We start from the raw sequence: 57,671 nt of genomic DNA, 5'->3' as shown, positions 1-57,671 counted from the left end.
TTAGCATCTTTATAAAAATTATTCATAATGTCCTCCTTAAGAAAAAGGAACTATTTAAAATTTAAAATACTTAAAAAGCAAATAATATTATAAATAGTCCCTTAAATATGATCTGAATTTATATATCAATATAACTATAATATGGATATTACTACATATTATGAAAATACGAACTATTAAAACTTATAGTTAAATTCTATGGCAATTGTTGCCCAGTAATTGCTTTTCCTAACCAAATTGTAAGTACGTCAACACTTGGTGCCATAATATGACTTGCGAAAGCATCTCTTAGATAGCGTTCCATATTTCCAACACGGTTATATGCTTTACCACCACCAACACGCATTCCAAGGCGTGCTAATTCAATAGCAGCTTCACTAGCAAAGATTCTAGCTGATAAGATTTTAGCTAGCATATCAGTATCTTTATTTAAGAAACTACGAGCTGCTTCGTTCGTTCCAAGAACTGCTGCGTTAGTTTGGCTATAGATTTTAGCAAGATGAATTTGTACTGTTTCAATTTCGCTTAGAGATTTTCCATCAGGATATTTTCTATTAGTAGTATGTGCAACAGCTTCTTCTAGTATTGCTTCGCAAAGACCACTGTAGACAGCAGCCAATCCAGTGATGAAGTATGTAGCAACAATGGTGAATACTTGATCAACTCCTGATCCAGCTTTACCAATACGCAATTCTTTATTTAATTCAACATCGTTAATTGCCATTTGGCAAGAAACATTACCTCGCATTCCTAGACCATGCCAAGTAGAAGCTTTGAATTTTAGACCTTCGCTATCTAGAGGGAATACCCAGTTGTCAATTCCACCTTCAACATCAGAAGGAGTAAGAACAAGATAATAAGATGCAAATTCTGCAGAAGTTACCATGCTTTTTAGGCCATTAAATACTACTGAATTATCTTTAAATTCAGTTTTGACATCTGAGATATAGAAGTGTGTCCCAGTTCCTAATTCACTGTACGCAAGTGCCATAAATTTTTCATTTTCAACGATATCTTTACAAATTTTTGTTTTTAGATTATCATCGGCATATGAAAGAACACAGTTTAATGCAACATTATGCATCATATAGCATAGACCTACTGTAGCACTTGATTTAGCGAAAGCTCGACATGCATCTGCATGTTCTTGCATATCTTTTCCTAACCCTCCAAGTTCAGTTGGAATCATTAGTTTAAAATATCCAGCTTTTCCTAACTCTTTAAATACTTCTTCAGGAAATCTTTCTTGTTCGTCTATTTCTTTTGCAATAGGATCTATATATTTTTTTGCAAATTCCCTAGCTTCGTTATAAAATGTTGTCATAATAATGCCTCCTAACATTAATATAATAGTGTTTTCTAATGAAATTATATCACAAAGAAAATCAATGTAAATGCTTTTAAATTATCTCTAATGATTAGCGATTTTAAATAAATTTTGATAAAATGTATAGTTTTTAGGGCAGTAAAGAAAAAATAATATATAGATTTTAACAAAATACTTATATTTAGAAATATAAAAATAAAACCAAAGTAAATGATAGAGTTTATCAATTACATAATTTGAAGATAGTATTTAGTGAAAAAATGTTAGAAGACTATTAAGAAATAAAAATGAAATATACTTTGAAATGGAAGTGAAATAAAAGTGAAAAAATTATTGAAAAATGTCAGAAAATTATTTACAAATGACATTAAATCTTGTATAATCTATATTTATATAATAAATTTATGAAAGGATGAAAAAAATGGCAGATTCAAAGATGGAAAGAAAACTGCAAGCTCGTCATATTAGTATGATAGCTATAGGTGGATGTATAGGTACCGGATTATTTATGGCAAGTGGAGCGGTAGTTAGTAAAGCAGGCTCTTATGGAGCAGTTCTTACTTATGCATTAATTGGAGTTATTATTTACTTTTTAATGGCTTCTATAGGAGAACTAGCAACATTTTATCCAGTTTCAGGTTCATTCGGAGCTTATGCAACTAGATTTATAGATCCAGGCGTTGGATTTGGAGTAGGTTGGTTGTTCTGGATTCTATGGATATTAGTAGCGAGTGTAGACATAATAACATTATCGAAAATATTACATTACTGGGAATTCTTTAGACAATTTTCAACGTTTTCGATTTGTATTGTATTTTTAGTATTATTGTATTTATTAAACTTAGTAAGTGTTAAAGTATTTGGTGAAGTTGAATATTGGATAACTATAATAAAAGTTATGACAGTTGTCGCATTCTTAATAGTAGGAGCTGCAATTATCTTTGGAGCTACTGGGAATAGTGAAGCTGGTATTTATACATTTATTCAAAATGGAGAAAAAACAAGTAGCGCTGGTGTGTTAGGATTATTTGGTGTTCTTTCTACTGCAGCATTCTCATTTGGAGGAACTGAAGTTGTAGCTGTTACAGCAGGTGAATCTCCGAATCCTAAAGAGACAATGCCTAAAGCAGTTAAACAAGTTTTCTGGAGAATATTGATATTCTACATTGCTACAATGTTAATCATATCTTCGATAGTTTCAGCGAATGATCCAAGATTACTTGATACTAATAATGTAACAGCCTCTCCATTCACAATTGTATTCCAAAATATTGGTTTAGAAGTGGCGGCAGTTATTATGAATGCTGTAATTTTAACATCAGTTTTATCAGCAGCAAATTCAGGTATGTATGTTTCTAGTAGACAGTTATTTTCATTAAGTTCACATAATTATGGGCCGAAAGTATTTAAAAAATTAAATACTAATTCAGTACCAGTGTTTGCTTTAACTTTCTCGGCAATATTTATGGTATTGTGTTTTATTTTTGAGAGATTAAATCCAAGTGGTTACTACATGCTGCTTTCTATGGTTGGTATTATAGTAATGATAATTTGGATGGTTTCGTTAATATCTCAAATTCGTTTGAGAAGAGCAATTGTTAAGCAAGGGAAAAAAGCTGAAGATGTTCTACCTTATACGGCTAAAACAGGTGTTGTAGGTTCATACATTGCTCTAATTTCATTTGCAACAATAATATTATTACAATTAATAGCTGATTATGCGACAGGTGGATTTGTGAAAATGTCATACAATTTAGTTTGTCCAGCTATAGGTGTAGTAATGTATATAGCATTTAAAATAGTAACGAAGAAAAAATTTGTTAAACTAGAAGAAATGGATATACATCCATATAAAGGATAATTAGTATTTGAAAAAGATTAATGAGTTAGAAACTTGTTAATCTTTTTCTATTTTTTGTGTGGTTTTCTTATGCTCAAATGAGTATGAATAAAATGTCTTAAGTAGAATGAGTAAAAATGCTAAAATAAAATTGGAAATTCTAACAGACTTAAAATTTTTTTCAAAAGTCCGATGAATAAAAGGTACATTTCTATTTTGAAATTTTTTGATATAATTAGATTAACATTTTCAAGGGGATGACCCAAAAGTCCTGAAATTTAACAAAGTTCACATGAAAACTCATAGACGTAGTGGTTTATTGATATCTAAATTCGCTTTATAAAAGCTTTTTAGATATCTAATAAACTGTGCGGGGATGACTCGACAAAATCGATTTCTTTGAAATCACGATTTTTGAGTCACTCCCTAATAAAGTTCTATAGTCTTTTTTACTGAGAACAGTTGGGGGTTAAAATGATAATTTTAAGAATATTGTATCTTCTTATGTTTTCAGTACTAATATAATAAATTTAATGATATAATATAGGTACTAGGGGGAGAGACATATGAATATTAAAAAGGAAGATGTCGTATTATTTTTTAGACAAAATGTTAAATCTATTATTTTGGCATTTGTGTGTAGTCTTGTTTTAATAATCGGTGGTTTGTTTTATTTTAATCAAAGTAAGACAGAAGATTATAGTGATGTTAGTTTTTCTAATACCAGTAGTGAGTCGATAAATAAGGATGAAAAAACTGAAGAAAAACACGATGAAAAGATTTTTGTTGATGTCAAAGGTTCGGTAAAACATCCTGGTGTTTTCGAGACTACAAAAGATAAAAGGGTGAAAGATTTAATAGAAGAAGCTGGTGGACTTTTGGATGATGCTGATACTTCTACTTTGAACTTGAGTCAAAAGGTAAAAGATCAGATGGTTATTTATGTCCTTAAACATGGTGAAAAACCGAAACAAATGACTGATGATGGCAGCACCGGTTCATCTAGTGGGGATGTGATTAATATAAATACAGCAAGTAAAGAACAACTTATGAAAATTTCAGGAGTTGGGAAAACAAAAGCTGAGGAAATAATTGCACATAGAGAAAAAAATGGGGATTTTAAAAAGAAAGAAGATATTACAAAAGTACGAGGCATAGGAAAATCTACTTTTGAGAAAATTAAAGATAAAATAGAGGTATAGTTATGCAGAGAATTAGTTGGGATGAGTACTTTATGGCTCAAAGCCACCTATTATCACTTAGATCGACTTGCAGTAGATTATCTGTTGGAGCGACGATAGTTAAAGACAAACGAATAGTTTCAGGTGGTTATAATGGTTCGATCAAAGGTGACGAACATTGTATAGATGTTGGTTGTAAAGTAGTAGAAGGTCATTGTGTAAGAACAATTCACGCTGAGATAAATGCTATTTTACAATGTTCTAAGTTCGGTGTTGGAACTGAAGGTGCAACTATTTATGTTACACATTTTCCATGTTTGAATTGTACAAAATCTATAATTCAAGCAGGGATAAAGGAAATTTGCTATGCAAATGATTATAGAAATAATGAATATGCTCGAGAGTTATTAGAAAAATCAGGTGTTGTCGTAAGAAAAGTAGATTACGATGTAAACAATGTAGTAGAAAGGTTACTAAATAAAAAGTAATGATTTATTTACAATTTTCTTTACTAGCATTAGGGGCGATATTATTAAACTTTAATGTAATAATATCTATGCTATGTATTGTTATTTTTCTACTGATAACTTGGAAAAATAAAAATCTTAATGCTAGGAAAACTATTATTTGTGTAATAGTCTTCTTAGTATTTTTTATTCGGGGAGCATATGAACAAAAGAATAACATTACTCATTTAGGTAATGTTGAAAATAAAAATTTAGAACTAGTAGTTTCTGATAGATTTGATGTTAATGGAGCCTATGTGTCTTCTATTGGTTACCTTTCGGATGAGAAGGTATTAGTAAGTTATATTGTAAAAAGTGAAGATGAAAAGAAATTTTTCAAAGAAAAATTTTGGGGTGGAAAACTATTAGTAAGTGCTAATATAGAAGATATTTCAGAAAAGACTAATTTTTATTCATTTGATTATAAAAAATATAATGAGAATAGGGGAATCTTTAAAAGGCTAACTATTAACGAAATTCATGATGTTAAAAATATAGATTCAATGTATTTTAAATTTTTAACACTTAGAAATAAATTAAGTTTACAAATTAATAGAGAACTTTCTTTTGATAAAAGTGGTTATTTTCAAGCTTTAATTTTTGGAGACAAAAGTTATTTGTTAAAAGATGATGTGAACTCTTTTAAAAATTTAGGAACAAGTCATTTATTAGCAATCTCAAGGTTACATATAGGTGTACTCATTTCTCTAATTTATTTTATTTTGTTGAAATTTAGGATAAGTGTTGATTATATAGAGAAAATTATCTTAATTATAATTCCATTGTATATGTTGCTTAGCGGAGCTAGTGCATCAGTTCTCAGGGCAGGTTTTATGATTGTATTTTACATACTGTTACGAAGGAAAAATATAGATAAACTTGGAAGTTTGTTGCTTACTTTTCTAATATTAATAATGTATAATCCATTTTATATTTTTAATATAGGTTTTCAATTATCATTTTTAATTACATTCTGTCTATTGATGTCTGGAACTTATATAAAAAATTCTAGAAACAAAGTTCATGGAGCGTTCAGAATTAGTGTTATTTCTACACTAGGTAGTATTCCTATTTTATTGTATAATTTTTATACTATAACTTATATTTCTGTATTTAGTAATATTATCTTAGTACCAATTTTTAGTATTGTGATTTTTCCATTAGTAATTTTTAGTTATCTTGTATTCCTAATAAATGCCCAGGTGTTTAATATTATTTGTAGACCAATATTAAATATTATTTTCAATATATTTGATAAAATTCAGGAGCTGTTTCTAATTGCTCAGCCCATTCGCATAGGTAAGTTAAATATATTTTTTATAATTGCTATATTTATTGTTGTTTTAACTATATTGATAAACTTGAATAAATTTAAATATATGAATGCTATTTATGGAATTCTGGGAATAATTTTAATTTGTATAGGAGCTACATATATATCTAAAACATATATTGAAGATATAAAAATAGGGAAAGAGAGTGTTTTATATATTAGAGAAAATAAGAATAATCTATTGATAAATACATCTAATAATATTCAAAATTTTTATACAGATTACAGAAAAAAAGACAAGGATTATGATATAATAAATCAGTACGATTTGCTTTTGGATTATGAAGGAAAAAATAAATTTGAGTATTTGCTTTTAACTTCTGAGAAAAAGAATAAAAGTGGTTATTCTATAGATCTTCTAGCAAGAGATGTAGTAGGAAAAGTTATTGTAATAGATAGTTTAGAAAATAAATTATCAGAAGTAAAAAATATGGCACAGTATAAAAAAATAGATTATATTGTCCTTAAAGAGAATACAGAGATGAAATTTGGAAAGAGTTCTATTTATTATTATAATAAAAAAGTTAGAGTAAAGAATAAGAATTCTGAATTTGAAGTTGAGGTAGATAATTAATGAAAAATGTCTATGTAATATATGGCGAAAATTTTGAAGCCATTAATGATTATGAAAAAAATATAGCAAAAAAGTATTTGAAAGAACTTGATGAGTTTAACTATATAAAAATAAATATGCATGAAAATACATTGGAGTCTTTAGTGTATGAATGTAGAAGTAGTGGTTTATTTGGGAATGAAAAAGTAGTAGTTGCAGAAAATTGTAATTTTCTACTTGCTAAACCTAAGAAGATTAAAGTAGAACACAATGTGGATACATTAATAAGTTATTTGGATAATATTAGTGAAGAAGTCGTATTGATTTTAAAGATTTCTGAAAAGATTGATAGTAGAAAAAAACTTATAAAAAAAATTAAAGAAGTGGGAGAAGTTAAGGAGTTTTCTAATTTTAATGAAAAGGAAATAGCTAGCTATATAGTGAAAACTGTTACTGATGCTAATTTGAAAATTTCAAGAGATGATGCAGAATTTCTTGTGAATTATACACGATTAGATTTTGCTAATATAAAAAAAGAATTAGAAAAACTACTTCTTTATTGTGATGAGAAGAAAGTAATTACTAGAGAAGACATCGAATTACTAGCGACAAGAAGTTTAGAATATGATGTTTTTAGTTTAACTAACGAATTATTCGGGAAAAATTATTTGAAATTAAGAGTAGTCTATAATTCGTTGGTATTAAAAAAAGAAGAACCAATCTTCTTGTTATCATTAATAAGTGGTCAGTTAAGAATGTACTATAAGGTAAAAGTGCTTTTAAATGAACACTATTCACAAAAAGATATAGCTAAAGAATTAGGAGTTCATCCATATAGAGTACAACTAGCGGCACAAGGTATTAGAAATTATAGTGTAGACAAAATTATGAAGACATTAATTTTAGCTGCTGATTATGATAAGTTATTGAAATCTTCATATATGGATAAATATTTGATATTAGATTTATTCATTAATAAACTAATTGAGGAACTAAAATAGCATTTGTTTTTGTAATCCTATACTAATTATACTAAAATAAGAATAATTATGTTGCAGAGGAGATTTTGGTGGATAATAAAAAAAATATAATACATGTTGGAGCTTTGTTATTTATATTAAATGGTATTACCTATGTAGTAGGTGAATTTATTGCAGCTCTAGGAACTGGTTTTCCTTTGGGGGAAGTATATTCAAAGCACTTTATTAGTTCATTAGGAGTCTATCAGCATCTAGTAGTTGACGGGGTTCCAAATGGATTTTCAAGATTAGCTATTCTTATGAATATTGATTTTATAGCAACGGGAGTTGGTTTTTTCATTGCATATTACTTACTAGTATTTGAAAAACTAAAAATAAGAAGGTTTGGTTTTCTGTTTATAATAACTCCGTTAGTCTTTGCTATTGGAAGTGTCTTGGTGGGATTATATCAAGGTGGTGTTCCTAGTGAAGATGGACTCCATGGTTTAGGTGCGAGATTATCGTTTTTAGGTGGGAATTTTACCGCTTTATTAAGTGGAGTAGCATTATTTAAAGAAAATAAAAAATACGGTGTTGTTTCTATATTGTTAGGGATTATAGGTTTAGTTAGTGCAGGATTTATGAATAATGCAATTAATAATAGTCTTTCAGAAGTTGTAGCTATTTATGAAAGAATGACTGTTTATCCAATAACAATATGGCAATTAATAACGGGTATTGTGTTTTTAAAGAAGAGGTATTAAGTAAAAGATTATTTGAATCAGATTCAAATAATCTTTTTATTTCAAATAATTAGAAAGCCTTAATCAAAAAATATTCAGAAAAAAACAAAAAATTCAGATAAATCAGTTTATTATATGTAAACATAATGTTATAATAGTAATGTTGAAAAGAAATTAATAAAATGAGGTATTATTTAATGAAGAAAATTGAAACTAAATTAGCTCAATTAGGAAATAGAAAAGACAAAGCAACGGGTGCGATTGTAACACCGATATATTTATCTACAGCATATGCTCATCCTGGACTAGGTGAGAGTACAGGTTATGATTACACAAGAACGAAAAATCCTACTCGTACAATTTTAGAAGAGGGATTATGTGAACTTGAAGAAGGGTGTCGTGCGATAGCAACGAGTTCAGGTATGAGTGCAATCCAATTAGTCTTTGAATTATTTGAATTAAATAGTGAATTTCTTGTTTCTAGAGATTTATATGGTGGAAGTTTTAGATATTTTGATGAACTTGAACGTAAAGGTGCACAGAAATTCATCTATTTCACTGACGAGGAAGATCTTGAAGTAAAAATTACAGAAAATACTAAAGCTGTATTTATAGAAACACCAACTAATCCATTAATGCAAGAAGTTGACATAGAAAAAGTTGCGAAAATTTCTAAAGAAAAGAATGCATTATTGATTGTTGATAATACTTTATTAACGCCGTTAAGACAAAAGCCATTAACTATGGGTGCTGATATTGTTGTTCACTCAGCTACAAAATATTTAACAGGTCATAACGATATTTTAGCTGGAGCAGTAATTACAAATGATGAACAAATTGGAGAGAGATTAGCATGGATTTCTAATACTACAGGTGCGGTGTTGTCTGCGTTTGATAGTTGGTTATTCGTTAGAAGTTTAAAAACTTTACCATTAAGATTTAATCAGCAAGAAAAAAATGCAATGAAATTAGCAGAAGAGTTGGAAAAGAATCCAAATGTTAAAGAAGTTCTATATCCGAAAAAAGGAGCTATGTTAAGTTTTAAACTTCATGATGCTTCTAAAATTGATAAATTTTTACGTTCGTTAAAAGTAGCAACTTTCGCTGAAAGTTTAGGAGGAGTAGAAACATTAGTTACTTATCCTACAACACAAACACATTTCGATATTCCAGAAGAGTTACGTCTTTCTTATGGTCTTACACCAGATTTATTAAGGATATCTGTAGGTGTTGAAGATATTGAAGATTTACTAGAAGATTTTGCACAAGCTTTAGAAGTATAGAGGACAGAAACAATGAGTAGAGTAGAAGAATTTGTAAATAAGTATTACGTTGAAAGAAGAAATACAAATAGTTTAAAATGGGATGCTTTAGAGGAGAGATTTGGAGATAAAGATCTTCTTGCTATGTGGGTAGCTGATATGGAATTTAAAACACCAGATAGTATAAGAAAAGCATTAATTGAGCGTGTTAACCATGGGGTTTTCGGTTATACTAAGTTACCTGAAAGTTATTATGATCAATATAAAAAATGGCACAAACAAAAATATGATATCAATGTAGAAAAACAATGGATAAGATTTGCTCCTGGTATTGTTCAAGCAATTTTGTGGGTAATTCATGCATACACGAAAAAAGACGATTCAGTTATAATTATGCCACCTGTATATTATCCATTTGCTAATTCTATTAGAAATAGTGGTAGAAAACTAGTTGAATCGCCGTTACTTGAGGAAAATGGTGAGTTTATAATAGATTTTGCTACATTCGAAAAAGAGATTCGTGATAACAATGTAAGATTATATATTCACTGTTCACCTCATAATCCAGTAGGTAGAGTTTGGACATTAGAAGAACAAAAACGTGTTTTTGAAATTTGTGAAAAATATGATGTTCTAGTATTATCTGATGAAATTCATCAAGACTTCACATATGATAATCATAAACAAATTTCAGCGTTAGCGTTAGAAGATGGAAAGTATAATCATCGGCTTATTGTAGCTAACTCAGGTTCAAAAACATTCAATCTTGCATCATTAGTTCATGCAACTATATTAATTCCTGATGATGCTGTAAGAAAAGTCTTTGATGCGTATAAAAAAGAGAACTTAGAAGCGGAACCAAGTCTATTAGGACAAATTGCTTTAGAAGCAGGATATAGAGAAGGTCATGAATGGCTTGAGGGATTGAAGGAAACCGTACAGTATAATTACAATCTACTTCGTGAAACTCTAGCAGAAAAAGTACCTGAAATTAAAGTTTATCCACTAGAAGGAACGTATTTAGCATTTGTTAATTTAGAGAAAGTTCTAAATGGGAAAACAACAAAAGAATTCATACAAGATGAGTGTGGTTTAGCGATTGATTTTGGCCACTGGTTTGGTAAAGGTTACAACAAGTATATTAGGATAAATCTAGCGACTAGTCCAGATAATGTAAAAGAGGCTATTGATAGAATTATTAAAAATTGTAACTAGTAGAATAAAAAAAGAAGGAAGAGCTTAGAGAGGATTTCTAGGTTCTTCCTTTTATTCCAATAAAAAACTACTCAGAAGTCTGAGTAGTTAATAAAATTATTTAGCTAGGTTTGATTTATATCTAGCAGCTGCGTTTTTATGGATTAAGTTAGTTTTAGCAGCTTTATCGATTTTTTTGTAAGCAAGGTTTACTAACTCTGCAGCGTTAGCAGCACCTTCAGATTTAGCTACTTTAGCTTTTTTAATAGCTGTACGCATTTCAGATTTTTTAGCTGTGTTAGCAGCATTAGTTTTAGCATCTTTTCTTACGCTTAATACTGATGATTTAATGTTTGGCATTCGATTCACCTCCTGGTCCTTATTTTTATTACTAAGAAATATTAATTAATATTCTTAATTACAATGAATTAAGTGTTGTTAGATACAACTACCTCATTTTATCATATTAAAATTGTAAATGCAAGGTATTTTTAGAATTTTTTTGGTAATACTTTATTTTTTATATTTTTTTTAGATTTTTGTTGACTAATAGCTATAATATGTGTTAGTATATATGACGTTGATATTTAATTTTACATAGGTAAGGTTATTTGTCTTCTGACTTTATTATAATAAAAGATGTTTGAGAGATCCATCTATAAAAAAAACCTGAAGTACTGGTTTCTCAAATCAGTACTTCTTTCTTTTCTCTTGAACAAGATAAGGAGATATAAATGAGAAATAATACAGTTAAAGTATTAACTATTCAAGCATTAATAGCAGCTATCTATGTTGTTTTAACAGTTGCTATCGCGCCATTTTCATACGGTGCTATTCAATTACGTATAAGTGAGTCTTTATCACAATTAGTGGTATTTAGTAAAAAATATTGGTTCCCTATAACTTTAGGTGTTGCAATAGCAAATATTTTTAGTCCACTTGGTATAGTAGATGTGTTCTTTGGAACATTAGGAACAGGTTTAGCGTTAGCTATCAGTGTTTTTGTATTCAAATTTGTGAAAAATAGAATCGCCAGACACATCCTTAATATTGTTATCTACTTAGTGGTTTGTATGCCAATTATTGCATATGAAATTGCTATTTTTAGTGGTGAAAACTCTGCAAGAGTACCATTCGAATTTGAAGCATTTACAGCAATTTATGGATCACTTTTATTATCACAAGTTGTTGTAATGGTAATCGGTATTGTTATTACAGAAGCCTTAAATAAAGCTATTAATCTTAAAAAAGTATTTGAATAATATTCATAAAAAATCGTTAAGAAATTTCCTTAGCGATTTTTTTATTTTAGTATTGACTCTAACGTAACGTGATAGTGTATAATAAATTTATCACTAGTGAAATATTATAAGGTATAGAGGAATTAATATGAGAATAAATGAAGTCGCAAAGCTTACAGGAGTGAGTGCAAGAACACTGCAATATTATGATGAAATAGGATTATTAATTCCAGAAAAGTTAAATAATGGGTATAGAGATTATTCAGATGAGAATTTAGATAAACTTCAAAAGATTCTATTTTATAGATTTCTAAAGTTTAAGTTAAATGATATAAAAGAATTACTTGATGGAGATATTGATAGTTTAAAAATACTTGAACAGCAACGTGAATTAATTTTAAAAGAAAAAGAGAAGTTTGAAATAATTCTTTATAATATAGAAAAAACAATAAAAACACATAAAGGAGAACAAACGATGACTGTAGAAGAAAAATTTAATGGATTTAAAAAAGAGGACTTAAATAAGTATGAAGATCAAGCTATAGAAAAATATGGAAAAGAAACAATCGAAGAATCGAAAAAAAGACAGAGTGGTAAAGAAGATATTGTTGCTGAGAAATTTAATAGTGTTTTTCGTTCAATGGCTGAATATAAACAAGATGGATTAAATATAGAAGAAAAAGAAGTTCAATCTAAAGTAGAAGATTTATATAACTATATGAATAAGTATGCATTTGATTGTAGTGTTGAAGTATTCTCGTATATAGGAAAGGGATATTCTCAAAATCCAGAATTTAAGAATAATATAGATAAATTTGGAGAAGGGATAGCTGAGTATATTTCTAAAGCTATAGAAATATTTTGTAATGATAGATTAAACAAATAATATTGTAAAAACTATTTTAAAAAGAGTTTGAATTTTTTTTAAAAAACTATTGACAAATGAAAATTTATATATTAGAATAATTAAGTCAGTTGAAAATGTACCGTAGACAGTAGGGGGAGAAATCCTTAATTAACCTACCGAGGACAAAATTCGAAAAGAAACTTATGTGCCTTTTTGTATGTTCTCGCATGCAAGAAGGTTTTTTAATGGTACTGAAATTGATAAATCTACTTAGGAGGAAGTTCAATGTCAAAAGCTATTGAGAGAAAACAAGAGTTAGTAAATCAAATCGCAGAAGAAATTAAAGCAAGTTCTTCAGTTGTTATTGCTGACTACCGTGGATTAAACGTTGCGGAAGTAACAGAATTACGTAACAACATGCGTAACGAAGGTTTAACTTTTAAAGTTTATAAAAACTCATTAGTTCGTCGTGCGATGGAGCAAGCAGGAATTGAAGGATTAGACGAAGTTCTAACTGGACCAAATGCTTTTGCTTTCTCAACAGACGATGCTGTAGCTCCTGCTAGAGTTTTAAACGATTTCGCTAAAGAACACGAAAACTTAGAACTAAAAGCTGGTGTTATAGAAGGAAAAGTTGCAGATCAAGCTGAAATTAAAGCTATCGCTACATTACCAAGTCGCGAAGGATTACTTTCAATGTTACTATCTGTATTAACAGCGCCAATGCGCAATACTGCTTTAGCTGTTAAAGCTGTTGCAGACCAAAAAGCTGAACAAGAAGCTTAATAAATAAAAAATATATTAAAATACATAATTTAAAAATCGGAGGAAATTTATAATGACTAAAGAACAAATTTTAGACGCTATCAAAGAAATGTCAGTTTTAGAATTAAACGACTTAGTAAAAGCAATTGAAGAAGAATTCGGAGTAACTGCTGCTGCACCTGTAGCTGTAGTTGGTGGAGCTGCTGCTGGAGCTGCTGAAGAAAAAACTGAATTTGACGTAGTTTTAGCTAACGCTGGAGACTCAAAAATTAAAGTAATCAAAGTTGTTCGTGAAATCACTGGAGACGGACTAAAAGAAGCTAAAGAAAAAGTTGATGGTGCGCCAGCAACACTTAAAGAAGGAGTTTCTAAAGAAGAAGCTGAAGAAATCAAAGCTAAATTAGAAGAAGTTGGAGCAACTGTAGAAGTTAAATAATTTCTATTCTAAGTAGATAAAAAGATAGATGTAAATAAACAATAATATTCTATTTGAGAATATTTGATACGATGATAATAACAAAAATAGTATATCTCAAGTGTCTAGCTATGGGATATACTATTTTCTTTCATTTTAAGAGGTGTCTTTATTATGGAACATTATTATACAAATAATCCGACGACGGAAAGTCGTGAAAAAATTATCAACTCAACAATAGCGAATGAGAATTTGAAATTTTATACAGATAATGGAGTATTTTCTAAAGAGAGTGTAGATTTCGGGACTAAAACAATGTTAGAAAGTTTCACTACAGTTAAAGAAAATGCTAAGGTTGCGGATATTGGATGCGGCTATGGAGTTATATCTATATTCCTAGCGAAAAAATACCCGACATTTAAGTTTACTATGGTAGATGTGAACAATAGAGTATTAGAATTATCTAAAAAAAATATTGAACTTAATAAAATAGAAAATGAAGTAGAAGTACTAGAAAGTAGTTCCTTTGACAATGTTGAAGGAAACTTTGATATAGTTTTAACAAACCCACCTATAAGAGCAGGGAAAAAAATTGTACATAAAATAATGACAGATGGTTATGAACATCTTAATGCTCAAGGTGAGCTTTGGGTGGTTATACAAAAAAAACAAGGAATGGCTAGTTGTAAAAAATTATTAGAAGATACATTTTCAAGGGTAGAAGTAGTAACGAAAAATAAAGGTTACTATATCTTGAAAGCCGTAAAATAATTGACAACTTGCTATGACTATGATAAAATGATATATTGCAAGTAATTCTATTTTCTTTTAGATAGAATTGCCAAAATTATATAAGTAAGTAAGAGAAAATGTATATATTTTCTTTTTAGTTTTTAAGAGAAAAGCTGAGAGGTGACACAGTTGCAAAAAGTTAAATTTGGTAAGCACAGACAAAGACGTAGCTATGCTAGAATATCAGAGGTAATTGATTTACCGGACTTAATTGAAATTCAAACATTATCTTATGATAAATTTTTAGAAACTGGTCTAAAAGATGTTTTTAAAGATGTATCACCAATAGAAGGTAATAATGATAAATTAAGTTTAGAATTTATCGACTATAAATTAGGAACTCCTAAATATGATGTCGATGAATCTAAAGAACGTGACGCTACATATTCAGCACCTTTAAGAGTGCGCGTACGTTTAATTAATAAAGAACGTGACGAAATTAAAGAACAAGAAGTATTTATGGGTGAATTACCGTTGATGACTGAAACTGGAACGTTTATCATCAATGGTGCAGAACGTGTAATTGTATCTCAATTAGTACGTTCGCCTTCTGTATATTTTACAGAAGATGACAAACTTAAAGTAAAAAATATTCCAAATGCCTATAAAACAACTGTTATTCCTAACAGAGGAGCTTGGTTGGAATTTGAAAAAGATATTAAAGGATTAGTTTATGCTCGTATTGACAGAACTAGAAAAATTCCTTTAACAACGCTTATAAGAGCGTTAGGTTTTGAATCTGACGAATCTATTATTAAATTATTCGGAGAAGATACAGAGCTATTAAACACATTAGAAAAAGATGAAAACCTAGATACAGGAACTGCGTTAAAAGTAATTTATGATAAATTACGTCCTGGAGAACCAGCTAACGTAGAAACTGCAAAAGCAACTTTACACGGTAGATTCTTCGATCCAAGAAGATATGACCTTGCTAAAGTAGGACGTTACAAATTAAATAACAAACTTCACGTTGGTGAACGTCTAGAAAACCAAATTCTAGTTGAACCAATCGTTGATACAGAAACAGGAGAAATTTTAGTAGAAAAAGGTACTAAATTAACACGTGAAATCATTGATGGAATTTATGAAGAATTAGGAACTACAGCTAACGTAGTTGAATTCGATATGAATGAAAGTCTTGATGGAAGCGATAGCCTAAAATTACAATTATTCAAAATTGTAAATCAAGTTAAAGTAGGTAATGATTTCGATATCGATGAATTAACTGATGATCAAGTATTACACGTAATTGGTAATGGAGCACCTAATAAAGATGTTCTAACATTAACAATTGCTGATATCGTAGCAAGTATTAACTACTACTTATTATTAATTAGAACTCGTAGAAATAACGACGGATTTGAATTTGAATTAATTGGACGTGTAGATGATATCGACCACCTTGGTAACCGTCGTCTACGTTGTATCGGTGAATTATTACAAAACCAAATTCGTGTAGGTATTTCTCGTATGGAACGTGTTGTGCGTGAACGTATGAGTATTCAAGATACAAATGAAATTACGCCACAACAACTAATTAACGTAAGACCAGTTACAGCAATTATCAAAGAATTCTTTGGAAGTTCTCAACTTTCACAATTCATGGACCAAGTAAACCCATTAAGTGAGCTTACTCACAAACGTCGTTTATCAGCACTTGGACCTGGTGGTTTAACAAGAGAACGCGCTGGAATGGAAGTACGTGACGTTCACTACTCACACTATGGTCGTATGTGTCCGATTGAAACACCAGAGGGGCCAAACATTGGTCTTATCAACTCACTTTCATCATTTGCTCGCATAAATGAATTTGGATTCATTATGACTCCATATAGAAAAGTTGAATTTGATGTAGAAGGTCGTCCATACGTAACTGAAAACGTACAATATTTAACAGCTGATCAAGAAGATAAATACGTAGTAGCACAATCAACTGCTAATGTTGATGAAAAAGGATACTTCGTAGATGAAGAAGTAGTATGTCGTTTCAGAGGAGATAACACAGTTAAACCTCGTGAAATGATGAACTTCATGGATGTATCACCTAAACAGGTAGTCTCTGCTGCCACTGCATGTATTCCGTTCTTAGAGAATGACGACTCTAACCGTGCCCTAATGGGAGCGAACATGCAACGTCAAGCAGTACCATTAATGATTACTGAAGCACCATTCGTTGGTACAGGTATGGAGCACCTAGCAGCACGTGACTCAGGAGCTGCGGTTATCGCTAAATACCCAGGTATCGTTGAATACGTAGATGGAGCGAAAATTAAAGTACGTCGTATTGAAACTCTAGAAAGTAAAGAAATTAAAGGTGACTTAGATACTTACGTAATTCACAAATTCGTACGTTCTAACCACTCTACAGCTTATAACCAAAAACCAATCGTTAAAGTTGGTGATAGAGTAGAGCCTAAAGATATCCTTGCAGATGGACCATCTATGGATAAAGGAGAATTAGCTTTAGGTAAGAACCTTGTAGTAGCATTCGTAAACTGGGATGGATATAACTATGAGGATGCTGTTATTATGAGCGAACGTCTTGTAAAAGATGATGTTTATACTTCTATTCACGTAGAAGAGTATGAAACAGATGCTCGTGATACAAAACTTGGGCCAGAAGAAATTACTCGTGAGATTCCAAACGTAGGTGAAAATGCACTTAGAAACTTAGATGCACGAGGAATCATTCGTATTGGTGCTGAAGTTAAAGATGGAGATATCTTAGTAGGTAAAGTTACACCGAAAGGATTAACTGAACAAACTCCAGAAGAAAAATTATTATATGCTATCTTTGGAGCTAAATCTAAAGAAGTACGTGATACTTCATTACGTGTACCGCATGGTGCTGATGGAGTAGTTGCTGATGTTAAAATCTTTAAACGTGAAGATGGTGCAGAATTACCTAACGGTGTAAATGAACTTGTACGTGTATTTATCGTCCAAAAACGTAAAATCCGTGTAGGGGATAAAATGGCAGGTCGTCACGGTAACAAAGGGGTTATCTCAAATATCTTACCAGAAGAAGATATGCCTTACCTACCAGATGGTACACCAGTTGACGTAATGTTAAACCCGCTAGGGGTTCCATCTCGTATGAACATTGGACAAGTGTTAGAGCTACACTTAGGTATGGCTGCTAAACAACTAGGAATCCACGTAGCTACACCAGTATTCGATGGTGCTAGTGATGAAGATGTATGGTCTACAGTTGCTGAAGCTGGAATGGCTAAAGATGCTAAGACAGTTCTTTATGATGGACGTACAGGTGAACCATTCGACAGCCGTGTATCTGTAGGGGTAATGTACATGATTAAACTTGCACACATGGTTGATGATAAACTTCACGCTCGTTCAATTGGACCATACTCATTAGTAACTCAACAGCCACTTGGAGGTAAAGCTCAATTTGGTGGACAAAGATTTGGTGAGATGGAGGTATGGGCACTTGAAGCTTACGGTGCTGCATATACTCTTCAAGAGATCTTAACATACAAATCAGATGATACTAATGGTCGTGTTAAAACATATGAAGCTATCGTTAAAGGTGAAAATATTCCACGTCCAGGAGTTCCTGAATCATTCCGAGTACTTATGAAAGAACTTCAAGCATTAGGTATGGACTTCAGAGTAATGGATAATGAAGATAACGAAGTAGATATGGGTGATATCGATTTAGGAGATACAATTGATTTCCATGATGGACACAACCATGATCACGATGAAGAAAATTCAGAAGAAGCAACAGAAAAAGCTGCAGCTTCAAATGAAGATGCTGAAGAAGGATATCAAAGTTTAGCTAACTTAATTTTATCTGATACAGATGAATATGAAGATGTTGAAGATGAAGAAGATAGCGAGGAAGAAACTTCAGGATATCAAGCATTAGCAAGTCTTTTAATGTCAGATACTGATGAGTATGAAGACGTAGAAGATGATACAGATGAAGAATAATATAAATTTTACAATTAATCACAAAGAACTATTCAAGGCTTTTATACAAAAAAATAAAGGAGGTATGCTCCTTGATAGACGTAAATAATTTTGCATATATGAAAATTAGTTTAGCTTCTCCTGAAAAAATAAGAAGTTGGTCTTATGGAGAGGTTAAAAAACCTGAAACTATTAACTATAGAACTTTAAAACCAGAAAATGATGGACTATTCTGTGAAAGAATCTTTGGTCCAACAAAAGACTGGGAATGTGCTTGTGGAAAGTACAAACGAGTTAGATATAAAAACATTAAATGTGATAAATGTGGAGTTGACGTAACTTTAGCTAAAGTGCGTCGTGAAAGAATGGGGCACTTAGAATTAGCTGCCCCAGTCAGCCACATTTGGTATTTTAAAGGTATTCCAAGTAGAATGGGACTTCTACTTGACCTTAGTCCAAGACAATTAGAAGAAGTAATTTACTTTGCTTCTTATATTGTTATTGATCCAGGTGAAACTGACTTCATGAAAAAACAAATCGTTTCAGAACGTGAAGTACGTGAAGCACGTAGCACATTTGGAGCAAACTCTTTCGTAGCTAAAATGGGAGCTGAAGCTATTCGCGATCTATTAGCTGAGTTAGATATCGAAAAAGAACTTAAAGACCTTAAAAACGAACTTAAAGAATTAAGTGAAAGCAACTATAAATCAGGTCAAAAAGTTGTAAAAATCATCAAACGTGTTGAAGTATTTGAAGCATTTAAACACTCTGGTAATAAACCAGAATGGATGATTATGACTGTACTACCAGTTATCCCACCTGAATTAAGACCTATGGTTCAATTAGATGGTGGACGTTTTGCAACAAGTGACTTAAACGATTTGTATAGACGTGTTATTAACCGTAACAATCGTCTGAAAAAACTTATCGAACTTAAAGCACCAGGACTAATTGTACAAAACGAAAAACGTATGCTACAAGAAGCAGTTGATGCATTAATCGATAACGGACGTCGTGGTCGTCCTGTAACAGGTCCTGGAAACAGAACATTAAAATCATTATCTAATATGCTAAAAGGTAAACATGGTCGTTTCCGTCAAAACTTATTAGGAAAACGTGTTGACTACTCTGGACGTTCAGTAATCGTAGTTGGTCCAAACCTAAAAATGTACCAATGTGGATTACCTAAAGAAATGGCACTTGAATTATTCAAACCATTCGTAATGCGTGAATTAGTTAAACGTGAGTTAGCTAATAACATTAAAAATGCTAAAAACCAAATCGAAAGAATGGAAGATCATGTATGGGATATCTTAGAAGATATTATTCGTGAGCACCCAGTATTACTTAACCGTGCCCCGACTCTTCACAGACTAGGTATCCAAGCGTTTGAACCAATCTTAGTAGAAGGACGTGCAATTCGTCTGCACCCTCTTGTTACAACTGCGTTTAACGCCGACTTCGATGGTGACCAAATGGCCGTTCACGTACCTTTATCAAAAGAAGCACAAGCAGAAGCACGTATGTTAATGCTAGCTGCTCAAAACATTCTTAACCCTAAAGATGGTAAACCAGTAGTTACTCCATCTCAGGATATGGTATTAGGTAACTACTACCTAACACTTGAAAGACCTGGAGCAGTAGGGGAAGGTATGATATTTAAAGATGCTGATGAAGCAAGAATTGCATACCAAAATGGATATATTCACCTTCATACTCGTGTTGGTATCGCAGCTAAATCATTCGAGAATCCAACATTCACAGAAGAACAAAATAAAAAATTACTTGTTACTACAATTGGTAAAGTAATATTTAACGACATATTACCAGAAGGGTTCCCATATCTAAATGAGCCTACTAAGGACAATTTAGAGACAGCGACTCCTGACAAATATTTCGTATCAACATCTGATTTATCAGAAGGTGGATTAAAAGCTTATATAGCTGAAAAAGAAGCTGTAACACCATTCAAAAAAGGATTCTTATCAAAAATCATTTCTGAAATCTTTAATAGATTCCACATTACTGAAACATCTATGATGTTAGACAGAATGAAAGATTTAGGATTTAAATACTCTTCAAGAGCTGGTATTACAGTAGGGGTAAGTGACGTATTCGTCCTACCTAACAAGTATGAAATCTTAGCAGACTCACAAGCTAATGTTGATAAAATCACAACATTATACAGACGTGGTCTATTAACTGAAGAAGAAAGATATCAAAATGTTATCGCTCAATGGGCAAAAGCAAAAGATATCATCCAAGATCAACTTATGGACTCTCTTCCAGCTACTAACCCAATCTATATGATGAGTGACTCTGGAGCCCGTGGTAACGCATCTAACTTTACTCAGTTAGCCGGAATGCGTGGTCTGATGGCATCTCCATCAGGACGTATCATGGAAATGCCTGTACGTTCATCATTTAAAGAAGGATTAACAGTATTAGAGTTCTTCATCTCTTCTCATGGTGCGCGTAAAGGTCTTGCCGATACTGCACTTAAGACAGCCGACTCAGGTTACTTAACTCGTCGTCTTGTAGACGTTGCACAAGATGTTATCGTTCGTGAAAACGACTGTGGTACATCTCGTGGATTAAGAGTTGCAGCACTTAAAAATGGAACAGATGAAATCGAAAGCTTACAAGAACGTCTTGAAGGTAGATACAGTAAAGAAACTGTTATTCACCCAGAGACAGGTAAAGTTATCGTTGAAGATGGTCAATTAATTACTTTAGATACAGCTAAAGAAATTGAAGCAGCTGGAATCGAAAGTGTTGTAATCAGATCAGCATTTACATGTAACTCTCGCCACGGAGTTTGTGAAAAATGTTATGGTAAAAACTTAGCTACAGGTGAAAAAGTAGAAGTTGGGGAAGCAGTTGGTACAATTGCCGCTCAATCTATCGGAGAGCCTGGTACACAGCTTACAATGCGTACGTTCCACACAGGTGGAGTTGCCGGTGCCGATATTACTCAAGGTTTACCTCGTATTCAAGAGTTATTTGAAGCGCGTAATCCAAAAGGTAAAGCATTAATCTCAGAAGTAGATGGAACAGTTACAAAAGTTGAAATCGATAATAATCACGTACGTAGAATTTACGTATTAAGTGAAATCGGTGAAGAAAGAGAATATCAAGACTATGGTGCAAGCCGTATGTTAGTTAAAGAAGACGACAAAGTTAAACGTGGTCAAGCTTTAACAGAAGGGTCTATTGAACCAAAAGAATTATTATCAATTGCTGGTTTAGAAGCAGTACAAAGTTACTTATTAACTGAGGTACAAAAAGTTTACCGTATGCAAGGGGTAGAAATCAGTGATAAACACGTTGAGGTTATGGTACGTCAAATGTTAAGAAAAGTACGTGTAATCAATGCTGGAGACACTGATTTACTTCCAGGTTCATTAGTTGATATTCACAAATTTACAGATGAAAACAAAAAAATCCTTGCGGTACGTGGAAACATGGCTACGGCTAAGCCTGTAATCCTAGGTATCACTAAAGCATCATTAGAAACTGAAAGTTTCTTATCTGCAGCTTCATTCCAAGAAACTACTCGTGTTCTTACAGATGCAGCGGTTAAAGGAAAAGTTGATAGACTTATGGGACTTAAAGAGAACGTTATTATTGGTAAGCTAATTCCAGCAGGAACAGGAATGCCAAGATATAATGATGTAGATATCAAAGTTGAAAATGAACTTGAATTAGAAATGGATAACGAATTAAGTAGACCAATTGAAGAAGAATTACACGAAGAATTAGGATCTATTTAATTTAGAACATAGAAAAGTTAATAGGAATATAAAAAAATATTATATTCCTATTGACAAATCTATAAAAAGTATGTAAAATAGATAATGTTGAATACAAAAGTAGAAGCACCCGTTTCTCACCTGCCAATATTGATTGTTCAGGTTTATGTAGATGAAATGTAGAATTTTATGCTGGGTGTTTTGCACTCAGTTTTTTTTAATGCTTTTAGTATTTAATGAAATTTATAAATAGGAGGTGCTGATCATTAGTAAAGATACTGCACAAGTAAATGAAGGTATTAAAGCGAAAGAGTTTCTTTTAATTAGCCAAAATGGAGAACAATTAGGAGTTAAAACTAAAGCAGAAGCGATGCAAATTGCAGAGCGTATGAACTTAGATGTTGTTCTAGTAGCTCCAAATGCTAAAACACCAGTTGCGAAAATTATGAACTACGGTAAGTTCAAATTTGAACAACAGAAGAAAGAAAAAGAAGCACGTAAGAAACAAAAAATCGTAACAACAAAAGAGATAAGATTATCTCCAACAATTGAAAAACACGATTTTGAAACTAAGTTGAAAAATGCACGTAAATTCTTAGCAAAAGAAGACAAAGTTAAAGTTTCTATTCGTTTTAAAGGGAGAGCAATCACCCACAAAGAAATTGGACAGAAAGTTTTAGAAAACTTTTCTAACGAAGCTAGCGATATAGCTACTGTCGAACAAAAACCTAAAATGGAAGGTCGCAGTATGTTCTTAGTTCTAGCACCAAAAAAAGAGAAATAAAGGTTTAATATAGGAGGAATTTGATAATGCCAAAAATGAAATCTCACCGTGGTTTAGCAAAACGTGTGAAAAAAACAGCTAGCGGTAAATTAAAACGTAGCCGTGCTTATACTTCTCACTGGTTTTCAAGAAAAACTACTAAACAAAAACGTCACTTACGTAAAGCTTCATTAGTATCTCGTGGTGATTACAAACGTATTAGAACTTTATTAGTTAAATAATATTAAAGAAGATTAATTATAGCGTAAATACTTATTTAAGTTATACATAAGGAGGAATTAGATATGCCACGTGTTAAAGGTGGAACTGTGACTCGTCGTCGCCGTAAAAAAGTTTTAAAACTAGCTAAAGGATATTTTGGTTCAAAACATACATTATTCAAAGTTGCTAAGCAACAAGTAATGAAATCAGGAATGTATGCTTTCAGAGACCGTCGTCAAACAAAACGTAACTTCAGAAGATTATGGATCGTTCGTATTAATGCAGCTGCAAGATTAAATGGTTTATCTTACAGCCGTCTAATGAACGGACTTAAAGTTGCTGGAATCGATATTAACAGAAAAATGTTATCAGAAATCGCTATTCACGACGCAGCAGCATTCACAAGCATTTGTGAACAAGCCAAAGCAGCTTTAGCTAAATAATTAGAAATAATTAAAAAGTTACTTGCATAATTTTGCAGGTAACTTTTTTATTTTTTTTATAGAAATATAGATTGATTAAACTAGTAAGTTAAAAAATGATAAAAAATTAGTTTTAATTATTAGAATTGACCCAAATTCCTAAATTTAATAAAGTTCACTTGAGAACTCATAGTGATAGTGGTTTATTGATACCTAAATTCGCTTTATAAAAGCTTTTTAGATATCTAATAAACTGTGTGTGGGTGACTCTACAAAATCTTGTTTCTCCGAAATCGCGATTTTTCAGTCACTCCCTTTTTATAATAAAACATCATAGAGAGTCATAATAGGCTCTTTAAGGTGTTTTATTGATTAATATACTATTTTTCTAGGATTATTTAATCTATGAAGCTTTGCTTGAGCAATTTCATTGTATACTTCTTCACGTCTTTTTTCATATAATAAAATAGCCCATGTATACCATAATAAATCACAAAACTGTAAAAATACATCTAGTTTCTTATAATTACATTCTTTATTACTAAAATACGCTTTTAAGAAGGTAATTGTTTCCTCGTAGTTTAAATCATTTTCTGATATAAAACTCGCTATATCGAAGTAATAATCATTATATCCTGCATATTCAAAATCTATTAAATATAATTTATCTCTTGAAAATAAGAAATTACCTTCAACTAAGTCATTGTGACATAATCTATCAGGTTTATAGAACTTTTTAAAGTCATCTATAATGTGCAAGTATTGATCAAAAATATTCTTTTTTTCATCTATTTGGTTATAATAATTATAAAATTGTTTAACAGGATCAAATATATGCTCAGCTTGAAATTTTTTCGAATGAAAGTTATTAAGAAGTTTTCCTATTCTTATGATACTTGATAATTTTCTTTGTGAAATAAATGTTTTCGGATTAGGTTGAAATTCTGTAATTAGATTATCATTATTGAAGAATATTGGTTTAAGAAAGTAATCTTCATTAGCTAGAAGACTAATAGCTTCTCTTTCGTTATTTTTATTTACAATATTTGTAGAATCTTTAGAAGTTCTGTAGAAATATTTATTGTTGTTCGTTGTAATAATGTAATTCTTATTGGTGATTCCATAGCTTGTTTCTTCTATAGCGAGAATCTTTTCATTTAATATTTTTTCTAATTTTTCTAAACTATCCATAAGAATATCCTCCTTTTTTCTGAAATACATTTTATCTTTCCACTTTAATTATATAATAAAGACTTAAAAGTTTAAAGAAAAACGATTACATTGTAGGAGGCGACTCAAAAATCGTGATTTCGGAGAAACAAGATTTTGTTGAATAACTTTCCGCAGTGGGTTATTAGATATCTAAAAAACTTTTATAAAGTGAGTTTAGAAATCGATAAACCACTGCGTCTATGAGTTCTTATATTAACTTTGTTAAATTTTAGGACTTTTTGATCAGTCTCATTTTATATTAAAATACTATTTTTTTTTATAATATTGAGAAGAATATATTAAATACATTTTAGGAGTTTGAGGAGTATTTTTTATGTGAACTTAAATGTGTGCTAATCTTTAAAAATAGCTGGTATAAATAGATATTTTTAATTTAAATAGTGTAAATAAATGGTGTATTGTTGAAAAAAATCAAGAAATTTGATATAATTGTAATGTATAAAATATATTTATATACATAAAGTTTCATTTTTAAATATCATAGGAGGTGTGAAATGAAAGAAGTTTTTATTAATAGTGAGTATATTACATTAGCTCAATTCTTAAAATTAGAAGGATTTATAGGTTCAGGTGGAGAAGCTAAATACTTTTTACAAGATGTAGAAGTCGAGCTTAATGGAGAGTTAGAGAACAGACGAGGGAAAAAATTATATTCAAATGATGTAATAAAATTAGAAGGAAATGAATTTATAATAATTAATGAAAATTAAAAGTTTAAAATTATTGTACTTTCGAAATTATTTATCTACGAATATAAATGCACATCCCTCGCTTAATGTTTTGGTAGGAAACAACGCGAATGGAAAAACTAATATTATAGAGTCTATTTTTTGTTTAGCACTTGGGAAAAGCTACAGAACAAAAAGTGATAGTGAGTGTATTATGTTTGGAGAAACTGCCACGGCGATGTCGTGTGTAGTTAGTAAAAATAATAAGAATCTTGATATTATGTTAGGTATTAATAATAAAGGTAAAAGCGCTAAGATAGCAGGTGTTAAGAAAACTAAGTTAACTGATTTTGTTGGAGAGCTTAATGTTGTTTTATTTTCTCCTGAGGACTTGCAAATAGTTAAAGGATCTCCAGCTCTGCGCCGCGAGTTTATAAATAGAGAATTTTATCAGTTTTCACGTATTTATCATAAATATAACCTAATGTATCAACATCTTTTGAAACAACGTAATTCATATTTAAAAGATATGAGAAAAAATCCAAAAGATGAGATGGCTTTAACATACTTAGAAACTCTTACCTCACAACTTGCTAAAGTAGCATTGTATATTACGAAAGAAAGAGTGTCGTTTGTTCAAGATATTTCGAAGTTAACATATGAAAATATGTTAAATATTTCAAATGGACAAGAAACTTTAAAAATAAGATATAAAAGTTCTGTTCTAGAGGCATTGAATATTAAAGATACAGATGATGAGGCTTTTACTGAAGAAAACTTGACGAATGTCATTATGAGAAAATCTTTTGATGATATTATGCGTGGAAGTACAAAAATAGGACCACAGCATGATGATTTAGAATTTTATATAAATGACCTTGATGCTAAAATGTTTGCCTCACAAGGGCAACAAAGAAGCATAGTATTATCACTCAAACTCGCTGAAATTAATTATTTAAAAAATAAGACGGGGACTTATCCTGTCCTACTTTTGGATGATGTACTTAGTGAGTTAGATAAAAATAGACAACTGAAATTATTAGATGCAATTAATGAAAATGTACAAACATTCATTACGACACCTTCAATATCAGATATTAAAGAAGATTTATTGAAAAAAGCTAAAGTTTTCAAAATAGAAAGTGGAAACATTAGTGAAATAGTCTAGAAAATTTATTTATGAATTTACAAAAATGAAAGGAAAAATCATGGTAGAAAATAAAAAAACACAAGAATATAATGCCGATCAGATTCAGGTCCTTGAAGGATTAGAAGCTGTTAGGGTAAGACCAGGTATGTATATTGGTTCTACATCTAGTAAAGGTCTACACCATCTAGTATGGGAGATTGTAGATAACTCAATAGATGAAGCCTTAGCTGGATATTGTAATACAATAACAGTAGCAATTGAAGAAGGAAATTGGATAAGAGTGGAGGATAATGGTCGTGGGATTCCTGTAGATATTCAAGAACAAACAGGAAAACCAGCACTTGAAGTTATCCTTACAGTACTACATGCCGGTGGTAAATTTGGAGGCGGCGGATATAAGGTATCTGGTGGTCTTCATGGAGTTGGAGCCAGTGTAGTTAATGCTTTATCAACTAACTTAGAAGCATCTGTTCATCGTGATGGGAAAATTCACAGTATGAAATTTGAACGAGGAGATGTAGTTCAAGGTATTACTGTAGTAGGAGATACTGATAGAACTGGAACAACTATTCGTTTTAAAGCAGATCCAGAAATCTTCCAAGAAACGACAGTATATGAATACGATATTTTAAGAACACGTATTAGAGAACTTGCTTTCTTAAACAAAGGAATAACAATTATTCTTAAAGATGAAAGAGCAGGACAAGAAAAAGAAGAAACTTTCTGTTATGAAGGTGGATTATTAGAATATGTAGAGATGTTAAATGAGAATAAAGATGCTTTACATGAAGCTATCTATGTTCACGGTGAGATGGATGGTAAAGAAGTAGAAATCTCAATGCAATATAATACAGGATATTCAAACAATGTCTTAAGTTATGCAAATAACATTAATACTCATGAGGGTGGTACTCACGAAAGTGGATTTAAAACTGCACTTACAAGAATAATTAACTCTTATGGTAAAAAGAATAAACTTATTAAAGATAAAGAATCTTTAACAGGGGATGATGTTCGTGAAGGGCTTGTTGCGATTATCTCTATTAAACACCCAAACCCACAGTTTGAAGGACAAACAAAAACTAAACTAGGTAACTCAGAAATGAGTACTATTACTAACAAGCTATTCTCTGAAGAATTAGATAGATTCTTATTAGAAAATCCAAAAACAGCGAAAATAATCGTTGAAAAGGGACTTCAAGCATCACGTGCGAGAATCGCAGCGAAGAAAGCTCGTGAATCTACACGTCGTAAAAATGCTTTAGAATTTACAAACCTACCAGGGAAACTTGCAGACTGTTCAAGTAAAGATGCTGCTGAGTGTGAATTATTCCTAGTCGAAGGGGACTCTGCGGGAGGAAGTGCAAAACTTGGACGTAATAGTAAATTCCAAGCTATTTTACCGCTTAAAGGTAAAATTCTGAACGTAGAGAAAGTAAGAATTGATAAAGTATTAGCTAACGATGAAGTTCGTTCATTAATTACAGCTATTGGAATGGGTATTGGTGAAACATTAAACATCGATAAACTTCGTTATCACAAAATCGTTATTATGACCGATGCCGATGTCGATGGAAGTCACATTAGAACATTATTATTAACATTCTTCTTCAGATATATGAGAGAATTAATCGATGCAGGATATGTGTATATCGCTAGACCGCCTCTATATGGATTAAAAGTAGGTAAGAAAGAATTCTACTGCCATACAGAAGAAGAACTTAAACAAAATATTGAAGAACATGCTGGAGATAAAAAGTACACTGTTCAACGATACAAAGGTCTTGGAGAGATGAACGCAGAAGAACTATGGGATACAACAATGGATCCAGAACACCGTTTAATGTACCAAGTAAGTGTTGATGATGCTCAAAGAGCAGATGCTGCTTTTGATACATTAATGGGTGAAAAAGTAGAACCAAGACGTAAATTTATCGAAGATAATGCTCTAAATGTTATAAACTTAGACATTTAGTAAAGAAAGGATAGAACATGGAAGATAATAAAAATAATATTACCTTAAGAAACATAACGACTGAAATTGAAAATTCATTTTTAGATTATTCAATGAGTGTTATTGTATCACGTGCATTACCTGATGTACGTGACGGGTTAAAACCAGTTCATAGAAGAATACTATATGCTTTTAATGATTTAGGGTTAACATATGATAAACCTTACAAAAAAAGTGCCTTCGTTGTAGGGGAAGTTATGGCGAAGTATCACCCACATGGTGACTCTGCAACTTATGGAACAATTGTACGTTTAGCACAAGATTTCAATAGTAGATATCCTTTAGTAGATGGTCAAGGGAACTTCGGTTCTATTGATGGAGACGGTGCTGCTGCAATGCGTTATACTGAAGCTAGAATGAGTAAAATAGCTTCTGAGTTACTACGTGATATTAACAAAGATACTGTTGATATGCAAGATAACTATGATGGAACAAAACAAGAACCAAAAGTATTACCGGCAAGAATTCCAAACTTATTAGTTAATGGAAGTAGTGGTATTGCTGTAGGTATGGCGACTAATATTCCACCACATAACTTAGGTGAGGTTATCGATGGTGTAATCGCATTAGCAGATAACTCTGAAATAACAATTGCTGAATTAATGTCTAAAATTAAAGGACCTGACTTTCCAACAGGATCATTCTTATTAGGACGTAGTGGGATAGTTAAAGCATATACAACAGGACGTGGTTCTGTAATTATGCGTGGTAAAACTGAAATTGAACAGATGAAAAATGGTAAGGAAAGAATCGTTATTACAGAAATTCCTTATCAAGTAAATAAAGCGAAATTAGTTGAGAAAATTGCTGAACTAGCTCGTGATAAGAAAATTGAAGGTGTTACAGACCTTCGTGATGAAAGTAACTTAAAAGGTATCAGAATTGTAATTGAATTACGTCGTGATGTTAACAGTAACGTAATTTTAAACAATTTATACAAATTAACACCATTACAAAGTTCATTTGGTGTTAACATGATTGCTCTTGTAAATGGAGTACCTAAGTTATTAAATCTTAAAGAAGTACTTTATCACTACTTAGAGCACCAAAAAGAAGTAGTAGTAAGAAGAACTAAATTCGACCTAAAAAAAGCACAAGCTCGTGCCCACATATTAGAAGGTTTAAGAATTGCTTTAGATAATATCGATAGAATTATTAGCTTAATTCGTGGTTCTCAAACTGCTGAAGAAGCAAAAGCAGGACTGATTGATCAATTTGGATTAACTGAAATTCAAGCTCAAGCTATCCTAGATATGCGCTTGCAAAGACTTACAGGTTTAGAACGTGATAAGATTGAAGAAGAATATAGTAAACTTATGGAACTAATCGCTGATCTAGAAGATATTCTAGCTAAACCAGAACGTGTAATTCAAATCGTTAAAGATGAGTTATTAGAAGTTAAGGAGAAATTTGGAGACAAACGTCGTAGTGTAATTATTGAAGGACAAGTAGATCAAATCGAAAACGAAGATTTAATCGAAAAAGAACAAATCATAATTACTCTATCTCATAACCAATACATTAAACGTCTTGCTGCAAGTACTTATAAATCACAAGGTCGCGGTGGACGTGGAGTAAATGGAATGACTACAAATGATGAGGATAATGTAGCTTACATGCTAAGTTGTTCAACTCATGATCATATCTTATTCTTTACAGATAAAGGTAAAGTTTATACTCTTAAAGGTTACGAAATTAACCAAATGAGCCGTCAATCTAAAGGTATACCTATTATTAACTTATTAGAAATTGAAAAAGAAGAAAAAGTAAACTCTATTATTGCAATCTCTGATTTACAAGAAGAAGATACAAACTTAATATTCTCAACTAAGTATGGTATCATTAAGAAATCTAAATTAGGAGATTACGCAAGTATTCTTAAGAAAGGTAAGATTGCTCTTAAACTTGATGATGACGATTCATTAATTGATGTTCAAAGAATTACTGATGATCAAGATATTATGATTGTTACAGCGAATGGACAAGCAATCAGAATTAATGCTGAAAAAGTTCGTACAATGGGACGTGTAAGTCGAGGTGTTAAAGGTATAACACTTTCTCCAGATGACTACGTAGTAGGTATGGAAGTAGTTGATGAATCTAAGAAAATTTTAACAGTAACAGAAAATGGTATTGGTAAAATTTCTAAATCTACGGAATTCAATGTAATTAACCGTGGAGGAAAAGGCGTTAAAGTAGCAAAAGTCACTAAGAAAACAGGTAAAATTGTAGCGGTTAAATCAATCGCAGGAAATGAAGACTTAATGATTATGACTGACCAAGGAATAATTATAAGAATAGATGTTTCTACAATCAGTACACTTGGAAGAACTGCAACAGGTGTTAAAGTAATTAACCTTGTTGATGATCAAAAAGTGGCTACTGTAACACTGGCAGCCAAAGAAGAAAGCTATGAAGAAGAATAGAATTAAATAGATGAAAAAATAGGATAACTTTGTAAATGGATATTGTAAAAATACTATTTATAAAGTTTCCTTTTTTTATTATTTGAAAATGTAAAGTAACACGTAATATTTTTCCAAAAAAGATAAGATATAAAAATTATAATATACTGAAGTTTTAGAAAAAAGTTAAATCAAATAATTAGTTGCTGTAAAATAAGAACGATTTCAAGAGTAATTAGAAAAAGTTAGTAAAATAATTAAGAATATAAAAAAAATAGCTAAAATTCATTGTGTTATTGTGAAAAAAGTTTTATAATGGAATATGTAGTTAAAACTGATAAATATGCTTTATTAGTAAAAATCTTATCAAGGAGTAACTAAATGCAAAATACAAGATTAGAAAGCAATGTAAATGAAAATATTATACAAGAAGAGATTCAAATTCTTACAGAAATGCTATTAAAAGCAACAAAAAAAATGATTTCTGAAGAAACATTTGAAAAAATTGTAGAATTAAAAGCATTAGCTGATAAAAAAAATTACGACAAATTAAATCTTATTATAAAAGATTTAACGCAAGAAGAAATGGAAATTGTTGCAAATTTCTTTTCAATTTTACCATTATTAATTAATATAGCAGAAGATGTTGACTTGGCTTATGAAGTTAACTATAAAAATAATATAGGTGAATCATATGTAGGGAAATTGTCTGAGTCTATTAAAAATATTAAAGATAAAAATATCTTAGAAAATATCAATGTAGTACCGGTACTTACAGCTCACCCAACACAAGTTCAACGTAAAACAGTTCTTGATTTAACAGAAAAGCTACACACATTATTAAGAAAACACCGTGATGTGAAAAATGGTTTAATCAATGAAAGAAAATGGAAAAATGCAATCCAGAAACATATCGAAATATTAACGCAAAGTGATATTATTCGTGAGAAAAAATTAAAAGTAGCTAACGAAATCACAAATGTATTAGAATATTACAATCTATCATTTATTAAAGCAATTGCAAAATTAATGACTGAGTATAAATTATTATTAGAAGAAAATAATATAGAATTAAAAAATGAAACTCCAATAACAATGGGAATGTGGATTGGTGGAGACCGTGATGGAAATCCATTTGTAACTGCTGAAACATTAAATTTATCAGCTATGAAGCAATGTGAGCTTATTACAACGTATTATATTGAAAAGTTAAATAGTTTATATAGAACATTCTCAATGTCGTCTCATGTTACTAAAGGAAGTAAAGAATTAGAAGAATTAGCAAATCGTTCACGTGATACTTCTGAGTATAGAGAAAAAGAATTATACAGAAGAGCGTTATCACATATTAAAGATAAACTTGAAAACACTAGAGAGTATTTATTACAAGATAAAGAAGCTGAGGATAAATATCTTACAGCAGATGAGTTTATCGCTGATTTAACAATAATTGAAAAATCATTGTTAGAAAATAAAGGTGAAATCTTAATAACTGGAGAATTTGAAGAATTACTTAATGTTGTAAAAATCTTTGGATTCTATTTAGCAAGTATTGATATGCGTCAAGATTCAAGCGTCTATGAAGCATCAGTAGCCGAATTATTAAGTAGTGCTAATATTGAAAAAGATTACAGTTCACTTAGTGAAGAAGAAAAATGTGAACTTCTATTAAAACAACTAAAAGAAGATCCACGTCCACTAAGTATAAACGATGAAAATAAACAATCAGAAGAACTAAGAAAAGAATTAGCAATATTTAGAACAGCTAGAAAATTAAAAGACAAACTTGGTGATAATGTTATTAAACAAAACATTATTTCACACACAACAAGTGTCTCTGACTTATTAGAACTTGCAATTATGCTAAAAGAAGTAGGTTTAGTAGGAAGTGACTTTGCAAGATTACAACTTGTACCATTATTCGAAACAATCGAAGACTTAGAGAATTCATATGAAGTAATGGATAAATATTTAAGCCTAGATATCGTGAAAAAATGGGTAAGTGATAATAGAAGTTATCAAGAGATTATGTTAGGATATTCAGATAGTAACAAAGATGGTGGATATCTATCATCTGGCTGGTCACTGTACAAAGCGCAACAAGAACTATCATCATTAGGTGAAAAACATAATATTAAAGTTACTTTCTTCCATGGTCGTGGTGGTACTGTTGGTCGTGGTGGTGGACCAAGTTATGATGCGATTATTTCTCAACCTTTAGGAAGTGTCCAAGATAGAATTCGTCTTACAGAACAAGGTGAAATTATCGCAGCCAAATATGGAAACAGTGACGCGGCATACTATAACTTAGAAGCCTTATTCTCTGCCGTAATTCAAAGAATGAATGCTGATAAAATCAATACAGATATAAGAGATATACCTGAAATTCAAGTTATCATGGATGAAATAGTAGAAGATAGTTATAACAAGTATCGAGAATTAGTCTTTGAAAATCCTAATTTCTACAATTATTTCTTTGAAGCAACACCAATTAAAGAAATTTCAAGTTTAAACATTGGTTCACGTCCAGCATCTCGTAAAAAAATTACTGATATTGGTGGCTTAAGAGCAATTCCATGGGTATTCTCATGGTCACAAAGCAGAATCATGCTTCCTGGTTGGTATGGAGTAGGAACAGCATTTTCAAACTTTATAAACAAAGATAAAGGAAATATTGAAAAACTTCGTAAAATGTATAAAGGATGGCCATTCTTTACATCTCTACTTTCAAATGTAGACATGGTTATGTCAAAATCTGACATGGATATAGCTAAAGAGTATGCTAATCTATGTAAAGAAGAAGAAACTAAAAAGGTATATGAGGAAATCTTAAGAGAATGGAATTTAACAAAACAAGTAGTTTTAGAAATTTCAGAACATAAAGAGTTCCTAGAAGATAATACTTATTTAACTCGAAGTTTAGAAAATAGATTACAGTACTTTAATACATTAAATTTAATTCAATTAGAATTAATTAAACGTTCAAGAGAAGGTAAGTTACCTGAATCACAAATTAACACTATTCACATAACGATTAATGGAGTAGCTACAGGACTTAGAAACTCTGGATAATAGAAAATGGAGAGGCTGCCCCAAAAGCTCTAAATTAAAAAAAAGTGTATATGGTAATTCATAGACGCAGAGGTTTGTTGATATCTAAATTCGCTTTATAAAAGCTTTTTAGATATCTAATAAACTGTGCGGGAGTGATTCGATAAAATCTTATTTCTTAAGAAATCGCAATTTTTGAGTCACTCCCTTTTTTTAGAAATTTAATGCTTAATAACTATATAATTAGATATGAATTTCGAACGCATAAATAAACACACAATCCTTATTTTTAAGAATTGTGTGTTTTAAATTATCTGATTTTTATAGCGACATAACACTTAGGTGGAACAACTGTTCCAAAAGGTGTCAAATAAACTTCGTTATTTCCAAATAGTTTGTCACCAGAGAAATTTTCGATAAAATGTGCTTTAGAATCAAGATTAACTACACAAAGAATATTATTTCGTCTATATGCAACACACTTGTTGTTTGTATAAATAAACTCGAAGTTTGTAATAAAATCATCTTTATTTTCATTTCTAAAGTTTGATAGTTCAACATAGTGATTTAACAAATCTTCATCTTTATCATTATGTGTAAATCCTAAACGATTATAAGGATCTCTAAAGCCATACATTCCAACTTCATCACCATAGTAAATACAAGGAACGCCTGGTAGAGTAAATTGAATAAAACTAGCATACTTAAGGAGTTCTTTCGCTTTAGCATATTGTTCATTAGACATTTTATATGTTGGTCTTTCATGAACAGGAACATCTTCAGGATTATCGAATGCTAGCATAGTTAATACTCGTTCTGTGTCATGACTTCCTAATAAGTTCATTACAGCATCAAGAGCTGGGCGAGGATAATTTTCTACTAGTTTTAAAATTTCAAGAGTAAAGTCTTCTGCATTTTTATTTTTTACAAAATTAATAATTGCGTTCTTCCAAGGATAATTCATAACGCTATCAAGTTGATCACCTAAAAAATAACGACGACGAGTATTGTATGAAATCTTATTAGTTGCGTCTTCCCAAACTTCACCGATGATTAGAGCATCTTTATCATAGTATTTCGCACTTTCACGAATTCTATCTAAAAATTCATCAGGAAACTCATCAGCAACATCAAGTCTCCATCCAGCAATTCCAAGTTTTTGCCAAAAGTTGACAACACCGCTATCCTTATTATTAATAAAATCGCTGTACTCTTTATTTTCTTTGATTACCGTTGGTAAGTTATCAAATCCCCACCACGAATGGTATTCGTTAGGGAAATTTATGAAATTAAACCAAGAATAATATGGTGAATTTTGTGAATTATAAGCTCCGATGCTGTCATAATTATTGTACCTATTGAAATAAATACTATCTGAACCGGTATGACTAAATACACCATCTAGTATGATTCTAATATTATCATCTTTAAAGTCTTTACAAAATTTTTCAAATTCTTCATTAGTTCCAAAATATGGATCAACGTTAAAATAATCTGAAGTTGAATAACGATGGTTTTCTGGACTTTCAACGATTGGATTAAGATAGATACTCTCTATATTTAATTTTTTGAAATATTCTTTTTCCTCTTCGATACCAAGAAGATTTCCCATTAAAAAGTCTTTAGCTCCATAATTTTCATGTGTGATAGATGAATGTGGAATACTGTTCCAATTTTTATGTCTAATTCTTACATTTTCATTCTTTGCGATTTTTGCTGTATATTTATCACCGCGTTTAAATCTATCTGGGAAAATTTGATACATTATAGAACCTTTATACCAATCTGGTGTAGTGAAGTTTTTATCGTAAACTGTCAACTGCCAATCAGGTAATTCATCTTTGCTATTTACTAACTTGGAGTCAAGTTTATCGTTTTTTAAGTAAACATAAAAACTGTCAAAGTGAACTTCAAAATGATAAAAGTAAAGACCAGTATTAAATGGTTCAAAAGTTACATGATAAGCAGAGTAGTTCTCTTTAGCTTTTTCTTTGAACTCTAAACTCTTAGAAATAACTTCACCTGTAAATTCATTTTTAATAATTATTTTAAAGTCATTAAAGTAAAAATCATCCTTTATGAATACTTCAAAATAGAAATTGTCATTATTTTTTAATGCCCCTTGAGGGTATTTATTCTTTGTTGGATTAAATTTAATCATATTTTTTCATCTCCGAACATAAAATTTTCATTACTAAACTGTTTTCTAAAATCAATCAGTTTAATTTTAATATAAAAGTTTTTAAAAGTAAATATTTTAAATACAAAATAATAAAAAATAATTAATATAAAAGCAATGTAAGGGGTATAATTCTTTATAGAAAATAACTAAAGAAAACATTTACATCAAGGCTTCATTGTGTTATACTATAGGTATAAAAAATAAAGAAATAATTAGTGATAAAATAAACTATTTTTATTCATATTTCTTTATGCTAAAATTTTTTACCAACAAAAGTAAACGTTTACTTTTAGTGAAAAGGGGGTTATTTAGTGAACAGTAATATGGCAGAATATTTATTCCATGAAGGGACTAATTACCATAGCCATAAATATTTAGGATCATTTTTAGATGGGGATAAATGTACGTTTCGAGTATGGGCACCAAATGCAAAGAAGGTCTTTGTAACTGGTGAGTTTTGTTCTTGGCATCCGTATACTCATGAAATGAAATTAATTAATGATAAGGGTATATTTGAAATTGAGCTTAGTGGTATTAAACGATATGATGCGTATAAATACGTAATAGTTACTAAAAGTGGAACTGAGTTATGGAAAGCAGACCCTTATGCAAAACATGCTGAAACTAGACCATTAACAGCTTCAAAAGTTTATTCGTTACCGTGCTATGAATGGAAAGATAGAAAATGGATGAAGAATAGAGAGGTTCCTTACCATCGTCCAATGAATATTTACGAAGTACATTTAGGTTCTTGGAAGCATCATGAAGATGGTAGGGAATTAAGTTATAGAGAATTAGCTCATACATTAGTAGACTATGTTAAGGACATGAACTATACTCATATAGAATTGTTACCTGTAACTGAATATCCTTATGACAAATCGTGGGGGTATCAAGCAACGGGGTATTTTACACCAACATCTAGATATGGAACACCTGAAGACTTTATGTATTTTGTTGATTGTTGTCATCAAAATAATATTGGAGTAATTTTGGACTGGGTACCTGGACATTTCACAAAAGATGCTCATGGATTATATGAATTTGATGGGACGCATTGTTATGAGTATTCAGATACAAGAAAAATGGAACATGAAGGTTGGGGAACTAGAGTCTTCGACTATGGACGAAATGAAGTAAGATCATTTTTAACATCAAGTGCAGTTTCTTGGATAGAAGATTATCATATTGATGGTATTAGAGTAGATGCCGTAAGCTCGATGATATTTTTAAACTACTGTCGAGACGAAGATAAATCTGCAAGAAATATCTATGGCGGCTTCGAGAACTTAGAAGCAATTGACTTCTTAAAAAAATTAAATCTTTATATTAAAGAAAACTATCCTGGTGTTGCTATGATAGCTGAAGAATCGACAAGTTATCCAAAAGTAACAGCAGCTGTTGAACACGGTGGTTTAGGATTTGACTTTAAGTGGAATATGGGATGGATGAATGACAGTCTTGATTATTTAGAAACAGATCCTTTCTTCAGAAAAGGGGTACATAACAAATTTACTTTCTCAATGCATTATGCATTTTCAGAAAATTTCATCTTACCGATTTCACATGATGAAGTAGTACATGGAAAAAAATCGCTATTAGATAAAAGCCCAGTTCCTTATGAAGATAAGTTTGGTAATTTCAAGGCATTTTTAGGATATATGTATGCACATCCTGGGAAAAAATTAACATTTATGGGAATTGATATTGCTCAATTTATTGAATGGGATGAAGAAAGAGAATTAGATTGGTTATTAATGCTTTATCCTAAACATGTATTCACACATAGATATGTTAAAGAGCTTAACAAATACTATAAATCTACACCTGCATTATGGGAAAACGATAGTGACTGGGACGGATTTAAATGGCATGTTGTAGATGATAATAACAATAATGTTTTTGCTTTTTCGCGTAAAGATAGATCTGGTAAAGAAGTCTTAGTAGTAAGTAATTTTTCTAATCAAGTGCTGAAAAATTATGAAATAGGAGTAAATACTTGGGGAAGCTATAAAATAGTATTGAACTCAGATGCTAAAAAATACGATGGATTAGCAATTTCAAATAGAAATTTAAAAACTATAAATAAAGAGAAAAATGAATTTAAATATGCTTTGAGTATAAACATACCACCTTATACAACGATGTATATAGAAAAGAAATAATAAGTTTTAGAAGAAGGGGGTCAAATTTATGGCACGAAAAAAAGAAGTAGTAGCTATGCTACTAGCAGGAGGACAAGGTACGAGGCTTCAAGTATTAACTAAAGATATGGCTAAACCAGCCGTACCTTTTGGTGGAAAATATAGAATTATCGATTTTCCATTATCAAACTGTGCGAACTCTGGAATTTCAACAGTTGGGGTATTAACGCAGTTTATGCCACTTGAGCTTAACTCATACATGGGTAATGGTCAACCATGGGATTTAGATAGAATGGATGGAGGTTTATCTATTTTACCGCCATATACTGCTGGTAAAACGGGAGAATGGTACAAGGGAACAGCAAATGCTATTTATCAAAATATTAAATACATAGAGCAATATAATCCTGAATATGTACTTATCTTATCAGGAGATCACATTTACAAAATGAATTATAAAGAAATGTTAGATTTTCATAAACAAAAAGGAGCAGATCTAACAATTGCGCATATTAACGTTCCTCTTGAAGAAGCTAGTCGTTTTGGTATTTTGAATACAAATTCAGATTTAAAAGTTACAGAGTTTTTAGAAAAACCAGAAAATCCAATATCTACAAAAGCATCAATGGGTATTTATATCTTTAGTTGGAAAGAACTTAGAGAATATCTGATTCGTGATGAAGAAAATCCTGATAGTGAGAAAGATTTCGGTAAAAACATTATCCCGATGATGCTAAACGAAGGTAAAAATATTTATGCATACCCATTTTATGGATATTGGAAAGATGTAGGAACAATTGAAAGCTTATGGGAAGCTAATATGGACCTTATTAAAAATAAAGAGAACTTCAATATTGACGATAGATTATGGAGAATTTATTATCGTCATGAAGGAGCTATGCCACAATATTTAGGACATAGTGCAAATGTAAAAAATTCTATGATTTCTGATGGAACAGCTGTTTATGGAACGGTTTCTGAATCTATTATCTCTTCAGGTGTAAGAATTGAAGAAGGAGCAGAAGTGGTAGGTAGTATAATTATGAAAGATGTTCTAATTGAAAAAGGCGCTAAAGTTTACAATTCGATTATTGCTGAAGGAGCAGTAATAAAAGAAAATGTAGAAGTAGGTCATAGAGAAATAGTTTTAGGAAAAGAACAAATAACAGTAATTGGTAGGGATGAAGTTGTAAATGACAATAGGAAAGTAGAGGGAAAATAATATGGTAAATGCGTTTTGTGTATTATTTGCAGATAACTATCGTAATGATGATTTGCAAGGATTAGTAAGAAATAGAACACTAGCATCTTTAGCGGTTGCATCAAGATATAGAATGATTGATTTCATGTTATCTTCTTTAGTAAAAGCTGAAGTTTCGAATATTGCAGTAGTAACAAATTATCACTATAAATCATTAATGGATCACTTAAGTTGGGGGAAAGACTGGGATTTAAATAGAAAAAACAGTGGACTTAAGTTTATAACACCGATGTCTAACCATCAATCAAATCGTGTAGCTCAAAATAAAATAGAGGCGCTAGGAGATGCATCTAAATATGCAGATACATTGTTAGAGGATTACTGTATTTTAGCAGATGGAAATATTGTCGGAAATATTGATTTTAAAGATATGGTAGATTATCATAAATCTACAAATGCTGATATTACGTTAGCTTATACTTATAGAAAACCTCAACAACGTGAATCGCAAATAATATTTGATGATAAGAATAGAGTTTATGACAGTTTATATCATTATGATGGATATGATCAAGTGTGCCCGACACAGGTTAAAATCTATATAATGTCTAAACAAATGTTTAAAGAATTAGTTAAAAAAGGGACGACATTAGGATGGCAAGATCTTCTATTAGACTTTATTACTAAGAACTTCCACCGTTTAAATGTTTATGGATATGAAATTAAGAATTACAATAGAACAATTAATAGCGTACAAGAATACTATAGCTTCAATCGTGATTTATTAAATCCAGATAAGTTAAATGACTTGTTCTTATCAGGGACTGATATTCTAACAAGAGTAGCAGATAGTGTACCGACTACATATGGAGACGGAGCAATAGTTAAGAATTCTATACTAGGTGACGGTTGTGAAATTAACGGAATTGTAGAAAATAGTATTCTGTTTAGAGATGTTGTAGTTGAAGAAGGAGCAGTAATTAAAAACTCAATAGTACTGCCGAATTGTGTGATTAAAAAATCAGCATACTTAGATTGTGTAATTCTAGATAAATATGCAGTAGTTTCTGAAAAAGTTGAATTAAAAGGAACAGAAAACTGCCAAGTTATCGTAGAAAAAGGTAAAATAGTAGAATAATAAAAAAAGGGTTAGAATAAAATGTGGAAGAGATTTGTAAAACTTTCGATTTTCAAAAGAAAAAAGAGTATAATATACAGATAGACTGCATCTAAAACTAACCCTTTTAGTATGAAAGTAAATTACGAATAAGGAGAAATATAATGAAAATTTTATTCGTGGCAGCTGAAGCAGCACCATTTGTTAAAGTTGGGGGGCTAGGTGATGTTATAGGATCACTACCGAAAGCCCTTCAAGATGAAAATGTAGAGGCAAGGGTTGTACTGCCGTTGTATTCTTCAATAGATAGAGATAAGTACGATTTAAAATACAGACAACATATTTTTATTAATTTAGGCTGGAGAACAGTTTATTGTGGAATCTTTGAGACTGTAGTAAATGGAGTAACTTATTACTTTATAGATAATGAACAATATTTCAATAGAGACAGTGTCTACGGTCAAGATGATGATGGAGAGCGATTCGCTTTCTTCTCTAAAGCGGCATTAGAAATACTTCCACATATAAATTATAAACCTGATGTTGTTAATGCTAATGATTGGCATGCAGCGTTATCGATTATATATTTGGATGACCTTAAAGCAAGAGGAGATGTATTCTATAAAAATATTAAAAGTGTAATTTCAATTCATAATATTGAATTCCAAGGTAAATTCAATCCTTATGAAATGGGTAACTTATTCGGGTTAGATAATAAGTACTTTGATGCACTAATTTATAAAGGTGATTTAAATTTATTAAAAGGAGCTATACAATTAGCCGATAGAATCAATACTGTAAGTGAAACATACGCTCATGAAATATTAGACCCGTACTTCTCATACGGATTAGATGATATACTAAGAGTAGAACAAGGGAAACTTCACGGCATAATTAATGGATTAGATACTGATAAATTTAATTCTAAAACTGACAAACAAATTTTCAAAAACTTTGATTCTAAAACATTAAAAAATAAAGTAGAAAACAAATTAAAATTCCAAGAGGAATTAGCTTTAGAAGTGAATGAAAATATTCCTGTGATCGGAATGGTTACAAGACTAACTCATCAAAAGGGTATTGATTTAGTTTTACATGTTGCTGATGAGATTTTAAAAACTGGAGCACAATTAATAATTTTAGGGACAGGTGACAGACATTATGAAGACGCACTGCGTTCATTAGAATATCGTCGTCATGATAAAGTAAGAAGTTTAATAATGTTCTCTTCAGAGATGTCTTCAAAAGTATACAGTTCTTGTGATATGTTCTTAATGCCTTCTAAAACTGAACCATGCGGTTTATCTCAATTAATTTCAATGAGATATGCTACAGTACCAATTGTGCATAGAGTAGGTGGCTTAAGAGATACTGTAGAACCATTTGACGGTAATTCTGGAACAGGATTTACATTTGAAAGTTTCGATGCGTATGATATGCTAGATGCTATTTACAGAGCGACATACTGCTATTACCAAGAACGTCATATTTGGAATAAAATTATGAAAAATGCGATTAAACAAGATGTAAGTTGGAAAAAATCAGCTTTACAATATATAGATATGTACAATGAAATAGTCTAATAAACTAGATTATAGGAGAGAATAATGAAAAATCAAGAATTTGAACAAAGAGTAGAGAAGTATTTAAAAAGACAATTTGGGATTACTATAACTGCAGCAAGCAAACGTCAAGTTTATGAAGCGTTAATGAGTACGGTAAGAGAAAAATTATCTGAGAAAAAATTTGCTTACGAACAAGAATTGAAAAAAACAAGGCAAAAACGTGCTTACTACATGTCGATGGAGTTTCTTGTAGGTAGAACTTTAAGAAATAACTTATTTAATCTAGGAATTGAAAAGGAAACTAAAGAATATCTAGAAAAAAATAATTTTAATCTAGATGAAATCTATGATATTGAGCCAGATCCAGGTTTAGGAAATGGTGGGCTTGGAAGACTCGCTTCATGTTATCTTGATGCCTTAACTAGTAGTGATTATCCAGTAACAGGATTCTCAATTTTATATGAATATGGAATTTTCAAACAAGTTATCAACAATGGTTGGCAACAGGAATTTCCAGATTATTGGTTAGATTTAGGAAAATACGGTCTTGTTTATAGAAATGATGAAGAAATCGAAGTTAAATTCTATGGTCGAGTTGAAGAAAAAATGACTGAAGACGGATTTAAAGTTGAGCATGTAGACTATACTTCAATTCAAGCGGAACCTTATGATTTATTAATCTCTGGATATAAAACTAAAACTGTTAATACGTTACGTCTTTGGGAGGCAAAAGCTAAAACAGGCTTTAATATGAAACTATTTGAACGTGGAGAATATTCTAAGTCATCAGAAGCAGAAGCAATTGCCTCATCGATTTCTAAATTATTATATCCAGCAGATAGCACAAATGAAGGTAAAGAATTACGTATAAAACAACAGTACTTCTTTATTAGTGCATCTCTTCAACAATTAGTAAAAAATCACTATAATGAATTTGGTACATTAGAAAATTTAAGTGAGCATGTAGCGTTACATATTAACGACACTCATCCAGCGATGGGAGTTCCAGAGTTAATGAGATTATTACTTGATGAATACGGATATTCTTGGGACAAAGCTTGGGAAATTACAACTAAGACATTTGCTTATACAAACCATACAATTATGGCAGAAGCATTAGAAAAATGGTCTGTAGATTTATTCAAGCCGTTATTACCACGTATTTACTCAATTATCGAAGAAATTAACAAACGATTCTGTCAGTGGGTAATTGATCAAGATAAAGATTCTACATTGGCTGAAACTGCAATTATATATGATAATCAAATAAGAATGGCTAACTTATCTATCGTAGGAAGTCATAACGTTAATGGTGTATCAAAATTACACAGTGATATTCTTGTTGAATCAACATTTAGAGCATTTAACGAATTATATCCAACAAAATTCGGTAATGTTACGAATGGTATAGCTCACCGCAGATGGTTAGGTCAAGCAAATCCTGAGCTAGCATCTTATCTAAAAAATCTAATTGGTGATGATTTTGTTAAAGATTTATCTAAGATTAGTAAATTAAATGACTATAAAAATAATAAGAAAGTTGTAGCAAAACTTCAAGAAATTAAAAAAGTTAAAAAAGAACAACTAGCTACATACATTCAAAATACTACGGGTATAACTGTAAATTCAGACTCTATTTTTGATGTTCAAGTTAAGAGACTACATGAATATAAACGTCAATTACTTAATGCTTTACACATTGTATACTTATACCGAGAAATTAAATATAATGGATTACGTCCAGTGCCAAGAACTTTTATTTTCGCAGCAAAAGCTTCGTCAGGATATCAAATGGCAAAAAACATTATTAAATTTATCCACTCAATTTCCCAAATGATTGAATGTGATGAATTAGTTCGTGAGTACATCAAAGTTGTATTCTTACCAGATTATAAAGTTACTCTTGCAGAAAAAATTATTCCAGCTGCTGATATTAGTGAACAAATTTCTCAAGCAGGTAAGGAAGCAAGTGGAACAGGTAATATGAAACTAATGTTGAACGGTGCGTTAACATTAGGAACACTTGATGGAGCAAATGTTGAAATTCATGAAGCGGTAGGAGATGAAAATATCTTTATCTTCGGTTTAGAAACACCAGAAGTAGATGCACTAAATGCACAAGGTTATAAACCATGGGAATACTACAATAATTCAGTGAAGATTAAAGAAACATTGGATTTTATCAGAACTATGACTGTAGGTGGTATGAACTTTAATTTTATTGTAGATTATTTATTAACTCAAGATAATTATATGTGTCTAGCAGACTTTGAAAGTTATGTTGCAGCTCAAGAAAAAGTAGCAAAAACTTATCAAGATAAAGAAAAATGGGGACAAATGAGTTTAGTTAATACAGCTAACGCTGGAATCTTCTCTGCAGATAGATCAGTAGAAGAATACGCAAAAGACATTTGGAACATAAAAAAAGTAAAATAGAATAAAATTCATTAGGGCAACTTAGAAAATTTATTTTTATAAGTTGCTCTTTTTTTTATGGATGAAAAATAAATATATTTGTTTTTCATCATAAAGTATATATAAACACGCCGTTCTCATAGATAAAAAGTTATTATTATGGTAAAATTAAAAGGAAAGACTGTTTGAAATTGAAAAAATTTAAAAAATTTCAGAGGAAAACAACTAGTAAATTTAAAAGAGGTAATTATGGCAAAAGAAAGAGCTGATGTCCTTTGTGTAAGTCAAGGATTATTCGAATCACGTGAAAAAGCAAAACGAGCGATAATGGCTGGTATTGTTTATAATGATAATATAAGAATCGACAAAGCAGGTGAAAAGGTTGAGTCAACTGCTGAACTTAGAATTAAAGGTAAACAGATGCCTTACGTAAGTCGTGGGGGACTTAAATTAGAAAAAGCAATTAATGAACTAAATTTTGATGTTAAAGATAAGGTAATGATTGATATTGGCTCTTCAACTGGTGGATTTACGGACTGCGCTTTACAAAACGGCGCGAAGTTTGTCTATGCATTAGATGTTGGAACAAATCAACTTGTTTGGAAATTACGTAATGATGAACGTGTAAAAGTAATGGAACAAACTAACTTCAGACATTCAGTAAAAGAAGATTTTGATGTCTATGATATAGATATAGCATCAATCGACGTTTCATTTATTTCATTATCATTAATACTACCAAATCTTGCAGAAATTATAAAAGATGGTGGAGAAGTTTGTGCTCTTGTAAAACCACAATTCGAAGCTGGAAAAGATAAGGTAGGAAAAGGTGGAATAGTTCGAGATAAAAAAGTTCAACTTGAAGTAGTAGAAAAAGTACTATTACTAGCAAATAGTGTAGGTTTTAGTATGACGAACCTATCATATTCTCCAATAACAGGAGGAGAAGGGAATATCGAATTCCTAATGACATTAAAATACAATGCAAATAAAGAAGTAGAAAATAAAAATATAAATATCGAGCATATCGTAAACAATGCTCATAATCACTTTAAATAGAGGAGGAGCCAATGTTAATTCAGTTAAATATTAAGCAATTTGGAATAATTGAAAAAGCAACTATAGAACTAAAAAATGGTTTAACTGTCTTAAGTGGAGAAACTGGTGCCGGAAAATCAATGATTCTAGCGGCAATTTCACAATTGTCGGGTCAAAGAACCTCAACTTCCTATATCCGATATGGTGAAGATAAGGCTAGTGTAGAAGGAGTATTTGATTTTCCAAAAAGTAAGGAAGTTAAGGAAATTTTTAATGAATTAGACTTAGATCTAGAAGATGAGGTAATAGTAGTTCGTCGTGACATTTATAGTAGTGGAAAGAGTGTCTGTAGAATAAATGGAACTATAGTTAACCTATCGACATTAAAAAAAGTAGCTGCTCATTTATTAGATATCCATGAACAACATGATAATCAAGTCCTATTGGTAGAGAAAAATCATCTTAATTTAGTAGATTCTTTTAATCGTGAAAAAATACAGCCTGTGTATATAAAATACAAAGAGAAGTATAAAGAATATCAGATAATAAAAGAAAAAATTGATAACTTAAAACAACAAGAGAGTGATGTTCTTCAAAAAGTAGATTTCTTGAAATTCCAATATAAAGAATTAAGTCAGATGAAACTAAAAAAAGATGAAGACTTAGAACTAGAAAAAGATATTGACTATCTGGAAAACTTCGAGAAGGTGAATAATCTTGCTCATAGTATTACCGAAGGAATCGATGGAGAATATGGTGTTATTTCTAAACTAGCAGAAATCAGATCTAATCTGGGAGAGTTAACTAGATATAACTCAAACTTTGAAGAAAAGTATGAAGAAATTACAAATTTATACTATATCTTAGATGATTTGAAATATGAAGTATCTAGTTATACTGATGTTATCGAATATGATGAAGAAAAATTAGATAGATTAATCTATAGATTAGATAAGATAAAAACTTTAGAAAAAAAATATTCAAAACCATTAAATGAGTTAATAGTTTTCACAGAAACTATAAAAGAAGAATTAGATGAGTTAGAAAATTATGAAGAAAACTTCGAAAATTATCTAGAAGAAAGTAAGAAGATTGAAGAAGAAGTAACAGTTTTAGCTGAAGAGTTAAGTTCTTTAAGAAAAGATACAGCTTTAAAATTAGAAAAACTTATCCAAGATGAGTTAAAATTTTTATATATGGAAAAAAGTACAATCAAAGTTGACTTTAAAGAAAAAGAATTCTCATCAACAGGAAAAGATGATGTTAAGATTCTGATTAGCGCAAACTTAGGAGAACCTTTAAAATCATTATCTAAAGTAGCCTCAGGCGGAGAACTTTCTAGGGTGATGTTAGCACTAAAAATAATCTTCTCAAGAAGTATAGAAGCTACTTCAATTATCTTTGATGAAATCGATACTGGTGTAAGTGGAAGAGTATCACAACGAATGGCTGAAAAGATGTATCAACTAGGAGTAGGATCACAAGTATTATGTATTTCACACTTACCCCAAACAACAGCTTTGGCGGATACTAATTTACTAATTAGTAAAGAAATCATTGATAAGAGAACATTAACTGTTATAAGAGAGTTGACTGAAGAACAAAAGATTGCAGAGGTAGCAAGAATGGTATCAGGAGATACGATGACAAAACTTTCAGAAGAACACTCTATTGAAATGTTAAGATTAGCCGAAAAAATTAAAGAAGAGATAAAAGAAAAACTAAATAAGTAGTTAGTAAAAATACCGTAAAGGTAAAGGAGGACTATGACTAAAGAAGGAAAAATTTTAAAAGCACTTAGTGGATTTTATTATGTAGACTGTTCTGGAGAGTTGATTACTTGTCGTGCACGAGGAAACTTCAGAAATGAAAACATCACGCCGTTAGTAGGAGATGATGTAAAAATTCAATTAAGTGATAATAATACAGGATATGTTGTAGAAATATTAGAAAGAAAAAATGAATTACTACGACCTAAGGTAGCAAATATAGATTATAGTATTATCGTAGTATCTGTAAAAGATCCTGAGTTTTCTAGTAAATTACTGAATAAAACGATTTGTTTAAATGAAAATAGTAATGTAGATATTATTATTGTCTTTACAAAGCTTGATTTATTAAATGACGAAGATCTTAAGAAAATGAAAGAAATAATGAATTATTATTATGAAATAGGATATCAAGTATTTACAAACTCTGATGAAGATATTGAAAAATTAAAACAAGTCATTTCAGAGAAGTATGTAGCTATTTCAGGACAATCTGGAGCAGGAAAGTCGACGTTTATTAATAAGCTTGCAGAACATTTAGATATTGAAACTGGAGAAATCTCTAAACATCTAGGACGAGGACGTCATACAACGAGACATACGGAATTTTATCAAATCGATGATTTCTATATCGCAGATACTCCAGGATTTTCATCATTGGACATTACATTTATTGAAAAAGAAGATTTACAATATTTATTTAGAGAGTTTAACGATTATGATTGTAAGTTTAAACCGTGTAATCACATGGAAGAAATTCAATGTGGAGTAAAAGAAGCGGTAGAAAGTAAAGAAATACTAGAAAGTCGTTATGAAGACTACAAAGTGTTATTTACGGAAAAACAAAATCAAAAGAGAAAATATATAAAGGAGAGATAAGATGAAGAAAATATTACCTTCGATTTTATCAGCAGATTTTGCTAACTTAGAAAGAGACATTAAAGAATTAGAAAGTATTGGTGTTGATATGTTTCACATCGATGTAATGGATGGAAACTTTGTTCCAAATATTTCATTTGGATTCCCAATAATTGAATCAATCCGCCCTAAAACAGATAAAGTTTTTGATTGTCATCTTATGATTGCAAATCCAGAAAACTACGTTGAACAATTTTGTAACGTAGGTTGTGATATGGTATCTTTCCACATCGAAGCTACTAATCATGCAGATAGAGTTATTCAAGTAATTAAAAACAAGGGTAAAAAAGCTGGTATTGTACTAAACCCTCAAACACCAATAGAGAGTATTAAATACCTATTGCCAAAATTGGATTATGTTTTAATTATGACTGTAAATCCAGGATTCGGTGGACAAAAATTCATTCCTGAGATGTTAGAAAAAATTGAAGAACTAGCAAAACTTAGAGAAGAAAAAAATTATAACTTCTTAATAGAAGTTGATGGTGGAATAAATACAGAAACGTCAAAAGCTTGTCGAGATAAAGGTGCAGACTTATTAGTTTGTGGTTCATTCTTATTCGGAGCAAGCAATAAAGAAAATACATTAGGTGAGTTGTTAAAATAATGAATATGAAAAAAATAAACATAATGTTAGGTGGAGTATTTCCAAAGGAATTCCCTTCTTCTAACTTATGGTGTGGAGTAGATAAAGGCGCGTTGTACTTGCTTAATAATGGAATTAATCCAATATTAAGTTGCGGGGATTTTGATTCGATAACACTTGAACAAAGAAAGGAAGTTGAAGAAAAATCTAAGTACTTTAAAGTGAAAAGTAGTGAAGATTTAACAGATGCAGAATTTGCATTAGAACATATTTTAGAATTATTTGAAGAGGTTGAAGTAATAGATATTTACGGAGCTACTGGAAGAAGACTTGATCACTTTTTTGGTAACATACTTTTACTTAATAATAAGAAATATCAACACATTAAAATTAGAATAATAGATGATAATAATATTATTACAGTAGCTAGAAAAGGTCTGAATATCTTTGAAAGCATAGAAGGATATAAGTATTTCTCAATAGTACCTATTTATGAAGATACTTTAATGACAATAAAAAATTCTAAATATGAAGTAAAAAATCTAATGCTGACATTAAATCGCCCTAACGCTACTAGTAACGAATTTAAAAGTAATGAGGAAATTAAATTAGAAGTTAGTAATAATGTACTAGTAATGTACTCTAAAGATTAAAAGGAGAAACAATGGTAGAAATATTACAATTTATGTTGATAGCAGTTTTTGCAGGTTTCTTAGGCTCTTTAGTAGGGTTAGGTGGTGGAATTATTATCACACCTGCATTAACAATACTATTTGGATTTGATATTAAATATGCTATTGGAGCAAGTATTGTCGCAGTTATCGCAACAAGTAGTGGTTCAGCAATAGCATTTGTAAAAGATCATGTTAGTAACATGCGAGTAGGTATGCTTTTAGAAGTATTTACTACAGCAGGAGGAGTAGTAGGTGCTCTTATGGCTGGAGTATTTTCATCTAAATTATTATATATTTTCTTTTCACTAATACTGTTAAATTCTTTTTATGGAATGTTGAAAAAAACAGGTTTAATAACTAAAGTGAAAAAAGAAGAAGAAATAGTAGAGAATGATAAATATGCAGAAAAATATAAACTTAATTCATCATACTATGATAAGGCAATAAACAAAACAATAGACTACAATGTTACGAATGTACCACAAGGATCACTTGTTATGTTTGGAGCTGGGTTTGCTAGTGGATTACTAGGAATCGGTAGTGGAGCATTTAAAGTAGTTGCCTTAGATACTTATATGAAACTTCCGATTAAGGTAAGCACTGCAACAAGTAACTTTATGATGGGAGTTACAGCAACAGCTAGTGCATTAATATATTTCTTTAATGGAACTATTAATCCAGCAGTGGCAGCACCAATAGCGCTAGGAACGTTGATTGGATCAAGAACTGGAGCAAAAGTAATGCAAAGATTAGATGCAAAGTATATTCGTTATATTTTCCTTCCAATCTTACTATTTACTATTATAAACATGTTCCTGAAAGGTCTGGGGGTGCTTTAATATGAATGAAAAAAGAGATATAAATATAGTAATTGCAAATATTATAAAAACAGGCGTTTTTGTAAGTTCATTCTTTATTATAACAGGAATAATATTTAGTTTTATACAAGGAGCAGATGGAGTATTAACTATAGAAAGATATATGTTTAGTGAGATGCTAAGAGGTTTAGTAACATTGAATTATTATTCATACTTAATGTTTGGTATATTTCTTTTAATATTAACACCTGTACTACGTATATTAGGATTACTTTATGTCTATATTGAAGAAAAAGATTACAAATTTGTAAGAATTTGTATTTTGGTACTTGCAATTTTAATTGTTAGTTTATTCTTGGGAGTAACACATAGCTAAAATAAAAAAAAAATTAAAAAATAAAATGTTTGACTAGGTGATAATATGCAATTTATCGCTAATTGTGAACAAATTGTGAACGAAAAATGGTAAAATGTAGGAAAAGTACTACTTTTTACCATTTTTGTTTTGCCATAATAAAAACTATGTTATACAATAATAATATAATATTTACAATTAAATATAAATAACACATATAAGGAGGTATATCTATGTTGGATCCACTATTACTTGCAAGGATACAATTCGCAGCAACAACAGTGTTCCACTTCTTCTTTGTACCTATTACTATAGGTATGGTGTTCTTAATCGCAATTTTTGAAAGTATTTATGTTAAAACTGGCGATGAGCATTACAAAAGAATTACGAAGTTCTTTGGGCACTTATTCCTAATTAACTTCGCTGTTGGGGTTGTTACAGGTATTCTTCAAGAGTTCCAATTTGGTATGAACTGGTCTGAATATTCTTCATTCGTAGGGGATGTTTTTGGACCATCACTTGCGATAGAAGCCTTACTTGCATTCTATCTTGAGTCTACATTTATCGGTATTTGGATTTTCTCTTGGGAGAAAATTAACAAAAAATTACACGCAATGTGTATTTGGTTAGTAAGTATCGGAACACTTATGTCAGCGTTCTGGATTTTATCAGCTAACTCATTCATGCAACACCCAGTTGGTGTTAAATATGTTGAGAACAACGTAATTGGTAAAAAAGCAGAGATGATTGACTTCCTAGCAATCATTAAAAATCCATATTTATGGAACCAATTCCCTCACGTAGTGACAATGGCGTTAACTGTAGGAGCATTTACAATTGCAGGTATTGCATCTTGGAAAATGGTTCGTAAACAAGAAGTTGCAGTGTTCAGAAAAGCATTTAAAGTATCTATCGTAGCTGCTTTAATTGGTTCATTAGGATTATTTGTAACAGGACACTCTCAAATGCAATATTTAGTAAAAGAATATCCTATGAAAGTTGCAGCTGCTGAGGCTCTGTATGAAGATACAGGAAATTCAGCACCATTCTCAGTGTTAGCAACAATTGATCAAAAACAACAGAAAGCAGAACATTACCTTGAAGTTCCTGGTATGTTAAGTTTCTTAGCATATGATAAATTTGAAGGAAGTCTTAGAGGTATGAAATCTCTTCAAAAAGAAATGGATGAGAAATACTATCCAGTAGTCGGAAAACACATTGATTATACACCAGACGTACCAACAATTTATTACTCATTTAGAGTTATGTCTGGTTCAGTTGGTATCTTAATCTTAATGTCATTACTTGGTACTATATATGCATTCAAGAGAACTGAAATTAAAAAACGTTGGTTCTTACAACTTATGCCATGGACTTTACTAGTAGCTGAAGTTGCTACTGCTTGTGGTTGGATAATGGCTGAAATGGGGCGTCAACCTTTCTTAATCTTCGGAGTGATGGCTACTGAATCAGGAGTTTCTCCAAATTCAGGAGCATCAGTATTATTCTCACTATTAGTATTCTGTGTATTATACACAATTTTAGGTATTGCACAATTTGTAGCGTTCAGATATACAATGAATAAAAAAGAAACAACTGTGAAGGAGGTAGCATAGTATGGATTGGTCAGTAGCTTTACCAAATATTTGGTTCTTACTTATTACAATACTATTTACAGGATTCTTCGTATTAGAAGGATATGACTTCGGAGTTGGGGTACTAGCTCAAGTACTAGGTAAGACAGATGAAGATAAACGTGTTTACTTCAATACAATTGGTCCTTTCTGGGATGCAAACGAAGTTTGGCTATTAACAGGTGGTGGAGCGATGTTCGCAGCGTTTCCTATCTGGTATGGTAAATTATTTAGTGGTTACTATATCGCATTCGTATTAATGTTAGTAGCGTTAATCTTACGAGGCGTATCATTTGAATTTAGAGGTAAATTAGGTGATAATAGAGCTTGGATTAAATCATTCGATATAGCAATGTTTATTGGTAGTTTACTTCCTCCAGTATTATGGGGAGTTGCAGTAGCTAACTTCATGACAGGAGCAAACCTTGACGCTAAGAAAAACTTAGTTGATGGTTTCTTAGGATTATTATCTCCATTTACTATTCTTGGAGGAATAATGATGTTACTTCTAATGTTAGTTCACGGAGCTCAATTCTTAGCTCTTAAAACTACAGGAGAATTAAGAAATGCAGCTCGTGCAACATCTGCATTATTATTCCCATTTGCTGCGGTAGTAACATTAGTATTTGCTATTTGGGCATTATTTAAAACAGATATCTTTACAACAAACTATTATGTTGGTTTAGTACTAGCAGTAATTGCGGTAGTATTCTTCGTGTTATCATTTGTTTTAAACTTTAAAGGTCGTGACTTAGGTGCATTCTTAAGTACATCAGGAACTTTAGCGTTCCTAACTCTAAGTGTCTTCGCAGGTATGTTCCCACGTGCTATAATAAACAGTAATGATGTTAGTCAATCACTATTTATTTATGATGCTGCGAGTGGAGTATATACTCTAAGACTTATGACAATAGTTGCATTATTCCTATTGCCATTCGTTTTAGGATACCAAGTTTGGTCATATTCTATTTTTAGAAAACGACTAACTAAAGAAGATGAATTGGAGTATTAGTCAATGAAAAAAAAGGAAGCAAAATTAAAACTTCCTGTTAAAAAGAGTCTAACATTGACACTATTAATATTATCAATATTCGAAGCAGCTTGTATAATTATACAGGCTGCTTTTTTAGCAAAAGCCATAGTGGGACTTTTTGATAAAAATTTTGATAATGTAGTAAGAGATAGTGTTCTTTTTTTAATAGGTTTTATTTTTAGGATAGTGTTCTTACACTTACAACAATATTTTACAGAAAATCATGCAATCAAGTTTGAAACAGAACTTAGAAGAAAATTACTTCAAAGTTACTTTGACTTGGGACCTGATTTTACCTCAAGAGAAGGATCAGGAAAACTAGTGACATTAGCGATTGATGGAATAGGAAAAGTAAAACAGTATTTTGAATTAAATGTATCAAAACAAATACGTGGAGCTATTATCCCTACTTTAGTAGTTATCTTTATATTTTATACAGATTATGTATCAGCCTTAATGATAATATCTGTAATACCAGTTATAGTTATTTTTATGATACTATTAGGAATTAATGCTAGAGATATGGCGAATAGACAGTATAAAAAATATAGAGCATTATCTAATAACTTTATCGATACAATTCGAGGGGTAGAGACGCTTAAATTCTTAGGAGTAAGTAAAAACTACTTACCTATTATGGAAAAGAAAAATAAAGAGTATCGTCAGAGTACTATGAAGACGCTTAGTGTAGCTTTTTTAAACAGCTTTGCACTTGATTTCTTAACAACAATAGCAATTGCACTTTTAGCTGTTAGATTAGGGATTCTATTATTAGATGGAGATACAGTATTATTACCATCGCTAACTGTGTTATTAATAGCACCAGAATTTTTCCTACCGATGAAACAAGCTGCGACAGACTATCATGCTACGCTTGATGGTCAAATGGCTTATGAAGATATTAATCGAATGTTAGTGGATAACGAGAAAAATAAATTTCAGAAATCTTCTATCGAAAGTGTAGAAAGTATAAAACTACATAATGTAGGATTAACAAAAGATGATAAAAAAATTCTTGATAATATCACTTTATCGATAAACAAAGGTGAAAAGATTTGTCTTGTAGGACAAAGCGGAAGTGGAAAAACTTCATTAATCTCGTTATTATCTGGTTTTAATGAACAGAGTGAAGGTGAGATATTAATTAATGATGAAGTTACAAATCTAAAAAATGTTCACTGGTCAAATAATATCTCATATATATCACAATTCCCTTATATTTTTCCAGATACAATTCGAAACAATATATTATTCTATTCTAATGAAAATATAAGTGAAGACCATTTAAAAGAAATTAGTGAGTTAGTAGGTTTAGATAAATTCATCACTACATTACCACAAGGCTACGACACTAATATTGGAGAAGGTGGTCAAGAATTAAGTGGTGGTCAAGCGCAACGTATTGCTATCGCTAGAGCATTAATTAGTAATAGAGAAGTAATTATTTTAGATGAACCTACAAGTCATCTAGATATAGAAACAGAGTTTGAGATTAAAGAAAAACTACTAGAATTATTTAAAGGTAGAACTGTAATTATAGCTACACATAGACTACATTGGTTGAATAATGTAGATTATGTATTAAATCTAGAACAAGGAAAGGTTAGTGATTTTGAGAAAGTTGCCGAATTTAAAAATTCACCACGTTTCGCAGAATTGAAAGCTAATCTAGTAGGAGGTAGCTATAGTGAACAATAATTCAATAATAAGAAAAGAACTTAAAAAGAATAAAGGTGTAATGAGTGGAGTAGTCTTTTTAGGATTAATGTCTGTTATTAGTGGAGCAGCGTTAATGTACGTATCAGGTTACTTAATCAGTAAAGCATCATTACAAATTGGAAACATTCTAATGCTACAGGTTCCTACAGTATTAACAAGAACATTTTCATTAGCACAATCTACATTTGCTTATATTCAAAGACTAGTGAGCCATAATTTAGTTTTAGGAATAATAGAAAAAATGCGTAGCAGAGTATATAAAATATTAGAACCTAAAGCATTGAAATTGAAAAAGGAATATAAATCTGGAGATTTATTAGGGATTATTTCTGAAGATATTGAAAATATGCAAAATATCTATCTAAAAACAATATTCCCAAGTATTATCTCATTAGTATTATATGTAATTTTCATTACAGTAATGTTTGGGTATGATGCGAATCATGCAATCTTAGCATCTCTATTTGGAATTTTTATAATTTTTGTAGTTCCATTTGCTTCACTTACAATTACTAGAAAGAACTTCCAAATTATGAAGGAAGCTAAGTATAACCTATATCGTGATTTTACTAGTGCTATTTTCGGATTAAGCGATTGGATTTCTTCTAATAAAGTAAATGAATTCATGGATGACTACCAAGCTAAAGAACAAAAACTTTTAAAACGTGAAAGAAAAATTAAAACATTCGTTCACTTAAGAGAAAACTTTGTTAACTTACTTGCAGGTTCCACAGCTTTCTTAATGATTTATAGTTGTTGGAATATGACAGTTAATAATGTAATCGAAAATGTCTATATCGCATCATTCTGTATGATGGTATTATCGGTTCTTAGTGTAGCGGTGATGACAAGTGAAGCTGTAGCTCACATTCCAGGATATGAAGTTTCAATAAATAGAGTAAAAGAATTTTATGCTCAAGAAGATGATGAAAAAGTCGAAGTAGTAAATGCAAAAAATTCTGATGGAAATATTATTGACGTTAAAAACTTAACTTTCGAATATGAAAAAGGTAAAACTATTTTAAATAATTTATCATTGTCTATCAAAAAAGGTGAGAAAGTAGCAATATTAGGAAGAAGTGGTGTAGGGAAATCTACATTGGTGAAGTTATTAACAGGTACTTATACAGATTATCAAGGTGAGATTATTGTTCTTGATAAAAAACCAACAGAAACAATGTTAGGTACAGAGATTTCACTTTTAAACCAAAAACCATATCTATTCGATATGACGATTAGAGAAAATCTTAAACTTTCACTTTTAGATTCGGGAATAGAAGAAGATGAAATTGAAGATAAAATTAACGAGAGTTTGGAAAAATCTCAATTGTCTAAACTACTACAAAGCCTTCCTGATGGAATAGATACAAACGTATTTGAGACAGGAAGTAGGTTCTCTGGAGGAGAGCGTCAACGTATAGCATTCGCTAGAAGTATTATTCAAAATAATGAATTGTTACTACTAGATGAGCCAACTGTAGGATTAGATCCAAAAACTGAACATGAATTATTAACTACAATTTTTGAATCTAGTAAAGATAAAACAATCGTATGGATTACCCATCATTTAAACTCTATCGAATATATGGATAGAATAATCTTTATTAAAGATGGAGAAATAGAAATGGATGGAACACATAGTGAACTTTACGCAACAAATGATAAGTATAAGAAATTGTATGATATGGACAATATAGCGTAATAGTATTTGCAAAACTTTACAAATATAGAGCAGTTACAGGAATAAGAAAAACGACTAACACAGGCAAAGAGAAACGAGTTAGACCTATAAATTTTGATTGAAAAATGCTATAATATAACTTGTTTAAAAGTATAAAGTATTTGGAGGTTTAGAATATGGAAGTAATTGCACTATTGAGAGGAGTAACACCGACAGGAAAAAATAGAATACCTAAAATGTCATTTTTG

Annotated in this window: 44 protein-coding genes and 1 other annotated feature (1 of these 45 running past the window's edge); of the genes, 39 read left to right on the top strand and 5 right to left on the bottom strand. The window is 30.9% G+C overall.

All coding sequences use genetic code 11. The annotated features are described in order from the left end of the window. Together ACO6OL_RS05640 and ACO6OL_RS05635 are read right to left on the bottom strand one after the other, a co-directional pair. Positions 1-26, bottom strand: partial view of an acyl-CoA dehydrogenase family protein gene (locus ACO6OL_RS05640; protein WP_485502427.1) — the start only. The gene continues 1,093 nt to the left of window position 1, outside the view; the window shows 26 of its 1,119 coding nt (coding positions 1-26); its start codon is at positions 24-26; the stop codon falls past the left edge of the window. A gap of 170 nt (positions 27-196) precedes the next feature. Next, entirely contained in the window at positions 197-1,324 is a 1,128-nt protein-coding gene (locus ACO6OL_RS05635) for an acyl-CoA dehydrogenase family protein (RefSeq protein WP_485502426.1), read from the bottom strand. Positions 1,325-1,748: 424 nt separating this feature from the next. Here ACO6OL_RS05635 and ACO6OL_RS05630 point away from each other — a divergent pair, with 424 nt between their 5' ends. The 8 genes from ACO6OL_RS05630 (at position 1,749) to ACO6OL_RS05595 (ending at position 10,919) form a co-directional block, all read left to right on the top strand. After that, positions 1,749-3,188, top strand: a complete 1,440-nt coding sequence (locus ACO6OL_RS05630) for an amino acid permease (protein WP_485502425.1) — start codon at positions 1,749-1,751, stop codon at positions 3,186-3,188. Positions 3,189-3,733: 545 nt separating this feature from the next. Beyond that, positions 3,734-4,369 (top strand): helix-hairpin-helix domain-containing protein, encoded by a 636-nt coding sequence (locus ACO6OL_RS05625; protein WP_485502424.1) that lies wholly within the window; start codon positions 3,734-3,736, stop codon positions 4,367-4,369. Positions 4,370-4,371: 2 nt separating this feature from the next. Continuing rightward, the gene (locus tag ACO6OL_RS05620; RefSeq protein ID WP_314160663.1) at positions 4,372-4,836 is read left to right on the top strand and encodes a ComE operon protein 2; all 465 of its coding nucleotides are present in this window, start codon (positions 4,372-4,374) and stop codon (positions 4,834-4,836) included. Next, positions 4,836-6,761 carry a ComEC/Rec2 family competence protein gene (locus ACO6OL_RS05615; protein WP_485502423.1) on the top strand — a complete coding sequence of 642 codons (1,926 nt, stop codon included), beginning with the start codon at positions 4,836-4,838 and terminating at the stop codon, positions 6,759-6,761. The genes ACO6OL_RS05620 and ACO6OL_RS05615 overlap by 1 nt, the downstream gene beginning before the upstream one ends. Further along, positions 6,761-7,741, top strand: coding sequence for a DNA polymerase III subunit delta (holA, locus tag ACO6OL_RS05610; RefSeq protein WP_485502422.1), 981 nt, complete (start codon positions 6,761-6,763; stop codon positions 7,739-7,741). The genes ACO6OL_RS05615 and holA overlap by 1 nt, the downstream gene beginning before the upstream one ends. 68 nt (positions 7,742-7,809) lie before the next feature. Beyond that, the gene (locus tag ACO6OL_RS05605; RefSeq protein WP_485502421.1) at positions 7,810-8,463 is read left to right on the top strand and encodes a DUF998 domain-containing protein; all 654 of its coding nucleotides are present in this window, start codon (positions 7,810-7,812) and stop codon (positions 8,461-8,463) included. Between the two features lie 176 nt (positions 8,464-8,639). Then, positions 8,640-9,725 (top strand): aminotransferase class I/II-fold pyridoxal phosphate-dependent enzyme, encoded by a 1,086-nt coding sequence (locus ACO6OL_RS05600; RefSeq protein WP_314160667.1) that lies wholly within the window; start codon positions 8,640-8,642, stop codon positions 9,723-9,725. A gap of 12 nt (positions 9,726-9,737) precedes the next feature. Continuing rightward, a complete protein-coding gene (locus tag ACO6OL_RS05595; protein WP_485502420.1) occupies positions 9,738-10,919 on the top strand; it encodes a MalY/PatB family protein in 1,182 nt (393 codons plus the stop codon). Between the two features lie 96 nt (positions 10,920-11,015). On the opposite strand, the gene rpsT is transcribed toward ACO6OL_RS05595, so the two are convergent. Next, on the bottom strand, positions 11,016-11,258 hold the full coding sequence (gene rpsT, locus ACO6OL_RS05590) for a 30S ribosomal protein S20 (protein WP_003145397.1): 243 nt from the start codon (positions 11,256-11,258) through the stop codon (positions 11,016-11,018). Between the two features lie 374 nt (positions 11,259-11,632). On the opposite strand from rpsT, the gene ACO6OL_RS05585 reads away from it, so the two are divergent. The 10 genes from ACO6OL_RS05585 to rplT all read left to right on the top strand — a co-directional run bounded on the left by ACO6OL_RS05585 (position 11,633) and on the right by rplT (position 24,074). After that, entirely contained in the window at positions 11,633-12,160 is a 528-nt protein-coding gene (locus ACO6OL_RS05585) for a QueT transporter family protein (protein WP_314160669.1), read from the top strand. A gap of 127 nt (positions 12,161-12,287) precedes the next feature. Beyond that, positions 12,288-13,025 (top strand): MerR family transcriptional regulator, encoded by a 738-nt coding sequence (locus ACO6OL_RS05580; RefSeq protein ID WP_485502419.1) that lies wholly within the window; start codon positions 12,288-12,290, stop codon positions 13,023-13,025. An 82-nt stretch (positions 13,026-13,107) separates the two neighbouring features. Next, positions 13,108-13,239 (top strand) — a sequence feature (ribosomal protein L10 leader region). Positions 13,240-13,271: 32 nt separating this feature from the next. After that, positions 13,272-13,772: a 50S ribosomal protein L10 gene (rplJ, locus tag ACO6OL_RS05575; RefSeq protein WP_003146331.1), complete on the top strand. Its 501-nt coding sequence runs from the start codon at positions 13,272-13,274 to the stop codon at positions 13,770-13,772. 52 nt (positions 13,773-13,824) lie between these two features. Continuing rightward, a complete protein-coding gene (rplL, locus tag ACO6OL_RS05570; protein WP_003146330.1) occupies positions 13,825-14,187 on the top strand; it encodes a 50S ribosomal protein L7/L12 in 363 nt (120 codons plus the stop codon). A gap of 153 nt (positions 14,188-14,340) precedes the next feature. Next, positions 14,341-14,937 (top strand): class I SAM-dependent methyltransferase, encoded by a 597-nt coding sequence (locus ACO6OL_RS05565; protein ID WP_314160671.1) that lies wholly within the window; start codon positions 14,341-14,343, stop codon positions 14,935-14,937. A 150-nt stretch (positions 14,938-15,087) separates the two neighbouring features. Beyond that, the gene (gene rpoB, locus ACO6OL_RS05560) at positions 15,088-18,915 is read left to right on the top strand and encodes a DNA-directed RNA polymerase subunit beta (RefSeq protein WP_485502418.1); all 3,828 of its coding nucleotides are present in this window, start codon (positions 15,088-15,090) and stop codon (positions 18,913-18,915) included. A 71-nt stretch (positions 18,916-18,986) separates the two neighbouring features. Continuing rightward, the gene (gene rpoC / locus ACO6OL_RS05555) at positions 18,987-22,667 is read left to right on the top strand and encodes a DNA-directed RNA polymerase subunit beta' (protein WP_485502417.1); all 3,681 of its coding nucleotides are present in this window, start codon (positions 18,987-18,989) and stop codon (positions 22,665-22,667) included. A 235-nt stretch (positions 22,668-22,902) separates the two neighbouring features. After that, on the top strand, positions 22,903-23,430 hold the full coding sequence (infC, locus tag ACO6OL_RS05550) for a translation initiation factor IF-3 (RefSeq protein ID WP_003145601.1): 528 nt from the start codon (positions 22,903-22,905) through the stop codon (positions 23,428-23,430). 26 nt (positions 23,431-23,456) lie between these two features. Then, the gene (gene rpmI / locus ACO6OL_RS05545) at positions 23,457-23,651 is read left to right on the top strand and encodes a 50S ribosomal protein L35 (protein WP_003145690.1); all 195 of its coding nucleotides are present in this window, start codon (positions 23,457-23,459) and stop codon (positions 23,649-23,651) included. 63 nt (positions 23,652-23,714) lie between these two features. Continuing rightward, positions 23,715-24,074 carry a 50S ribosomal protein L20 gene (gene rplT, locus ACO6OL_RS05540; protein ID WP_003144917.1) on the top strand — a complete coding sequence of 120 codons (360 nt, stop codon included), beginning with the start codon at positions 23,715-23,717 and terminating at the stop codon, positions 24,072-24,074. Between the two features lie 351 nt (positions 24,075-24,425). Here the strand turns inward: rplT and ACO6OL_RS05535 are convergent, their stop codons facing one another. Further along, positions 24,426-25,244 (bottom strand): phosphotransferase, encoded by an 819-nt coding sequence (locus tag ACO6OL_RS05535; protein WP_485502416.1) that lies wholly within the window; start codon positions 25,242-25,244, stop codon positions 24,426-24,428. 536 nt (positions 25,245-25,780) lie between these two features. Here ACO6OL_RS05535 and yaaA point away from each other — a divergent pair. The 5 genes from yaaA to ppc all read left to right on the top strand — a co-directional run bounded on the left by yaaA (position 25,781) and on the right by ppc (position 34,595). After that, a complete protein-coding gene (gene yaaA, locus ACO6OL_RS05530) occupies positions 25,781-25,996 on the top strand; it encodes a S4 domain-containing protein YaaA (RefSeq protein WP_314160853.1) in 216 nt (71 codons plus the stop codon). Further along, entirely contained in the window at positions 25,986-27,122 is a 1,137-nt protein-coding gene (gene recF / locus ACO6OL_RS05525; RefSeq protein ID WP_485502415.1) for a DNA replication/repair protein RecF, read from the top strand. The genes yaaA and recF overlap by 11 nt, the downstream gene beginning before the upstream one ends. A 40-nt stretch (positions 27,123-27,162) precedes the next feature. Beyond that, entirely contained in the window at positions 27,163-29,079 is a 1,917-nt protein-coding gene (gene gyrB / locus ACO6OL_RS05520; RefSeq protein ID WP_294681793.1) for a DNA topoisomerase (ATP-hydrolyzing) subunit B, read from the top strand. A 17-nt stretch (positions 29,080-29,096) separates the two neighbouring features. After that, on the top strand, positions 29,097-31,544 hold the full coding sequence (gyrA, locus tag ACO6OL_RS05515) for a DNA gyrase subunit A (protein WP_314160857.1): 2,448 nt from the start codon (positions 29,097-29,099) through the stop codon (positions 31,542-31,544). Between the two features lie 360 nt (positions 31,545-31,904). After that, on the top strand, positions 31,905-34,595 hold the full coding sequence (ppc, locus tag ACO6OL_RS05510) for a phosphoenolpyruvate carboxylase (protein WP_485502414.1): 2,691 nt from the start codon (positions 31,905-31,907) through the stop codon (positions 34,593-34,595). 289 nt (positions 34,596-34,884) lie between these two features. Here ppc and ACO6OL_RS05505 read toward each other — a convergent pair whose 3' ends face one another. Next, positions 34,885-36,735 (bottom strand): glycoside hydrolase family 13 protein, encoded by a 1,851-nt coding sequence (locus tag ACO6OL_RS05505; protein WP_485502413.1) that lies wholly within the window; start codon positions 36,733-36,735, stop codon positions 34,885-34,887. A gap of 332 nt (positions 36,736-37,067) precedes the next feature. On the opposite strand from ACO6OL_RS05505, the gene glgB reads away from it, so the two are divergent. The 16 genes from glgB (at position 37,068) to cydC (ending at position 57,444) form a co-directional block, all read left to right on the top strand. Next, on the top strand, positions 37,068-38,921 hold the full coding sequence (gene glgB / locus ACO6OL_RS05500; protein ID WP_314160318.1) for a 1,4-alpha-glucan branching protein GlgB: 1,854 nt from the start codon (positions 37,068-37,070) through the stop codon (positions 38,919-38,921). 28 nt (positions 38,922-38,949) lie between these two features. Further along, on the top strand, positions 38,950-40,122 hold the full coding sequence (locus tag ACO6OL_RS05495) for a glucose-1-phosphate adenylyltransferase (RefSeq protein ID WP_314160319.1): 1,173 nt from the start codon (positions 38,950-38,952) through the stop codon (positions 40,120-40,122). A 1-nt stretch (position 40,123) separates the two neighbouring features. Continuing rightward, entirely contained in the window at positions 40,124-41,239 is a 1,116-nt protein-coding gene (gene glgD / locus ACO6OL_RS05490; RefSeq protein WP_314160320.1) for a glucose-1-phosphate adenylyltransferase subunit GlgD, read from the top strand. 143 nt (positions 41,240-41,382) lie between these two features. Next, entirely contained in the window at positions 41,383-42,801 is a 1,419-nt protein-coding gene (gene glgA, locus ACO6OL_RS05485) for a glycogen synthase GlgA (RefSeq protein WP_485502412.1), read from the top strand. A 24-nt stretch (positions 42,802-42,825) separates the two neighbouring features. Further along, positions 42,826-45,219, top strand: coding sequence for a glycogen/starch/alpha-glucan phosphorylase (locus ACO6OL_RS05480; protein ID WP_485502411.1), 2,394 nt, complete (start codon positions 42,826-42,828; stop codon positions 45,217-45,219). 228 nt (positions 45,220-45,447) lie between these two features. Then, positions 45,448-46,257, top strand: coding sequence for a TlyA family RNA methyltransferase (locus tag ACO6OL_RS05475; protein WP_314397686.1), 810 nt, complete (start codon positions 45,448-45,450; stop codon positions 46,255-46,257). 11 nt (positions 46,258-46,268) lie between these two features. Next, a complete protein-coding gene (recN, locus tag ACO6OL_RS05470) occupies positions 46,269-47,969 on the top strand; it encodes a DNA repair protein RecN (RefSeq protein ID WP_485502410.1) in 1,701 nt (566 codons plus the stop codon). 33 nt (positions 47,970-48,002) lie between these two features. Further along, entirely contained in the window at positions 48,003-48,884 is an 882-nt protein-coding gene (gene rsgA, locus ACO6OL_RS05465; RefSeq protein WP_485502409.1) for a ribosome small subunit-dependent GTPase A, read from the top strand. Between the two features lies 1 nt (position 48,885). Beyond that, on the top strand, positions 48,886-49,530 hold the full coding sequence (gene rpe, locus ACO6OL_RS05460) for a ribulose-phosphate 3-epimerase (protein WP_485502408.1): 645 nt from the start codon (positions 48,886-48,888) through the stop codon (positions 49,528-49,530). Further along, complete coding sequence (locus ACO6OL_RS05455; RefSeq protein ID WP_485502407.1) at positions 49,530-50,162, top strand: thiamine diphosphokinase; 633 nt, start codon at positions 49,530-49,532, stop codon at positions 50,160-50,162. The genes rpe and ACO6OL_RS05455 overlap by 1 nt, the downstream gene beginning before the upstream one ends. 11 nt (positions 50,163-50,173) lie before the next feature. Then, positions 50,174-51,022 (top strand): sulfite exporter TauE/SafE family protein, encoded by an 849-nt coding sequence (locus tag ACO6OL_RS05450; protein ID WP_485502406.1) that lies wholly within the window; start codon positions 50,174-50,176, stop codon positions 51,020-51,022. 1 nt (position 51,023) lies between these two features. Beyond that, positions 51,024-51,377: a DUF1634 domain-containing protein gene (locus tag ACO6OL_RS05445; protein WP_485491443.1), complete on the top strand. Its 354-nt coding sequence runs from the start codon at positions 51,024-51,026 to the stop codon at positions 51,375-51,377. A gap of 212 nt (positions 51,378-51,589) precedes the next feature. Further along, positions 51,590-52,972: a cytochrome ubiquinol oxidase subunit I gene (locus tag ACO6OL_RS05440; RefSeq protein ID WP_485502405.1), complete on the top strand. Its 1,383-nt coding sequence runs from the start codon at positions 51,590-51,592 to the stop codon at positions 52,970-52,972. A gap of 1 nt (position 52,973) precedes the next feature. Further along, a complete protein-coding gene (gene cydB / locus ACO6OL_RS05435; protein WP_485491442.1) occupies positions 52,974-54,002 on the top strand; it encodes a cytochrome d ubiquinol oxidase subunit II in 1,029 nt (342 codons plus the stop codon). 3 nt (positions 54,003-54,005) lie between these two features. Next, complete coding sequence (cydD, locus tag ACO6OL_RS05430; RefSeq protein ID WP_485502404.1) at positions 54,006-55,721, top strand: thiol reductant ABC exporter subunit CydD; 1,716 nt, start codon at positions 54,006-54,008, stop codon at positions 55,719-55,721. Further along, positions 55,711-57,444: a thiol reductant ABC exporter subunit CydC gene (gene cydC, locus ACO6OL_RS05425; protein WP_485502403.1), complete on the top strand. Its 1,734-nt coding sequence runs from the start codon at positions 55,711-55,713 to the stop codon at positions 57,442-57,444. The genes cydD and cydC overlap by 11 nt, the downstream gene beginning before the upstream one ends. Positions 57,445-57,671: the final 227 nt, after the last annotated feature.

This window comes from Gemella sp. (genome assembly GCF_057272915.1).
The sequence above is the reverse complement of the archived record's forward strand: the minus strand, read 5'-3'. Positions and strand labels throughout refer to the sequence as shown.

Excerpts from the sequence above, each read along its gene's own strand:
- ACO6OL_RS05635 (WP_485502426.1), bottom strand. The coding sequence starts at position 1,324 with ATGACAACATTTTATAACGAAGCTAGGGAATTTGCAAAAAAATATATA.
- ACO6OL_RS05630 (WP_485502425.1), top strand. The coding sequence starts at position 1,749 with ATGGCAGATTCAAAGATGGAAAGAAAACTGCAAGCTCGTCATATTAGT.
- ACO6OL_RS05625 (WP_485502424.1), top strand. The coding sequence starts at position 3,734 with ATGAATATTAAAAAGGAAGATGTCGTATTATTTTTTAGACAAAATGTT.
- ACO6OL_RS05620 (WP_314160663.1), top strand. The coding sequence starts at position 4,372 with ATGCAGAGAATTAGTTGGGATGAGTACTTTATGGCTCAAAGCCACCTA.
- ACO6OL_RS05615 (WP_485502423.1), top strand. The coding sequence starts at position 4,836 with ATGATTTATTTACAATTTTCTTTACTAGCATTAGGGGCGATATTATTA.
- holA (WP_485502422.1), top strand. The coding sequence starts at position 6,761 with ATGAAAAATGTCTATGTAATATATGGCGAAAATTTTGAAGCCATTAAT.
- ACO6OL_RS05600 (WP_314160667.1), top strand. The coding sequence starts at position 8,640 with ATGAAGAAAATTGAAACTAAATTAGCTCAATTAGGAAATAGAAAAGAC.
- ACO6OL_RS05595 (WP_485502420.1), top strand. The coding sequence starts at position 9,738 with ATGAGTAGAGTAGAAGAATTTGTAAATAAGTATTACGTTGAAAGAAGA.
- rpsT (WP_003145397.1), bottom strand. The coding sequence starts at position 11,258 with ATGCCAAACATTAAATCATCAGTATTAAGCGTAAGAAAAGATGCTAAA.
- ACO6OL_RS05585 (WP_314160669.1), top strand. The coding sequence starts at position 11,633 with ATGAGAAATAATACAGTTAAAGTATTAACTATTCAAGCATTAATAGCA.
- ACO6OL_RS05580 (WP_485502419.1), top strand. The coding sequence starts at position 12,288 with ATGAGAATAAATGAAGTCGCAAAGCTTACAGGAGTGAGTGCAAGAACA.
- rplJ (WP_003146331.1), top strand. The coding sequence starts at position 13,272 with ATGTCAAAAGCTATTGAGAGAAAACAAGAGTTAGTAAATCAAATCGCA.
- rplL (WP_003146330.1), top strand. The coding sequence starts at position 13,825 with ATGACTAAAGAACAAATTTTAGACGCTATCAAAGAAATGTCAGTTTTA.
- ACO6OL_RS05565 (WP_314160671.1), top strand. The coding sequence starts at position 14,341 with ATGGAACATTATTATACAAATAATCCGACGACGGAAAGTCGTGAAAAA.
- rpmI (WP_003145690.1), top strand. The coding sequence starts at position 23,457 with ATGCCAAAAATGAAATCTCACCGTGGTTTAGCAAAACGTGTGAAAAAA.
- rplT (WP_003144917.1), top strand. The coding sequence starts at position 23,715 with ATGCCACGTGTTAAAGGTGGAACTGTGACTCGTCGTCGCCGTAAAAAA.
- ACO6OL_RS05535 (WP_485502416.1), bottom strand. The coding sequence starts at position 25,244 with ATGGATAGTTTAGAAAAATTAGAAAAAATATTAAATGAAAAGATTCTC.
- yaaA (WP_314160853.1), top strand. The coding sequence starts at position 25,781 with ATGAAAGAAGTTTTTATTAATAGTGAGTATATTACATTAGCTCAATTC.
- recF (WP_485502415.1), top strand. The coding sequence starts at position 25,986 with ATGAAAATTAAAAGTTTAAAATTATTGTACTTTCGAAATTATTTATCT.
- gyrB (WP_294681793.1), top strand. The coding sequence starts at position 27,163 with ATGGTAGAAAATAAAAAAACACAAGAATATAATGCCGATCAGATTCAG.
- gyrA (WP_314160857.1), top strand. The coding sequence starts at position 29,097 with ATGGAAGATAATAAAAATAATATTACCTTAAGAAACATAACGACTGAA.
- ppc (WP_485502414.1), top strand. The coding sequence starts at position 31,905 with ATGCAAAATACAAGATTAGAAAGCAATGTAAATGAAAATATTATACAA.
- ACO6OL_RS05505 (WP_485502413.1), bottom strand. The coding sequence starts at position 36,735 with ATGATTAAATTTAATCCAACAAAGAATAAATACCCTCAAGGGGCATTA.
- ACO6OL_RS05495 (WP_314160319.1), top strand. The coding sequence starts at position 38,950 with ATGGCACGAAAAAAAGAAGTAGTAGCTATGCTACTAGCAGGAGGACAA.
- glgD (WP_314160320.1), top strand. The coding sequence starts at position 40,124 with ATGGTAAATGCGTTTTGTGTATTATTTGCAGATAACTATCGTAATGAT.
- glgA (WP_485502412.1), top strand. The coding sequence starts at position 41,383 with ATGAAAATTTTATTCGTGGCAGCTGAAGCAGCACCATTTGTTAAAGTT.
- ACO6OL_RS05480 (WP_485502411.1), top strand. The coding sequence starts at position 42,826 with ATGAAAAATCAAGAATTTGAACAAAGAGTAGAGAAGTATTTAAAAAGA.
- ACO6OL_RS05475 (WP_314397686.1), top strand. The coding sequence starts at position 45,448 with ATGGCAAAAGAAAGAGCTGATGTCCTTTGTGTAAGTCAAGGATTATTC.
- recN (WP_485502410.1), top strand. The coding sequence starts at position 46,269 with ATGTTAATTCAGTTAAATATTAAGCAATTTGGAATAATTGAAAAAGCA.
- rsgA (WP_485502409.1), top strand. The coding sequence starts at position 48,003 with ATGACTAAAGAAGGAAAAATTTTAAAAGCACTTAGTGGATTTTATTAT.
- rpe (WP_485502408.1), top strand. The coding sequence starts at position 48,886 with ATGAAGAAAATATTACCTTCGATTTTATCAGCAGATTTTGCTAACTTA.
- ACO6OL_RS05455 (WP_485502407.1), top strand. The coding sequence starts at position 49,530 with ATGAATATGAAAAAAATAAACATAATGTTAGGTGGAGTATTTCCAAAG.
- ACO6OL_RS05450 (WP_485502406.1), top strand. The coding sequence starts at position 50,174 with ATGGTAGAAATATTACAATTTATGTTGATAGCAGTTTTTGCAGGTTTC.
- ACO6OL_RS05445 (WP_485491443.1), top strand. The coding sequence starts at position 51,024 with ATGAATGAAAAAAGAGATATAAATATAGTAATTGCAAATATTATAAAA.
- ACO6OL_RS05440 (WP_485502405.1), top strand. The coding sequence starts at position 51,590 with ATGTTGGATCCACTATTACTTGCAAGGATACAATTCGCAGCAACAACA.
- cydB (WP_485491442.1), top strand. The coding sequence starts at position 52,974 with ATGGATTGGTCAGTAGCTTTACCAAATATTTGGTTCTTACTTATTACA.
- cydD (WP_485502404.1), top strand. The coding sequence starts at position 54,006 with ATGAAAAAAAAGGAAGCAAAATTAAAACTTCCTGTTAAAAAGAGTCTA.